Origin of the sequence: Rhizobium sp. NFR07, assembly GCF_900111905.1 — a bacterium.
In the GTDB taxonomy this organism is placed as follows: domain Bacteria; phylum Pseudomonadota; class Alphaproteobacteria; order Rhizobiales; family Rhizobiaceae; genus Neorhizobium.
Genome location: NZ_FOKM01000008.1, coordinates 53,777 through 110,109, shown reverse-complemented (window position 1 = coordinate 110,109; position 56,333 = coordinate 53,777). Strand labels below are relative to the sequence as shown.

General features: G+C 60.9%; 57 protein-coding genes and 3 tRNA genes (2 of these 60 running past the window's edge). 24 read left to right on the top strand and 36 right to left on the bottom strand.

Annotation, left to right across the window (positions count from 1 at the left end):
* The 13 genes from BM216_RS18010 to BM216_RS17950 all read right to left on the bottom strand — a co-directional run.
* On the bottom strand, positions 1-1,005 hold the 5' portion of the coding sequence (locus tag BM216_RS18010; RefSeq protein ID WP_093000595.1) for a peptidoglycan DD-metalloendopeptidase family protein. 534 nt of this gene lie to the left of the window's left edge; the window shows 1,005 of its 1,539 coding nt (coding positions 1-1,005); it begins with the start codon at positions 1,003-1,005; its stop codon lies beyond the left edge, outside the window.
* Between the two features lie 127 nt (positions 1,006-1,132).
* Positions 1,133-1,786, bottom strand: coding sequence for a protein-L-isoaspartate(D-aspartate) O-methyltransferase (locus tag BM216_RS18005; RefSeq protein ID WP_093000594.1), 654 nt, complete (start codon positions 1,784-1,786; stop codon positions 1,133-1,135).
* A gap of 12 nt (positions 1,787-1,798) precedes the next feature.
* Positions 1,799-2,554 carry a 5'/3'-nucleotidase SurE gene (surE, locus tag BM216_RS18000; RefSeq protein ID WP_093000593.1) on the bottom strand — a complete coding sequence of 252 codons (756 nt, stop codon included), beginning with the start codon at positions 2,552-2,554 and terminating at the stop codon, positions 1,799-1,801.
* Positions 2,555-2,567: 13 nt separating this feature from the next.
* Entirely contained in the window at positions 2,568-3,848 is a 1,281-nt protein-coding gene (gene serS, locus BM216_RS17995) for a serine--tRNA ligase (RefSeq protein WP_093000592.1), read from the bottom strand.
* A 52-nt stretch (positions 3,849-3,900) separates the two neighbouring features.
* Complete coding sequence (gene tatC / locus BM216_RS17990; protein WP_093000591.1) at positions 3,901-4,725, bottom strand: twin-arginine translocase subunit TatC; 825 nt, start codon at positions 4,723-4,725, stop codon at positions 3,901-3,903.
* Entirely contained in the window at positions 4,722-5,567 is an 846-nt protein-coding gene (gene tatB, locus BM216_RS17985) for a Sec-independent protein translocase protein TatB (protein ID WP_093000590.1), read from the bottom strand. Before tatB ends, tatC begins: the two co-directional genes overlap by 4 nt.
* Before the next feature lie 32 nt (positions 5,568-5,599).
* Positions 5,600-5,821, bottom strand: coding sequence for a twin-arginine translocase TatA/TatE family subunit (locus BM216_RS17980; RefSeq protein ID WP_093000589.1), 222 nt, complete (start codon positions 5,819-5,821; stop codon positions 5,600-5,602).
* A 171-nt stretch (positions 5,822-5,992) separates the two neighbouring features.
* Positions 5,993-6,694, bottom strand: a complete 702-nt coding sequence (gene scpB / locus BM216_RS17975) for an SMC-Scp complex subunit ScpB (RefSeq protein WP_093000739.1) — start codon at positions 6,692-6,694, stop codon at positions 5,993-5,995.
* Positions 6,695-6,720: 26 nt separating this feature from the next.
* A complete protein-coding gene (locus BM216_RS17970) occupies positions 6,721-7,530 on the bottom strand; it encodes a segregation and condensation protein A (RefSeq protein WP_093000738.1) in 810 nt (269 codons plus the stop codon).
* Between the two features lie 56 nt (positions 7,531-7,586).
* Entirely contained in the window at positions 7,587-8,603 is a 1,017-nt protein-coding gene (nagZ, locus tag BM216_RS17965) for a beta-N-acetylhexosaminidase (protein WP_093000588.1), read from the bottom strand.
* A 77-nt stretch (positions 8,604-8,680) separates the two neighbouring features.
* Positions 8,681-11,818 carry an SPOR domain-containing protein gene (locus BM216_RS17960; protein WP_093000587.1) on the bottom strand — a complete coding sequence of 1,046 codons (3,138 nt, stop codon included), beginning with the start codon at positions 11,816-11,818 and terminating at the stop codon, positions 8,681-8,683.
* Positions 11,819-11,882: 64 nt separating this feature from the next.
* Positions 11,883-13,640 carry an arginine--tRNA ligase gene (gene argS / locus BM216_RS17955; protein WP_093000586.1) on the bottom strand — a complete coding sequence of 586 codons (1,758 nt, stop codon included), beginning with the start codon at positions 13,638-13,640 and terminating at the stop codon, positions 11,883-11,885.
* A gap of 64 nt (positions 13,641-13,704) precedes the next feature.
* Entirely contained in the window at positions 13,705-14,922 is a 1,218-nt protein-coding gene (locus tag BM216_RS17950; protein WP_093000585.1) for a deoxyguanosinetriphosphate triphosphohydrolase, read from the bottom strand.
* Positions 14,923-15,090: 168 nt separating this feature from the next.
* On the opposite strand from BM216_RS17950, the gene erpA reads away from it, so the two are divergent.
* From erpA to BM216_RS17935, 3 genes are all read left to right on the top strand, one after another.
* Positions 15,091-15,420, top strand: a complete 330-nt coding sequence (erpA, locus tag BM216_RS17945) for an iron-sulfur cluster insertion protein ErpA (RefSeq protein WP_093000584.1) — start codon at positions 15,091-15,093, stop codon at positions 15,418-15,420.
* A gap of 76 nt (positions 15,421-15,496) precedes the next feature.
* Positions 15,497-16,300, top strand: coding sequence for an exodeoxyribonuclease III (xth, locus tag BM216_RS17940; protein WP_093000583.1), 804 nt, complete (start codon positions 15,497-15,499; stop codon positions 16,298-16,300).
* 20 nt (positions 16,301-16,320) lie between these two features.
* On the top strand, positions 16,321-17,097 hold the full coding sequence (locus BM216_RS17935; RefSeq protein WP_093000582.1) for a hypothetical protein: 777 nt from the start codon (positions 16,321-16,323) through the stop codon (positions 17,095-17,097).
* A 21-nt stretch (positions 17,098-17,118) separates the two neighbouring features.
* Here BM216_RS17935 and BM216_RS17930 read toward each other — a convergent pair whose 3' ends face one another.
* From BM216_RS17930 to BM216_RS17900, 7 genes are all read right to left on the bottom strand, one after another.
* Entirely contained in the window at positions 17,119-17,469 is a 351-nt protein-coding gene (locus BM216_RS17930; RefSeq protein ID WP_093000581.1) for a VOC family protein, read from the bottom strand.
* A gap of 15 nt (positions 17,470-17,484) precedes the next feature.
* Complete coding sequence (gene exoR / locus BM216_RS17925) at positions 17,485-18,279, bottom strand: exopolysaccharide production regulator ExoR (RefSeq protein WP_093000580.1); 795 nt, start codon at positions 18,277-18,279, stop codon at positions 17,485-17,487.
* A gap of 468 nt (positions 18,280-18,747) precedes the next feature.
* Positions 18,748-20,004, bottom strand: a complete 1,257-nt coding sequence (locus BM216_RS17920) for an OmpP1/FadL family transporter (protein WP_093000579.1) — start codon at positions 20,002-20,004, stop codon at positions 18,748-18,750.
* A gap of 355 nt (positions 20,005-20,359) precedes the next feature.
* Positions 20,360-23,275: a valine--tRNA ligase gene (locus BM216_RS17915; protein ID WP_093000578.1), complete on the bottom strand. Its 2,916-nt coding sequence runs from the start codon at positions 23,273-23,275 to the stop codon at positions 20,360-20,362.
* Positions 23,276-23,397: 122 nt separating this feature from the next.
* Positions 23,398-24,327 (bottom strand): PopZ family protein, encoded by a 930-nt coding sequence (locus BM216_RS17910; protein ID WP_093000577.1) that lies wholly within the window; start codon positions 24,325-24,327, stop codon positions 23,398-23,400.
* 208 nt (positions 24,328-24,535) lie between these two features.
* Entirely contained in the window at positions 24,536-25,183 is a 648-nt protein-coding gene (locus BM216_RS17905) for a protein-L-isoaspartate O-methyltransferase family protein (RefSeq protein ID WP_093000576.1), read from the bottom strand.
* A gap of 157 nt (positions 25,184-25,340) precedes the next feature.
* Positions 25,341-25,538 carry a hypothetical protein gene (locus BM216_RS17900; RefSeq protein ID WP_093000575.1) on the bottom strand — a complete coding sequence of 66 codons (198 nt, stop codon included), beginning with the start codon at positions 25,536-25,538 and terminating at the stop codon, positions 25,341-25,343.
* 262 nt (positions 25,539-25,800) lie between these two features.
* On the opposite strand from BM216_RS17900, the gene BM216_RS17895 reads away from it, so the two are divergent.
* A tRNA-Cys gene (locus BM216_RS17895) sits at positions 25,801-25,874 on the top strand.
* A 173-nt stretch (positions 25,875-26,047) separates the two neighbouring features.
* Here the strand turns inward: BM216_RS17895 and BM216_RS34060 are convergent.
* Positions 26,048-26,218, bottom strand: coding sequence for a hypothetical protein (locus BM216_RS34060; protein ID WP_177230824.1), 171 nt, complete (start codon positions 26,216-26,218; stop codon positions 26,048-26,050).
* 305 nt (positions 26,219-26,523) lie between these two features.
* On the opposite strand from BM216_RS34060, the gene BM216_RS17890 reads away from it, so the two are divergent.
* Positions 26,524-26,781: a DUF982 domain-containing protein gene (locus BM216_RS17890; protein ID WP_093000574.1), complete on the top strand. Its 258-nt coding sequence runs from the start codon at positions 26,524-26,526 to the stop codon at positions 26,779-26,781.
* 612 nt (positions 26,782-27,393) lie between these two features.
* Complete coding sequence (locus tag BM216_RS17885; protein WP_244530223.1) at positions 27,394-28,035, top strand: exopolysaccharide biosynthesis protein; 642 nt, start codon at positions 27,394-27,396, stop codon at positions 28,033-28,035.
* Between the two features lie 105 nt (positions 28,036-28,140).
* Here the strand turns inward: BM216_RS17885 and BM216_RS34055 are convergent, their stop codons facing one another.
* Positions 28,141-28,314, bottom strand: a complete 174-nt coding sequence (locus tag BM216_RS34055; RefSeq protein ID WP_177230822.1) for a hypothetical protein — start codon at positions 28,312-28,314, stop codon at positions 28,141-28,143.
* Between the two features lie 208 nt (positions 28,315-28,522).
* Positions 28,523-28,597 (bottom strand) — tRNA-Asn (locus BM216_RS17880).
* 149 nt (positions 28,598-28,746) lie between these two features.
* Here BM216_RS17880 and BM216_RS17875 point away from each other — a divergent pair.
* Positions 28,747-29,022, top strand: coding sequence for a hypothetical protein (locus BM216_RS17875; RefSeq protein WP_093000572.1), 276 nt, complete (start codon positions 28,747-28,749; stop codon positions 29,020-29,022).
* 15 nt (positions 29,023-29,037) lie between these two features.
* On the opposite strand, the gene BM216_RS17870 is transcribed toward BM216_RS17875, so the two are convergent.
* Positions 29,038-29,352 carry a hypothetical protein gene (locus BM216_RS17870; RefSeq protein WP_093000571.1) on the bottom strand — a complete coding sequence of 105 codons (315 nt, stop codon included), beginning with the start codon at positions 29,350-29,352 and terminating at the stop codon, positions 29,038-29,040.
* A gap of 210 nt (positions 29,353-29,562) precedes the next feature.
* On the opposite strand from BM216_RS17870, the gene BM216_RS17865 reads away from it, so the two are divergent.
* Complete coding sequence (locus BM216_RS17865; RefSeq protein ID WP_093000570.1) at positions 29,563-29,805, top strand: DUF982 domain-containing protein; 243 nt, start codon at positions 29,563-29,565, stop codon at positions 29,803-29,805.
* 74 nt (positions 29,806-29,879) lie between these two features.
* Here the strand turns inward: BM216_RS17865 and BM216_RS17860 are convergent, their stop codons facing one another.
* The gene (locus tag BM216_RS17860) at positions 29,880-30,527 is read right to left on the bottom strand and encodes a ChrR family anti-sigma-E factor (protein ID WP_093000569.1); all 648 of its coding nucleotides are present in this window, start codon (positions 30,525-30,527) and stop codon (positions 29,880-29,882) included.
* A gap of 286 nt (positions 30,528-30,813) precedes the next feature.
* Here BM216_RS17860 and BM216_RS17855 point away from each other — a divergent pair, with 286 nt between their 5' ends.
* The 6 genes from BM216_RS17855 to BM216_RS17830 all read left to right on the top strand — a co-directional run bounded on the left by BM216_RS17855 (position 30,814) and on the right by BM216_RS17830 (position 35,342).
* Positions 30,814-31,851, top strand: coding sequence for a cysteine synthase A (locus BM216_RS17855; protein ID WP_093000568.1), 1,038 nt, complete (start codon positions 30,814-30,816; stop codon positions 31,849-31,851).
* Positions 31,852-31,867: 16 nt separating this feature from the next.
* Positions 31,868-32,605: an alanyl-tRNA editing protein gene (locus BM216_RS17850; protein ID WP_093000567.1), complete on the top strand. Its 738-nt coding sequence runs from the start codon at positions 31,868-31,870 to the stop codon at positions 32,603-32,605.
* A 24-nt stretch (positions 32,606-32,629) separates the two neighbouring features.
* The gene (gene sseA / locus BM216_RS17845) at positions 32,630-33,490 is read left to right on the top strand and encodes a 3-mercaptopyruvate sulfurtransferase (RefSeq protein WP_093000566.1); all 861 of its coding nucleotides are present in this window, start codon (positions 32,630-32,632) and stop codon (positions 33,488-33,490) included.
* 8 nt (positions 33,491-33,498) lie between these two features.
* Positions 33,499-34,056 (top strand): GNAT family N-acetyltransferase, encoded by a 558-nt coding sequence (locus BM216_RS17840; RefSeq protein ID WP_093000565.1) that lies wholly within the window; start codon positions 33,499-33,501, stop codon positions 34,054-34,056.
* Between the two features lie 89 nt (positions 34,057-34,145).
* Positions 34,146-34,814, top strand: a complete 669-nt coding sequence (locus BM216_RS17835; protein ID WP_093000564.1) for a hypothetical protein — start codon at positions 34,146-34,148, stop codon at positions 34,812-34,814.
* Between the two features lie 39 nt (positions 34,815-34,853).
* On the top strand, positions 34,854-35,342 hold the full coding sequence (locus BM216_RS17830; RefSeq protein WP_093000563.1) for a DUF1203 domain-containing protein: 489 nt from the start codon (positions 34,854-34,856) through the stop codon (positions 35,340-35,342).
* 46 nt (positions 35,343-35,388) lie between these two features.
* Here the strand turns inward: BM216_RS17830 and BM216_RS17825 are convergent, their stop codons facing one another.
* A complete protein-coding gene (locus BM216_RS17825) occupies positions 35,389-36,087 on the bottom strand; it encodes a PadR family transcriptional regulator (RefSeq protein ID WP_093000562.1) in 699 nt (232 codons plus the stop codon).
* A gap of 160 nt (positions 36,088-36,247) precedes the next feature.
* Positions 36,248-37,366, bottom strand: coding sequence for an alanine dehydrogenase (gene ald, locus BM216_RS17820; RefSeq protein WP_093000561.1), 1,119 nt, complete (start codon positions 37,364-37,366; stop codon positions 36,248-36,250).
* A 155-nt stretch (positions 37,367-37,521) separates the two neighbouring features.
* On the opposite strand from ald, the gene BM216_RS17815 reads away from it, so the two are divergent.
* The 4 genes from BM216_RS17815 (at position 37,522) to BM216_RS17800 (ending at position 41,587) form a co-directional block, all read left to right on the top strand.
* A complete protein-coding gene (locus BM216_RS17815) occupies positions 37,522-37,983 on the top strand; it encodes an Lrp/AsnC family transcriptional regulator (RefSeq protein WP_093000737.1) in 462 nt (153 codons plus the stop codon).
* Positions 37,984-38,126: 143 nt separating this feature from the next.
* Positions 38,127-38,465, top strand: coding sequence for a PilZ domain-containing protein (locus BM216_RS17810; protein WP_093000560.1), 339 nt, complete (start codon positions 38,127-38,129; stop codon positions 38,463-38,465).
* An 89-nt stretch (positions 38,466-38,554) separates the two neighbouring features.
* Positions 38,555-40,543, top strand: coding sequence for a bifunctional 2',3'-cyclic-nucleotide 2'-phosphodiesterase/3'-nucleotidase (locus BM216_RS17805; protein ID WP_093000559.1), 1,989 nt, complete (start codon positions 38,555-38,557; stop codon positions 40,541-40,543).
* Positions 40,544-40,750: 207 nt separating this feature from the next.
* Positions 40,751-41,587, top strand: coding sequence for a PhzF family phenazine biosynthesis protein (locus BM216_RS17800; RefSeq protein ID WP_093000558.1), 837 nt, complete (start codon positions 40,751-40,753; stop codon positions 41,585-41,587).
* Here the strand turns inward: BM216_RS17800 and BM216_RS17795 are convergent.
* Together BM216_RS17795 and BM216_RS17790 are read right to left on the bottom strand one after the other, a co-directional pair.
* Positions 41,584-42,186 (bottom strand): DUF2087 domain-containing protein, encoded by a 603-nt coding sequence (locus tag BM216_RS17795; protein WP_093000557.1) that lies wholly within the window; start codon positions 42,184-42,186, stop codon positions 41,584-41,586. The genes BM216_RS17800 and BM216_RS17795 overlap by 4 nt on opposite strands.
* 211 nt (positions 42,187-42,397) lie before the next feature.
* Positions 42,398-43,369: a LysR family transcriptional regulator gene (locus BM216_RS17790; protein ID WP_093000556.1), complete on the bottom strand. Its 972-nt coding sequence runs from the start codon at positions 43,367-43,369 to the stop codon at positions 42,398-42,400.
* A 154-nt stretch (positions 43,370-43,523) separates the two neighbouring features.
* Here BM216_RS17790 and BM216_RS17785 point away from each other — a divergent pair, with 154 nt between their 5' ends.
* A complete protein-coding gene (locus BM216_RS17785) occupies positions 43,524-44,141 on the top strand; it encodes an FMN-dependent NADH-azoreductase (RefSeq protein WP_093000555.1) in 618 nt (205 codons plus the stop codon).
* Between the two features lie 19 nt (positions 44,142-44,160).
* Here the strand turns inward: BM216_RS17785 and BM216_RS17780 are convergent, their stop codons facing one another.
* The 5 genes from BM216_RS17780 to BM216_RS17760 all read right to left on the bottom strand — a co-directional run bounded on the left by BM216_RS17780 (position 44,161) and on the right by BM216_RS17760 (position 51,501).
* Positions 44,161-45,444: a GGDEF domain-containing protein gene (locus BM216_RS17780; RefSeq protein WP_093000554.1), complete on the bottom strand. Its 1,284-nt coding sequence runs from the start codon at positions 45,442-45,444 to the stop codon at positions 44,161-44,163.
* A 79-nt stretch (positions 45,445-45,523) separates the two neighbouring features.
* Positions 45,524-48,679, bottom strand: a complete 3,156-nt coding sequence (gene amt, locus BM216_RS17775) for an ammonium transporter (protein ID WP_093000553.1) — start codon at positions 48,677-48,679, stop codon at positions 45,524-45,526.
* Positions 48,680-48,830: 151 nt separating this feature from the next.
* Positions 48,831-49,151 carry an HlyU family transcriptional regulator gene (locus BM216_RS17770; RefSeq protein ID WP_093000552.1) on the bottom strand — a complete coding sequence of 107 codons (321 nt, stop codon included), beginning with the start codon at positions 49,149-49,151 and terminating at the stop codon, positions 48,831-48,833.
* Between the two features lie 83 nt (positions 49,152-49,234).
* Positions 49,235-50,485 carry a threonine ammonia-lyase gene (gene ilvA / locus BM216_RS17765; RefSeq protein ID WP_177230835.1) on the bottom strand — a complete coding sequence of 417 codons (1,251 nt, stop codon included), beginning with the start codon at positions 50,483-50,485 and terminating at the stop codon, positions 49,235-49,237.
* A gap of 116 nt (positions 50,486-50,601) precedes the next feature.
* Positions 50,602-51,501 carry an alpha/beta hydrolase gene (locus tag BM216_RS17760; protein ID WP_093000550.1) on the bottom strand — a complete coding sequence of 300 codons (900 nt, stop codon included), beginning with the start codon at positions 51,499-51,501 and terminating at the stop codon, positions 50,602-50,604.
* A gap of 152 nt (positions 51,502-51,653) precedes the next feature.
* Here BM216_RS17760 and BM216_RS17755 point away from each other — a divergent pair.
* Positions 51,654-51,738, top strand: a tRNA-Leu gene (locus BM216_RS17755).
* A gap of 171 nt (positions 51,739-51,909) precedes the next feature.
* Positions 51,910-52,215, top strand: coding sequence for a hypothetical protein (locus BM216_RS17750; RefSeq protein WP_093000549.1), 306 nt, complete (start codon positions 51,910-51,912; stop codon positions 52,213-52,215).
* An 87-nt stretch (positions 52,216-52,302) separates the two neighbouring features.
* On the opposite strand, the gene wrbA is transcribed toward BM216_RS17750, so the two are convergent.
* Entirely contained in the window at positions 52,303-52,902 is a 600-nt protein-coding gene (gene wrbA, locus BM216_RS17745) for an NAD(P)H:quinone oxidoreductase type IV (RefSeq protein ID WP_093000548.1), read from the bottom strand.
* A 236-nt stretch (positions 52,903-53,138) separates the two neighbouring features.
* Between wrbA and BM216_RS17740 the strand changes: the two genes are divergently transcribed.
* From BM216_RS17740 to BM216_RS17730, 3 genes are all read left to right on the top strand, one after another.
* Positions 53,139-53,912, top strand: a complete 774-nt coding sequence (locus tag BM216_RS17740; RefSeq protein WP_093000547.1) for a competence/damage-inducible protein A — start codon at positions 53,139-53,141, stop codon at positions 53,910-53,912.
* Between the two features lie 89 nt (positions 53,913-54,001).
* Positions 54,002-54,841, top strand: a complete 840-nt coding sequence (locus tag BM216_RS17735) for a universal stress protein (protein ID WP_093000546.1) — start codon at positions 54,002-54,004, stop codon at positions 54,839-54,841.
* Positions 54,842-54,976: 135 nt separating this feature from the next.
* Complete coding sequence (locus tag BM216_RS17730; protein WP_093000545.1) at positions 54,977-56,101, top strand: serine hydrolase domain-containing protein; 1,125 nt, start codon at positions 54,977-54,979, stop codon at positions 56,099-56,101.
* Between the two features lie 9 nt (positions 56,102-56,110).
* On the opposite strand, the gene BM216_RS17725 is transcribed toward BM216_RS17730, so the two are convergent.
* Positions 56,111-56,333: the 3' portion of a GNAT family N-acetyltransferase gene (locus BM216_RS17725; RefSeq protein WP_093000544.1), read on the bottom strand. 572 nt of this gene lie beyond the right edge of the window; the window shows 223 of its 795 coding nt (coding positions 573-795); the start codon falls outside the window, past its right edge — the gene reads right to left on this strand; its stop codon occupies positions 56,111-56,113.

Genomic DNA, 56,333 nt, shown 5'->3' with positions numbered 1-56,333 from the left:
CTTCTGCGGAACCGACGCGGTCTTGACCGGATCCGGCGTATCGACGCCATTTACGACCTTCAGCGTCTGACCGATGCGGACATTACCGTCCTTCAGGCCGTTCATCGACTTCAGGTCGTCAACCGACGTACCAGTCGCACGGGCGATCTTGGTCAGCGTGTCACCGCTCTTGACCGTATAGGAGCCGTTGAGCGGCTTGCCGCCGGGAGGCGTAATCTTGCCAGGCTCTGCCAGCGATTTGTCGCGCGATGGCAGGACGGCCAGCTTCTGCTCATTCTGGTTCGACGGCGCAGGCGCCCTGTTCTGCAGGTCGATATCACCGGCAGCGGTCTTGGCCGAGTTGCGGGCGGGACCGAAGGTCGGGATGACAACCGTCTGACCGGCAGCGACAGAGCCGCCGTTGGCGCGCAGGATTTCCTTTTCCGGAACGCCGTAGCGGTTGGCGAGCGTCTTTGCGGTTTCACCCGGCTTCACCGCCACACGCGGCGCGTTGGTCGTCGACCAGCCGGACATCGGCTTGATTGTGCCGGTGGTGAGATTATCCGTGTTGCGCGCTGCCGGCGGAACGATCGGGCGACTTCCGGCGTCCTGCTGCGGGAAAGGCTGGGCCATTGCCTGCTGGCGGCTCTGCGGATCCTGCTGCGAAGCACCCGGAGCGGCAAGCTCCGTGCGCTGAACGCCCATCGGGGCGGATGCAGCGCGGGCTGGAGACTGGTAGCCACCGGATGCCGGATAAGCCTGCGCACTGGCGACGTTGTTGGATCCATATTGCGGCGGCAGCTGCTGGCTCGACGCGACATCGCCGCGCGGCACCGGAGCCTGACCGTAAGCACCGCCACCCTGGCGCTGCGGGATCGATGCCGTGGTGATATTATCCGTGTTGTCGAACAGACCGGAGAACCGGGACGCGTCCGAGCTGCAGCCTGTCGCGGCACTGGCCAGCAAGGCGGCCGCTGCGAATTTTACAACGGATGTACCGAACTTGGATGAACTCTTTAGACGCATTGACTCGACCTACTCATGACGCAACCATCATGAGAGTCATTAAAGCGCGTTAGTCTTACTGGTCGGTTAAGGCGCAATTATAAAAGCTAGGTTTTTGTCAAATTGCTAACCATGTCGGGACACATGGTCAGAGCGCCGCCGCAATATGGGGAACCAAGGGCAGATAAGGGACAGTGAAGAGGTCTTCACGCTCGAAACGGCTGCCGGTCTTGGTCAGGCGCACCATCAGGCATGTATCATCTTCCTGCATCAGCGGCGCGATCATTGACCCGCCATGGGTCAGTTGTTCGGCATAGAAGCGCGGAAGCGTGGCGAATGCAGCCGTGACCAGGATGCGGTCGAACGTACCCTCTCCCGGCATCCCATTGCTGCCATCGGCCTGGCGGATAACGACATTGCGAAGACCAAGCGCATCCATCCGCTCCTGCGCTCCGGTCACAAGCGTGCGATAACGCTCCACGGTCATGATCCGCTCGGCGATACGTCCCATGACGGCCGCAGTGAAGCCGCTGCCGGTGCCGATCTCGAGTACGCGATGACCCGGCTTTACCTGCAGACGATGCAGCAGCCGGACAGCGAGATCGGCACCTTCCATGAAGGCACCGCAGTCGATCGGGATGGTGCGGCTGGAATAGGCTTCTTCGGCAAGCGGGGCCGGGACGAACTGCGACCGCGGCGTCTGCTCGACCGCCGTCAGCAGGTCGAGATCGGAAATGCCTTCGCCCCGCAGCCTCAAGACGAGGGCGGCGAAGCCTTCCTTCTCAACCATTGCCGATTTCAACCGGTCACTCCTTTAGGCGAGCGCAGATGCAAGCCGATCCTGCACCGAATAATCGGTCAGGTCCAGCTTCAGCGGCGTCACGGAAATCTTGTTCTGCTTGAGCGCCTGAATATCCGTTCCGGCCGGGAAATCGCCGCCACGTGCGGAGAATTTCAGCCAGTAATAAGGACGTCCGCGGCCATCTTCCCGTGCTTCGGTGATGAGGCCGTGATCGAGCTTTCCCTGATGGGTGACCTCGACGCCCTGAACCTCACCCGGTTCGCAATGGGGGAAATTGACATTGAGGAACGTTCCGGCCGGAAGATCCACCACCATCAGCTTTTTCAGCAGGTCCGCAGCATATTCCTCGGCAACTTCCCAAGGCGTGAAGCGACCATTGTCCTTGCGGGCTGCCTGACTGACGGCGATCGAGCGCACACCCTGGAGCGCACCTTCGATCGCACCGGCAACTGTGCCCGAATAGGTAATGTCGTCAGCCATGTTGGCGCCGTCGTTGATGCCCGACAGGATCAGGTCCGGCTTGCCGCCCATGATCTCGTTGACCGCCATGATGACGCAGTCCGTTGGCGTGCCGCGCAGGGCGTAGCGCCTGTCGTCGATCTTTCTCAGCCGCAGCGGCTCGGACAGGCTCAACGAATGAGCTAGTCCGCTCTGGTCGGTTTCCGGCGCGACGACCCAGACATCGTCGGAAAGCTGGCGGGCCACTCTTTCGAGTACCGCCAGGCCTTCCGCGTGGATGCCGTCGTCATTGGTCAGGAGAATGCGCATTCCGATAAGTCCTTCAAGCCTTTTCGATCTTCGTCAGGCCGCCCATGTAGGGCAGAAGGGCATCGGGAATTGTGACAGAACCGTCTTCATTCAGGTAATTTTCCAGAACCGCGATCAGGCAGCGACCGACGGCCGTGCCCGAACCGTTGAGCGTATGGACGAAACGCAGCGCCTTCTCGTCCTTGACGCGGTAGCGGGCGTTCATCCGGCGGCCCTGGAAATCGCCGCAGACAGAGCAGGACGAGATTTCGCGATAGGCATCCTGGCCCGGCAACCAGACCTCGATGTCATAGGTCTTGCGGGCGCCGAAACCCATGTCCCCGGTGCAGAGCGTCATGGTGCGGAAATGCAGGCCGAGACGCTTCAGGACGTTTTCGGCGCATTCGGTCATGCGTTCGTGCTCGGCGATCGAGCTTTCTGCGTCGGTGATCGACACGAGCTCGCATTTCCAGAACTGGTGCTGGCGCAGCATGCCGCGCGTATCGCGGCCTGCCGAACCGGCTTCCGAACGGAAGGACGGCGTCAGCGCGGTGAAGCGCAGCGGCAGCTTTTCCTGCTCCAGCGTTTCGGCCGAGACGAGATTGGTCAGCGTCACTTCCGCGGTCGGGATGAGGTAACGGCCGTCCGTCGTCTTGAACAGGTCTTCCTCGAACTTCGGCAACTGGCCGGTGCCGAACATCGCCTCCGCCTTGACCATCAGCGGCGAGGACACTTCCGTATAGCCATGCTCCATCGTGTGCATGTCCAGCATGAACTGGCCGAGCGCACGTTCCAGCCGGGCAAGCTGACTGGTCAGGACGGTAAAGCGCGAACCCGAGAGCTTCGTTGCGCGTTCGAAATCCATGTAGCCGAGGGCTTCCCCGATATCGAAATGCTCCTTGGCCGGATGGTTCCAGCGCGGCTTTTCGCCAACGACACGCTTTACGACGTTGCCCGATTCGTCTTCGCCGACCGGTACGTCGTCCAGCGGAATGTTGGGAATGCGCGACAGGGCATCGTCGAGTGCTGCAACCGCCTCGCGCTCTTCCTGCTCGGCGGAAGGCATCGTGTCCTTGATCTCGGCGACCTCGGCCTTGAGCTTCTCGGCCAGCTCGAGATTCTTCTGCCCCATGGCAGCGCCGATCTCCTTGGAGGCGGCGTTGCGGCGGGACTGCATGTCCTGGAGTTTCTGGATCACGCTGCGGCGGCGCTCGTCCATCGCCACGAGTTCTGCCGCCATCGGCTCGACGCCACGCTTTTTCAGCGCCTCGTCGAAAGCCTGTTCGTTGTCACGGATCCACTTGATATCGAGCATCGGTCCCTAGCCTTAAACGCGGAAAGCCACGCGCATCAGGCCAAGGGAAACCTCAAGCCTTCTCGGTCTCGGCGACGTCGGAAGAGGCCTCTTCATTGAGAGCTTCCTCTTTCCGTTTGCGCTCGACGAGTCGCGCGGCATAGATGGAAATCTCGTAGAGAAGGATGGTGGGTATAGCAAGGCCGATCTGAGACATCGGATCCGGCGGCGTCAGGACCGCAGCAACGATGAAGGCGATGACGATGGCGAACTTGCGCTTTTCCCGCAGCCAGTCGCTCGTCAGCAGGCCGACGCGGGCGAGCAGCGTGGTGATGACCGGCAGCTGGAAGACCAGACCGAACGACAGGACCAGCGTCATGATCAGGCTAAGATATTCCGAAACGCGCGGCAGGAGCGAAATGCCCACTTCGCCTTCGGACGGAGCCTGCTGCATGGCGAGGAAGAACCACATCACCATGGGGGTGAAGAAGAAATAGACCAGCGCGCCGCCCATGAGGAAGAGGATCGGCGAGGCGATCAGGAACGGCAGGAATGCGTTCCGTTCGTTCTTGTAGAGGCCGGGCGCGACGAATTTGTAGATCTGCGAGGCAATCACCGGAAACGCGATCACCAGGGCGCCGAACATCGCCACCTTCACCTGGGTGAAGAAGAATTCTTGCGGTGCCGTATAGATGAGTTCGGACTTGGCCAGATCAAGATGCGCCCAGACCACCGCCCATTTATAGGGAATGACCAGAAGGTTGAAGAGCTGCTTGGCGAAGAAGAAGCAGACGACGAAGGCGACGAAAAACGCACCGATCGACCAGATCAGGCGGGTGCGCAGCTCCATCAGATGTTCGATGAGCGGCTGCGGCTTGTCCTCGTAGTCCCCGCTCATGCTTCGTCCTTCGCAGTATCAGTCTTTTTCACGGCGCGCTTGCGTGCAGGCGCCTTAGCTGCCGGAGCTTCCGCCGCAGTTGCAACGGCTTCCGAAGTTTTCGGGGCAGCCTTGCTGCGCTTCGGCTTGGCCAAAGCATCCGTGACCACCTCAGCCGGCTTTACGGCAGCAGACTTGCCTTTCGCGGCCGGCGCCTTGGAAGACGATGCCTTGGCAGCAGCAGTCTTGGTGGCAACCGGCTTGGTCGAAGCAGTCTTGATAGACGTCGATTTCCGCGCCTTGGCAGGGGCTGCCGAAGCAGTTTCCGAGGATGCCGCCGTCGCTGCCGAAGCAGTTGCCGCCGACTTCGCCTCGGGTGTCACCGCTGTCAGCGGAGCTGCTGTGACCGCCGTAACCGGCACGGCCGGCTTGGCGGTCGGTTCGACACTGGCTGGAACCTCAGGCGCAATCGAAGCGGGTTCTGCAGCCTCGATCGCCTGCTGCGCCTCGACATCGGTCTCGCTCAGCTGAGATGCGTTGCTTTGCAGAGGATTTGGAACTTGGGTCGCCTTCTGCAGGTCGGCCTTGATATCCTGTCCCATCTGTCGAAGCGGATTGATCGCGTCGCGCAGGGCATTGGTCGGATTGAGCTTCTGCGCATCGGAGATCGTCTTGCGAACGTCATCCATTTCCGATTCACGCAGCGCCTCATCGAACTGGGCGCGGAAGTCACCTGCCATCTTACGGAAATTCGACGTCATCTTGCCGAACGCGCGCAACATGGGTGGCAGATCCTTGGGACCCACCACGACAATGAGTACGACCGCAATGACGAGCAGTTCGGTCCAGCCGATATCAAACATGCAACGAGGCTCCTGAAACCTTTAGCCGCCCGTTACGAGCGGGTGGTTTCCTTGACCTCTTCAGGCTTGTGGTCAACGGTCTTGCCGTTGGCCGCTGTGTTCGTTTCCGGGGCGTCTTCGTCGGTCATGCCCTTCTTGAAGCTCTTGATGCCCTTAGCGACGTCGCCCATCAATTCCGGAATCTTGCCACGCCCGAACAAGACGAGCACGATGACCAGAACGATCAGCCAATGCCACACACTGAAAGAACCCATTAGTCCAACTCCAATTCGTATTTCGGTATCGATGTAAGCTCTTTGCCGGGCTTTTTCAAACACCAAAATCGCATGATGCAGTAGTAATCACGCCGTCGTTAGAGGCAGTGAGATAATATTTGCGCCACCTTGCTTCCTGGCGGTCAATTGCTGCCCGTTTCGGCGGCATACCTAACCTTCGTCGCCGCCACTCGGGCTGAGAAGTCCGAGTTCCTCAAGGTCGAGCTGGGTGATCGGGTCCTCTTCGTCCGACAGATCATCGTCAATGCCAGGCATGGGGATATGCAGGCCAGGCGGGATTCGTCCGCTCAACAGACCAGCACCCTTCAATTCCTCGAGTCCAGGCAGATCCCGCAATTCCTCCAGACCGAAATGATCGAGGAAATCTGTCGTCGTGCCGAGCGTCACGGGCCGGCCCGGCGAACGCCGCCGGCCCCTGAAACGCACCCAGCCAGCCTCCATCAGCACGTCGAGCGTACCCTTCGACGTCTGGACACCGCGGATTTCTTCGATCTCGGCGCGCGTTACCGGCTGATGGTAGGCGATGATGGCAAGCACTTCGAGCGCGGCGCGGGACAGTTTGCGCACTTCGTTGTCGTCCTTACGGATGACGAAGGAGAGGTCGGCGGCCGTGCGGAACGCCCAGCGATCGCCTGTGCGCACCAGGTTGACGCCGCGGGTCGCATAGCTTTCCGCCAGCCGGTTCATCAGCGCGCCGATATCGGTTCCCTTCGGCAGGCGATCCGCCAGGAAACTCTCCGGTACCGGCTCGGCGGAGGCGAAGACCAATGCCTCGGCGATCCTCTCGGCTTCCAGATCGGAAAAGGGTTCCCTTCCCTGCTCTTCAGCCTCGGACAGATTGGTGTCGGTCATTTCGTGTTCATCGACTGCGGAAGACGTCATTCGCCGGCTCCCGGCTGAGATGTCTCGGCGGCCAGTCGGCCGGAACCGGCGCGGAGATAGATGGGCTGAAACGCGCCGTCCTGCCGGATGTCGAGCTTGCCCTCGCGCACCAGTTCAAGCGAGGCAGCAAAGGCACTTGCGGTTGCGGTCACCCGGTCTTCCGGTGGCAGATATGGCAGAAGATAGGTCTGCAGCGCCGTCCAGTCGGCGATTTCGCCGAGCATCCGAGTCAAGAGTTCGCGGGCATCGACCAGCGACCAGACCTTGCGCCTTTCGATGGTCACCTGGGTGACTGCGGTCCGCTGCCTCAGATTGGCATAGGCGGAGAGAAGATCGTAGAGGCTCGCGTCATAGGCGGACTGGACGCGGTGCGGAATATGTTCCGGCGCTCCACGGGCGAAGATGTCCCGGCCAAGCCGATTGCGGTTGATGAGCTGGCTCGCTGCCTCGCGCATCGCCTCCAGGCGGCGCAGTCGGAAGGCCAGCGTCGCGGCCATTTCCTCACCGGTCGGCCCGTCATCACCCTTGACCTGCTGGGGAATGAGCAGGCGCGATTTCAGATAGGCGAGCCAGGCGGCCATCACGAGATAATCCGCCGCAAGCTCGATGCGGACGCGCCGCGCGCTTTCGACGAACTGGAGATACTGCTCGGCGAGCGCCAGAACGGAAATGCGGGACAGATCGACCTTCTGGCTTCGGGCGAGATGAAGAAGCAGGTCGAGGGGGCCTTCGAAGCCGGCAACGTCGATGACAAGGGACGGATCGTCGGCAGAACGCTCGGTCACGTCCTGCCAGAGCTTGTCCATCGGAATGGCGCCCTGCCCCGAATTCACCGCCACTCCTGTCTACCCCTTTTTGCTCGTCAGGCGACCGCCACCATCTGATGGAACTCGGCACGCAATGCCTCTTCGTCCGCATCGTCGGGCTGTCGGAAGCCGCCTTCGACCGCCTCGGCGCGCTCCAGGCTCCTGCCGGACAGCGCTACCACCTCTTTTACCACTGCTTTCATTTCGTCCATGAGGCCGTTGCAATGCAAGACAATATCGCAACCTCCCCCCATGATTCGCGCGGCACGCTCGCCGATCGTGCCTTTCAGCGCGTTCATCGAGCTGTCGTCGGAGATCAAGAGGCCGTCGAAGCCGATATGGCCGCGGATGACCTCCTCGATGACGACAGGCGAAATCGTCGCCGGATCGCGCTTGTCATAGGCTGTGAAGACGATATGGGCGCTCATCGCCATCAACTCGTCCTTCATTGCCACGAAAGGCAGGAAATCATGGACTTCAAGCTCGGTGCGTGACGCGCTGACCACCGGCAATTCGTGATGGGAATCGGCCATGCCGCGGCCGTGTCCCGGCATGTGCTTCATAATGGGCAGCATGCCGCCGGCTTTAAGGCCTTCGGCCGCCGCCTTGCCCATGGCGGAGACGATCTTCGGATCGAAACCGTAGGCGCGATCGCCGATGACATTACTGGCGCCTTCGATCGGAACGTCTAGGACCGGCAGGCAATCCACATTCACGCCGAGCTTAAGAAGGTCGAAGGCATGCAGCCGCGACATCAGCCAAGCGGCGCGCAAACCCTTCTCCTCGTCCTGACGATACAGTTCGCCAAGGGCCGCAGCAGACGGATAGCGCTCGATCATCGGCGGACGAATGCGCTGCACCCTGCCGCCTTCCTGATCGATGAAGACGGGCGCATCGGGGCGGCCGACGGCATCGCGCATCGAAGCCACGAGGTCGGTGATCTGGGACAGCTCGATGCAGTTACGCGCAAAGAGAATGAAACCCCAGGGCCGTTCGTCGCGATAGAGCGACACCTCGTCCGGTGTCAGTTGCGCGCCACTGGCGCCGAGAACCATTGCCTTCGATACACTCATGTCAAATTGCCCATAGGAAGGAAACCAACGAAAAACGGGGCGCCGCGCGCCCCGTTATCCTCATTCAGCGTTAGCGATCAGCGTGCCACGAGGCAGCTGCCGCCGGCAGACCGGTAACGTTCGCAGAGCGCCACGGCTTCGGCCCTGTTCGCACCGGCCGGAATACGGACGCGGTAGAACGTGCCCTTGCCGGCGATCTCGGCGGCCTTGATGTCGACGCCACGTCCACCGATCACGCTGCCGAACTTGTTCGACAGGTTCTGGTAGGACTTCTGCGCATCCGCCTGGGACGGCAGCGAGGCGATCTGGATCACGTAACCACCAGCGGCAGCAGATGCGACCTGCGTGTTCTGTGCCGCAGGTGCTGCGGCCGGAGCCTGGGCAGTCGGAGCTGCCGGCGCCGGGCGGGCATTGCCCTGATCACTGACCGATGCAACGGCATTGGCCTGCTGCTGCGGACGGGTCGCCGGAACCGGCGCACGAACGTTGGAGGCAGCGGTCGGTGCTGCCAGCTGTTCGATGGCGGACGGCTCGGTGCTGACCGGCTGAACAGTGGCAACAGGATCGGTGACCGGTGCCGATACAGGCGTTGCGGCGGCCGGGGTCGACGATGCAGCCGTCGGGAAGGCTGCAGCGGTCTGCTGCGGCGCTGCCGGGCTGTCGCCACGCGCCGGAGCGGCGGCGACCTTCTCGACGCCAACAGCTGCGGCCGGAGCTTCGATTTCCTGCTCCACGAGCGTGCCGTCGGCACGGACGATCATGGTCTTGACCTTGCGCGGCATGACCGTGACGGCCTGCTGGTCGGTCGGCTGCGAGGCATCGGCCTGTTCCTGCGGCAGCAGACGCGGATCTTCTGTATCGGCGACATCCGTCATCTGGACATCGTTCTCGCCTTCCAGCGGAAGGTTGTCCGGCATCAGCGTCTTCTGGACGACATCGACCGGTTCTTCGCTGCTGGAGATCAGCTGTTCCTGGCGCGGCATTTGCGAAGCAGCACCGGCGACGCGGTCGTAAACGGCCTTGTCCTGGTTCGGAACGGTCTTGCCGCCCGGATTTGCCGGTGCGACCTTAACCGGATCGTTGTCGGCCGCGATCACGATCGGCTCGCCATTGCCGGCACCCGGGCCGGAATTGCCGAGCCATGCATAGGCGCCAGCACCGCAGACGGCGAGAATGCCGACAGCGGCGAGCGGCGCGATCCAGCGACGAACAGAACGACCGCCCTCTTCGCCATCGAGATCCTGCACGTAGTTGCCATGATCGGCGTAACGCTCGTCGTTGGCCTGAAGCGGCGTCGCGAGACTGCGGCGGAAGTCTTCTTCGAGCGCACGCTCGAAATCGTCGAGATCGGAATAGATCGACTGACCCGATGCAGCAGCAGCCGGCTGGACCGGCGCGGCGACAGGCTGCGCCGGCGTGTTGTCGCCGCGCATCGATGCAGCCGCTTCCGGAGCTTCCAGGAGCGAGGCCAATTCCGCGTCGATATCGAGATCGAAATCGTTGCGATAAAGCGGTGGCTCTTCTGCCTCGGTGACAGGTAGCGCGGGAACGTCGAGTTCGGCGATTGCCTCAACGTGCTCTTCCGAATCGGCGATCAGCGCTGGATCGAAAGCGAGGCCGTCATCCTGAGCAGTCTTAGCATCCGTTGCGACAGCGGCCGCGGCAGGCGCCTGCTGAACCGGCTGCGCAGCTGCAACCACCGGTGCCGCCACGATTGGCGCGGCAGCAATCACGGGCGCGGCAGTCATGGCCGGAGCGGACATTACCGGTGATGCAACGGGCGCAACCGACGGAGCAGCGGCAGCAACCTGCGGCGCGACGACAACCTGCGTGACAACGGGTGCCGGTGCAACGATCGGTGACTGTGTGACGGCAGGAGCCTTGACCGGCTCTACGATCTTCTTGTTTTCCTCGCCAACCATGTCGGCAAGATCGAGTTCGAGATCGTCGAGCGCCAGTTCGAATTCGACATCCGCAAACGGATCGATATCGTCGTCCAGCGACGGCGCGGCGACCGCAGGCGCCGCAGCCTTCGGCAGATCGGCCACGACTGGCTCGTTGCGGATAACCGGCGCGACAGCTACAGCCGGAGCTTCGACATGCGAAGCCTTGGAGTAGCGGTCGACGTCATAGAGAAGTTCATCCAGCGCGGAGAACTGATCGACTTCAAGCCTCGGCTCAACAGCGGGCTTCGCGGCGACCGGCTCTGCCGGGCCTGCCAGCGGAATTTCCAGCGCGGGCACCGCAACCGGAGCAACGGGCGCAGGCGCCAGCGGCTGAGCCGCGGCAGCGACGATCGGAGCGGCTGAGGCGGGTGCCGTGAAGCTCCAGTTCTGGAAAGGCTGTTCCTCGACCTTCGGCGCAGAGGCAACAGGAGCCGGCATTGGCGCCGGAACGTCGACCTTCGGCGCGACCGGGCGATCAGAGACGACGCCCGCGCCCGACCGGAAATTGGCGATCGGCATGCGGAAGCTCGGTGTGAAGCTTTCCTTGCGGCGAACGTCAGGCACCGGCTGGGCAGCCGGAGCCGCCACGATAGACGTTTCCAGTTCCTCAGCGAGATCGAAATTGTCGTAGGAGGCCGGAGCAGACTCTGGCGCAGCTACCTCAGAAGCATAGGGAAATTCTTCTGCTGCCGTGGGAACGACAGGCTCGACAGCGACGCTGACCGGCAGCTCCATCTCAGGCTCGGCCGACGCGAAATCCGTCGGTGAGACGAAATCGAATCCGTCGTCATCGAGCCGCTCCTGGTGACCAGCCTGTGCAGCCGGCTCGGAAAACGCCTGCGAAACGGCCTGTACGGCACCTGCGTGCCAAGGCTCAGCCGGAGATGAGGCTTCATCACCGAACGCAACGTCTGCATGATCGTCAAATGCCGGAGCATAGGACTGAGGTGCCGGCTCGAACACCGGCTCCACGTGATCGCGCTCGTAGGCCGCGACGGGAGCCGCAGGCTCCACCACGCCGACATCGTCGACCGGATCCAGACGCGGAGCGTCGTAACGCTCGAATTCGCGCAGAAGCTCGTCTTCGAGATTGAAAACTGGATCTCGCCGCTCGGCCGCTACCGATGCTGCCGGTACGGAGAGCGGGTCGGGCTTTGCCACCACTCGCTCCTCATAACCGACAATACGTGCAAGTTCCGCCAACGGGTCACCGTCGGCAAAGAAATCCGGTACGTCGTTCCGGCTACGCGCAAGGTTGTTATCCGCCATTGCCTCGTCCACTCACCTACATTGCTACGCTCTGCCAGAGCAATATGGGGAAATGTTGGCGTTACTACCGCATTTCTTCCGGCGCAGCCGTCCCTGCAATAGCGAGGCCAGACCTCAAAACACAAGCGACAGCACGCACCAGCCCAAGCCTGGCAATGCTCAATTCTCGGTTTTTATCGTTAACAAAGCGTAATTCCGGTTGTTCTTTACCTTTATTCCAATGCGCATGGAAGGAACTTGCGAGGTCATACAGGTAAAATACGACGCGATGTGGCTCCTGAGAGAGCGCTGCGCTTTCTATCAGACGCGGATATTCGGCAAGCTTGGCGACAAGCTGAAGCTCGTTCGAATCAGTGATTTGGCCGACAGTCGACGCGAAATCGAGCGAATCGACATCGAGATCAGGGAAAGCGTCCTTCGCCTGGCGGAAGACGGACATGCAGCGGGCGTGAGCATACTGCACGTAAAAGACCGGATTATCCTTCGACTGCTCGGTAACCTTGGCAAAATCGAAGTCTAGCGGCTCGGAATTCTTGCGGTAGAGCATCATGAAGCGAACCGAATCACTTCCGACCTCGTCCACCACTTCGCGCAGCGTGACGAAATCGCCGGAACGCTTCGACATCTTCACCGGCTCGCCGTCGCGATAGAGCTTGACCAGCTGGCACAGCAGAACGGTCAGCTTCGCCTTGCCGTCGGACACGGCGCGGGCGACGGCCTCCAGGCGCTTCACATAGCCCCCATGGTCGGCACCGAGCACATAGATCATCTCGTCGAAGCCGCGGTCGTACTTCTCCTTGAAGTAGGCGACGTCGGCCGCAAAGTACGTGTAGCTGCCGTCGGACTTGATCAGCGGACGGTCGATATCGTCGCCGACCTCGGTCGAACGGAACAGCGTCTGGTCGCGGTCTTCCCAGTCTTCCGGCAGCTGGCCCTTCGGCGGCGGCAGCTTGCCCTTGTAGACATGGCCCTTGAAGGTCAGATCGTTGATCGCCGCCCGGATCAGCTTGGCGCCATCGGCGTGCAGCGTGCGTTCGGAGAAGAAGACGTCGTGATGGACGTTCAACGCGTTCAGATCCTCGCGGATCATCACCATCATCGCCGCGACCGCCTGATCCTTGACGATCGGCATCCAGTCTTCTTCCGGCATGTTGTGCAGCCGAGGACCGTATTCATCCGCCAGCGCCTTGCCTACCGGCACGAGGTAGTCGCCCGGATAGAGACCGGCGGGGATCTCGCCGATGTTTTCGCCCAGAGCTTCGCGGTAGCGCAGGAAGACGGAACGCGCCAGCACGTCGATCTGGCCGCCAGCATCGTTGATGTAATATTCCTTGGTGATGTCGTAGCCGGCAAATCCCATGAGGTTGGCCAGCGCATCGCCGACAACGGCGCCACGGCAATGACCGACATGCATCGGGCCGGTCGGGTTAGCCGAGACATATTCGACATTGGCCTTCAGGCCGGCGCCGATCTTGGAGCGGCCGTAGTCGGTGCCCTCGGCGATCATCACAGCCAAGAGACGCTGCCAGTAGCCGGTCGATAGGCGAATGTTGATGAAACCCGGGCCGGCAACGGAGACTTCGCTGACATCAGGATCATCGCGCAGGGCAGCGGAAATCAGGTCCGCAAGCGCACGGGGATTCGTGCCGAGCGGCTTGGCCAGGACCATCGCTGCATTCGTGGCGACATCGCCGTGGCTCTGGTCGCGCGGCGGCTCGACAGTTAGTCGTCCGAAATCGACTTCGCTGCGCTTTTCCTTGATGATATCAAGCGTTTCAAGCGCATTCTTAATTCTCTGATCGAAGTCGGCGAACAAATTCATGTCTTTTCACCCGCGCGTTTCATCGCGCGAACCCTTGGAAAGCCGTTGATATTGGGTGGAGGCCCTAGCGCAAATCGGGAGTCCGGTCAAACAACTCGCCGTGAACGCGGATTGCATAGGTATCCGTCATTCCGGCCAGATAATCGGCCACATGACGGGCGCGCGCACTCTTTTTCAGGCCGGAAATATGATTGACCCAGAAGTGGCTGCGCATCAGCGTCGGGTCTTCCATGTATTTCGAGAAGAGGTCGGTGACGATCTGAGACGCGCCCGCGCGGATACGCATGATTTCGGGGTGGCGGTAGATGCGCGAGAACAGCAGCTTCTTGATCAGCCGGTCGGTCTCGGCCATGTCCGGCGAGAAGGTGGCAATCACCCGGCCGGCAGCCCGCACCTCGGCCGCACTGCCGGGCTGCACTGCGGCAAGATTGGACTGCGCCACGCCGATAACATCCTCGACCATATGGGTGATCTGCCGGCGGGTGACCTCATAGGCGAAGCGGGTCGGATCGAGATCCGGGTAGCGATCCCTTACCTCCTTCATCAGCCCGGCGAGGAACGGCACCTCTTCCAGCATGTCGAAGGTGAGAAGTCCCGAGCGTAAACCGTCATCAATGTCATGGGTGTTGTAGGCAATGTCGTCGGATATGGCGGCAACCTGCGCCTCCAGGCTGGCAAAGCTCGCCAATTCCAGATCATGCAATTCGCAATAGTCGCGGATCGGCTGCGGCACCGGCCCATGGGTGCCCTCGCCCTTTGCATCGAGCAGTGGACCATTGTGCTTGACCAGACCTTCGAGGCTTTCCCAGGTCAGGTTTAGGCCATCGAATTCGGCATAGCGGCGTTCGAGCTTGGTCACGACCCGCAGCGACTGGGCATTGTGGTCGAAACCGCCATAGGGCTTCATCACTTCGTCCAGCGCGTCCTCGCCCGTGTGACCGAAGGGCGTGTGGCCGAAGTCGTGGACCAGAGCCACGCCTTCCGCCAGATCCTCGTCGAGCTTGAGGGCACGAGCCAGCGCACGGGCTATCTGGGCGACCTCGATCGTATGGGTCAGGCGCGTGCGATAATGGTCGCCGTCGGGGCTGATGAAGACCTGGGTCTTGTGTTTCAGGCGGCGAAAGGCGGTCGTGTGGACGATGCGGTCCCGGTCGCGCTGGAATTCCGAGCGGGTCAGGCTCGTCTGTTCGGGAAACATCCTGCCACGGGACGCCCAGGGATCGGATGCGTAGACCGCCCGCTCGCCGCCGCCGAAACCCAGCGCTCTGGTATCGATTGTCATGCCTTCACCTGTACTTCGTCCCTGCTCGCCCATTGACGCGCCATTCACGTCTTCATACCTATAGTGAAACCGCGCGCAAAGCCGGTGACAATCGAATTGGTATCTTCGAGCTGTTAAGGGCCTCGCCCGAAGCTCACCGGGCCTTGAACCCGGCAGGAGACGAAAGACATGACTGAAAACGTAACCCTCTCGGATGCAGCGGCCAAGCGCATCTCACAGATCGTCGCTGCCGATGCGGGCAAGCAGGCGCTTCGCGTCTCCGTCGAAGGCGGCGGCTGTTCCGGCTTTTCCTACAAGTTCGACTTGGCCGAAGCACCTGCGGATGATGATGTCGTCATTTCCAACGGTGATGCCAAGGTCCTGATCGACAGCATGTCGCTGATCTATATGGCGGGCTCCGAGATCGACTTCGTCGACAACCTGCTCGGCCAGTCCTTCCAGATCAAGAACCCGAACGCGGTTGCCAGCTGCGGCTGCGGCACCAGCTTCTCCATCTGACGCCAATCGACGATCTTTCCCTTTCCTCTCGCGCGCTATCGGCTAAAAGAGACCGATAGACTGCGAGGGTGAAGGCATGAACATCGCGACCTGGAACATCAATGGCGTCAAGGCACGCATCGACAACCTGCGCCAATGGCTGACCGATTCGTCGCCGGACATCGTCTGCCTGCAGGAAATCAAATCGGTCGACGAAGGTTTTCCCCGCCTCGAGATCGAAGCTCTCGGCTATCACGTCGAAACTCACGGCCAGAAGGGTTTTAACGGCGTTGCCATCCTGTCGAAGACGAAGCCCGACGAAGTGATACGCGGCCTGCCCGGTGGCGAAGGTCCCGATGGTACGATCGACGAGCAGTCTCGCTATATCGAATGCGTCTTCTCGGTGCCCGGAGGCGCAATCCGCGTCGCTTCAATCTATCTGCCGAACGGAAATCCCTCAGACGATCCGGTCAAATATCCCTACAAGCTCGCCTGGATGGAGCGCCTGCGCCGCCATGCGCAGGCCTGCCTCGAACTGGAAGAGCCGCTGATTCTCGCCGGCGACTACAATGTCATCCCCGAGCCGCATGACTGCTTCGATCCGTCCGTCTGGGCGACCGACGCACTCTTCCTGCCGCAGACGCGCGCCGCCTTCCGGCGCCTGGAAAATCTCGGCCTCGTCGACGCGGTGCGCGCGACGACCGATGCGACCCGGCTCTATTCCTTCTGGGATTACCAGGCAGGCGCATGGCAGAAAAACAACGGCATCCGCATCGACCATCTGCTTCTGTCACCGGAAGCCGCCGATCGCCTGAAGGCGACCTCGATTGAGAAGCATGTGCGCGCCTGGGAAAAGCCGTCCGACCACGTCCCGGTCATCGGCATCTTCGATTTCGCTTAAGTCCTGCTGCAGGTCTTTCCATGCGCTTCTACCGCCCGAAATTCCAGCTTGCGGCCTTGCAGCCACCACAGGATCGTCTCGTATCCAAACTTGGTGGCCGTCCCTGGGGCTTTCCACAATCACGCTGGTCGATCTGCAGCGACTGCGGCGATCCGATGAGCATGGTCGCGCAGCTGGAACATGCCCTGCCGATGATTGATCTCGGCGTGCCGGGTAGCGTGCTGCACCTCTTCTACTGCGCCAATATGCTGTGCATGAGCTATGGCGATCCCACCTCCTGCGAGGCCGTCGTGCTTCGATGTGAGGAGATCAGCAGTGGCCTGACCGAACAGCCGCTTAACAAGGATGGCGAGCAGGTCGTCAATGACGAGGTCTGGATTGCCGGATGGGGAACGCATGATGATCCGGTGACACTCCAGCAGCTGCCGTCATTTTATCATGACCAGGCGCATAGGAAACTGCCGGAAGAGATCGCCCATCCCTACGATTTTGATCTCGGCTGGTATACGAAGGCAGGCGGGGCTCCCTACTGGACCGGACACGGTGTGACGCTCGATCCGTCACACACACCTTTCCCGCCCTTCGAGCTTTTGCTGCAGATTCACGAAACGGTTTATCTGGAAGGCGAAGTTCCGGTCGAGGAGCTTGTGGACAACTCGATCAACCTCTTTGAACATACGAGCTTCGACCGCGTGGCCTACTGCGTCAATTTCGCCAATCTGGGAACGGGTACAGGGTTTATCTTTATTGATCGCAGCTCAACGCCTCCGCTCGTGCGATGGCACTGGAGCCCCTGACCTTCAGCCGAGATAATGCATTCAGACGTGCTGCAGCACGTTGATCATTCTGCCGAAGGGATCGCGGAGGAAAAATCGCCGCACGCCCCATGGTTCGTCGGCGGGGCCATATTCGATGGTGCAGCCTTGCGCTTTCGCTCGAGCCAGCACGTCTTCGAGATTGTCGACTTCGATGGATATGTCGGCGAAAGGCGCGCCGGAGCCCGCATGCTGCGCGACGCTTATCTGCGGCGTGGTCGTCGCGTCGCCCGCGAAGGTCACGATCCAGCCGTGATCCATGGCGAGTTCGAGATCAAAGAGATCGGCGTAAAACGCCTGCGCACGGGCAGGATCGTCACCTGAGATATTGGGAACGATCCGCCGAACAGCCATCGTTCCCCCTCACCCTCAGTCGTCCGTATCAGCCAGCTGGTGCGACATGGCGACGGCGCTGCGACGCTCCTGTTCGCTGGCCATCGAGAAGGCCTGCTCCTGCAGCTGTTCCATCCAGCCGCAATCCTTGGAGGCACAGCGGTCGAGCGCCGCAGTCAGGAAGGCGAGGCCGCGCAGTGTCTGGCCTTCCTGGAACAGGATGTTGCCGAATACGGCCATGGCGCCGGGATGGCCGCTCTTGCGGGCCTGATTCAACCACTTCTTGGCCTGCTGGATATTGGCGCCACCACCGTCGCCGGACAGCATCATCTTGGCGAGCTGGAATTGCGCTTCCGGAACGCCGAAGGTGGAGGCAACCTGAAAATAGAGCTGGCGGGCCTGATAGAGATCCGTCTTGACCGGGCTGCCGGGGATGCCGTGGCTATAGTAGTCCGCGAGCGATAGCAGCGCGTTGACGAAGAATCCCGTATCTTCCGAACCCGGTTCGACACCCTGGGCGGCGATCTCGTTATAGATCTTGAAGGCTTCGTAGTCGTCCTTGGCCACGCCGTCGCCATAGGCATACATGTTGGCGAGCGCCCAGCGCGAGCCGGTATGGCCCTTTTCGGCGGCATAGCGATAAGCTTCGACGGCGTCTTCCTTCTGGCCGTTCTTGTAGGCCTTGAAGCCGAATTTGAAGAGATCGAAGGGACCCGATTCCTTCGACACTCCGGCCTTGATGTCAAAGGCCGGTGCCGATCCGGCGCAAAGCATCGCCAGCGACATTCCAAGAAGCAATACTCTCATGGATCCAGTGCCAGACTTCCGCATGGTTCAGTTTCTTTCAACCCGTGACATGGCCGCTCGGCCAGCGATCAGGGCGTGGTTTTTTGGCCTCGCGGTAAGAAGATCCGAACCAGTCGATCCGGACATCCTGCCTCCCTTCAGGCTGAAGAAACTGTAAACGTCATTTTCGGCAAGACTAGGACCCGCCAACAAAGCTTCGGCTGCAACGGAAAATGGATGGGAAATCCATCGTCCGGCGACACTAAAGCCCCGTTTATCTTCAACAAACCCGCCCATGTTACTCCAGCATGCACGTCCCGCCCCCGCAGGCCGCGCTTTCTATTTCCTTATCGCTGCGCTCTGTTTGTGGCGGGAAGTGGACATAAAGCCTGCTCCCCGGGCGCACGAGCACCGTCACAGAAAAGTGTTGCCAAATCGTCACAAAATGTGACGTCTGTAACACGCGCGAAAAGGCCCGGCAGAAACCGGGCCTTTTCAGATCGAAGATTTGCGTCAGAACTTGACCCTGAGAGAAGTCGAGACGGCCGCGACGAGATCGCTGTCATAGTCGTAGGTCGCCTCGTTGCCGATCGTTTCGCCATCCACGACCATCGACTTCGAGTCGCCACCCGTCATCAAACCGAGGACACCGGCAAGGCGGATCTCGATATTCTTGGTGGGCGCATAGGAAACGCCGGTGGTGAACAGCCAAGTGTCGGACTGGGATCCGTAGTCGCCCGAGGTTCCACGGTCCCAGGTGACGCTGACGGCACCGCTCCACTGGTCATTGAACTTATGACCGATACCGCCGGTGACCGTCCAACCATCGCGATAACCAAGGTCGAGCGAGGTGACTTCGATACCGCCACTGTAGAACGGAATGCGCTGCAACTGGCTCCAATCGGTCCACTTGACCGACCCGAAGGCCAACCAATCCTGTGCTATACCGGACTGAACCTTGAGCTCTAGCGCGTCCGGCATTGCAGTCGAACCGGTAACGTTGGTGACAAGGCCACTGTAGGGATTAAGGCCAACGGGAAGCTGGGTCAGATCTACCGTCCCCGAAACTCCGTCGAGCTTTACTTCGCTGTAATAAACGAGACTGGCTCGGAACGCATATTCCGGAATTTCATAGGCAACACCGGCCCGCCAACCCCAACCATCTCCCTCAAGATCAAGCCGGCCCATGCCGTTGCCGGCAAAACCGGGAGCAATAAGACCAAGCAACTCCGGCGCAATCACAAGGCGCTCCTTGAAGCCATCCATTTCGAGATAATTGGCCCCGCCGATGACACGCAGCTGCCCCGGACCGGCATCGAACTTGTAGGAACAGGTCAGCGCGTAATTGTCGCTGTTGATCTTCGTCTCGACGTTCTGATACGCACCGGCCCAATTCGCACCAGGCTTGGAGTGCGCGCCATAGGGCTGAGAATAATCGAACATGCAGTCGAAGCCTTCGTAACCGGCTTTCGCTCCAATCCGGGGCGACCAGTAACTTTCGGTATCGTCGGCACTCGATGAGTAACCAAGAGAATTCAGCGTCGGGGCCGTGTCGAGCGGCGCATCAAACTCGGTGGTATCGCGAACGTTCTTCAGTCTACGCTGCGGCATGACGAAGGTTGCTGTCGACTCGACTGCAAATCGCGACGTATCGAATAGCAGGTCGATATTGTAGCCGCCTCTCTCGATCCCTCCCGCGAATGCCGGTGCCTGCAGAACTCCAACGGCCGCCACCGCAAGAACTCCGCGCGCCATATACTTGCTTACCATTTTCTCTCCCACTCCCGGTAAATTACCGGCGCCACTCTAGAGGGTTCACCCTAAACAACAACTTTCGGCTGTCGGGGCGACTGCACTGCACAATCGCCAAAAATTTACGTAAACCCATCAGCTAAGGGGACAGAATCGACCGACACGAGATGAAATTACCTTCATCCCGTGTCGATCGGATAGGGCCGTAGAATTTTGTATTGTAGGATTTGTTCGCTGTGGCAATGTGGCCACATTGCGTCTTTCTAATATTGTGCAGGCGCACAATGAGCGATCGGCACTCGCTTTGCTTATTAAAAATGCCGCACCCGTCGCCGGATGCGGCATTTCCATTTCAGAGCGGCTCGCGGCTTGATCAGCCTGCTTCGGCGATTCGCACGAGCGCGGTCTTGAGGTTTGCCTGCTGGATTTCCAGCTCGGCATAACGTTCACGGTCCGCCGCAACAACTTCCGGATCGGCGTTGGCGATGAACTTCTCGTTGGAGAGCTTCTTGTTGAGGCGCTCCATTTCCTGTTCCGTCTTCACGACCGCCTTTTCGATGCGGGCCTTTTCGGCAGCAAGATCGATCAGGTTTCCGAGCGGCAGGCAGGCCGTTGCCTCTCCGACGACGATCTGGGCCGCACCCTTCGGGGCGACATCCGCAGGCTCGATGCTTTCGACACGCGCAAGACGGCGGATGGCCGCGTCATGCTGGCGCATGCGGAACGCCGTCACCTCATTGGCACCGACGACGATCAGCGGTGCGGTGGCAGACGGCGGGACATTCATTTCCGAACGCGCCGAACGCAGGCCGGAGACGATGTCGATCAGCCAGTTGATCTCGTCCGCCGCACCATCGTCGGCGAAATCGGAGACCGGCCAGTCGGCATGGGCGAGCAGCCCGTCACGGGTCGCCGTATGTGCCCACAACTCTTCCGTCATGAACGGCATGAACGGATGCAGCAGCGCGTAGGCCTTCTCCATGACATAGGCCATGCAGGCTTGGGCCTCGGCCTTCGCCTGCTCGTCTTCGCCCATGAAGACCGGCTTCAGCAGCTCGACATACCAGTCGCAGACCTGGTTCCAGACGAAGCGATAGAGCGCGCCGGCCGCCTCGTTGAAGCGCTGGGTCTCGATCGCGGTCGTCACTTCTGCCGCGGTGCGCGACAGCTCGGTCAGGATCCAGCGGTTGACGGTCAGCTTGGCGTCTTCCGGCTTGAAGTTTTCGTCGCGCGCAACACCGTTCATCTCGCCGAAGCGGGTGGCGTTCCACAGCTTGGTGCCGAAGTTGCGATAGCCGGCGATGCGGGCCGGATCGAGCTTCACGTCCCTGCCCTGCGCCGCCATGATGGCCAGCGTGAAGCGCAGCGCGTCGGCACCGTATTCGTCGATCAGCTCCAGCGGATCGATGACGTTGCCCTTCGACTTCGACATCTTGTTGCCGTTCTTGTCGCGAACCAGCGCATGGATGTAGATCGTGTGGAACGGCGCGACGCCATTGCCCTCGGCATCCTTCATGAAGTGCAGACCCATCTGCATCATGCGGACGACCCAGAACGGGATGATGTCGAAGCCGGTGACGAGAACGCTGGTCGGATAGTAGCGCTCCAGTTCCGGCGTCTTGTCGGGCCAGCCGAGCGTCGAGAACGGCCACAGCGCCGACGAGAACCAGGTGTCGAGGACGTCCTCGTCACGGGTCAGGATATCACCCGGCTGGAAGTTCTCGAGCTTCTCCTGAACCCAGGCCTTCCACGGACCTTCATGCGCCAGATAGTGCTGGACGGCAGCGTCGAGCGCTTCTTCCTCGCTCTTTTCGACGAAGCACTGGCCGTCCGGACCGTACCATGCCGGGATCTGGTGGCCCCACCAGAGCTGGCGCGAAATGCACCAGGGCTCGATGTTTTCCAGCCAGTTGAAATAGGTCTTTTCCCAGTTCTTCGGAACGAAGTTGGTGCGGCCGTCGCGCACGGCATCGAGCGCCGGGCCTGCCAGCGCCTTGTTGTCGACGAACCACTGGTCGGTCAGCATCGGTTCGATGACGACGCCGGAGCGGTCGCCGAACGGCTGCATGATCTTCTTCTTCTCGACATAGGGGATGTCGTTGCCTTCGGCGTCCTTGATGGTGACGCTCAGGCCCTCGGCATTGATCGCCTCGATGATCTTGGCACGCGCGGCCATCCGGTCGAGGCCGCGATACTCTTCGGGAACCAGATTGATCTCGTCGACATCGTTCTCGCTCGGCAGCTTGCCGGACTTGGTGATCGCAAGCGCCTGCGCGGCGCAGACCGCATAGGGCTCACCGTCGTCGCGCATCGCGGCCTTCGTATCCATCAGGCGATAGAGCGGAATGTCGTTGCGCTTGGCGACCTGGTAGTCGTTGAAGTCATGGGCGCCGGTGATCTTGACCGCACCGGAGCCGAAATCCTTCTCCGGATATTCGTCGGTGATGATCGGGATCAGGCGGCGATGCTCCTTCGGTCCGACCGGGATCTCGCAAAGCTTGCCGACGATCGGCGCATAGCGTTCATCGGACGGATGAACCGCAACCGCGCCATCACCCAGCATGGTTTCCGGACGGGTCGTGGCAATCGAGATGTAGTCCCGCTCTTCGGACAGGGTGACGTTGCCGTCGGCGTCCTTCTCGACATAGGTGTAGGTTTCGCCGCCGGCCAGCGGGTACTTGAAGTGCCACATGTGGCCGTCGACTTCCTTCGACTCGACTTCCATGTCGGAAATCGCCGTCTCGAATTTCGGGTCCCAGTTGACCAGCCGCTTGCCGCGATAGATCAGGCTCTGCTTGTAGAGCGTGACGAAGACTTCGAGCACGGCCTTGGACAGGCCCTCGTCCATGGTGAAACGCTCACGCGACCAGTCGCAGGATGCGCCGAGACGCTTCAACTGGTTGAAGATCAGGCCACCGGATTCGGCCTTCCACTCCCAGACCTTGTCGACGAAGGCCTCGCGGCCCATGGCGCGGCGGCCGGGAAGCTGACGCTCCGCCAGCTGGCGCTCGACGACCATCTGCGTGGCGATGCCGGCATGGTCCATGCCCGGCTGCCACAGCACGTCCTTGCCGCGCATGCGCTCGAAGCGGACCATGATGTCCTGTAGCGTGTTGTTGAGCGCGTGGCCCATATGCAGCGAGCCGGTGACATTCGGAGGCGGGATGACGATGGTGAAGGGTTCCGCACCCCGCTTCGCGTTGGCGCCGGCGCGGAAAGCGTCGGCATCGTCCCAAGTCTTGGCGATCTTCGGTTCGACGGCGGCGGAATCGTAGGTCTTATCGAGCATTTCCTGACCCGTTTTTCTTTATGAATGAGATTGTGGGTTGTTAAAGAGATGGGGCGGAGGGTGTCAATAAAAAAGCCGCCCCGTTGCCGGAGCGGCTATATCGAATGACGCCTGCAGACGACTTAGCGACGCGGGCCCCTCGCCACGCGCTCGATTTCCTCGCGCACGAGACGTTCCACCAGCGTCGGCAGATTGTCGTCCAGCCATTCCTGCAGCATCGGGCGCAGCATGTCCTGAGCCATCTCCTCGACCGAGCGACGCTCCAGGCCGTCGAACACATCTGCAAGTTCGCCGAAGGATTTGGCGACCTGCGCACCGGCGGCCTCAGACAGGAGCCCGGCGATACCAGCCAAGGGCGCATCTGCAGAAGCAGCCATCTGCACCGGCAGGCGCGACAGATCCGACGTGTCTTCGCGCAGATCGGGAGCTGCAGGTTCCGGCGCTGTAAATTCCGCAGCAGCCGGCGCGGTCTGGGCCGTCTCGATCTCAGGAGAACGACGCTCGTCATCAAACGCCGCCGCTTCCGGCATCTCGGCCTCTGAATTGCCCGCGGTTTCGTCGGAGGTCTTGAATGAGGCCTCTTCGAGGGCCGGGCGCAGTGCAGGCATCGCCAGCGGTTCCGGAGGGGCGGAGACTTCCGGCACGACGGTCCGCGTCGGGAAAGGCGAGATGACGGAGGCAGGCTCTGGAGCCCGGGCTACCGGCTCTTCCACCCGCGGGCCGGCCGCGCGATGGGCCTCCTGCTGACGGACGGAGGCTGCGCGGACGCGTGCTGCGACATCGGCCAGCGAAAGTGAACGTTCTGCAGACGCGGCGACCAGCTCGGGCGCGGCAACGGCCTGCGGCTGCAATGGCAAGCCGGCATCGTTGGCGACCTGCTCGGGATCGAAGCTGATTTCCTCGATCGCGTCGATTTCATCATCCGTGTAGGCCTCGGACGTCGACTGAAGACCGGCAGCGTCCGTCGTCGGATCGTTGCTTTCAATGATCCGTCGGATCGACGCCAGGATCTCCTCCATGGAGGGTTCGCGCGCTACATTTGGCTGAGCCATTTCATCCTCGCATTTGCCGAGTATCGTCGACTCCACACAACCGGAGTCTTTGGTCGTAGTGTAAGTGCTTGACCGTAAGACACAATGACAGGCAGCTATCCAATCGGCGCGATACACAGATTTTGCTTAGCCGTGAGTCTGCGCCGCCACAGGCGGAATCAAAAAGGGGCCGACTGGCCCCTTTATAAATGCGGCTCCGACAAGCGTGTCAGAATACGAATTCCTTGACCTTCCGGAAACCGGGCAGCGGCTTGACGGACAGGTTGAAGCGGGAATTTTCCGAGATCGCGCCGCGCTCGCGCAGGAGAAGCTTGGCCTTGGCGGCATTGCCGTAGCCTACGACGGCGACAAGGCGTCCGCCTTCTGCAAGCTGATCGAGAAGTGCCGGCGGGATCTCTTCCACGGCGCCGTTGACGAAGATCAGGTCATAAGGCGCGCCGGCAGTGTGGCCCTTCTCGAGGTCGCCGGTAACGACCTTGACGTTGGGACAGGCGGCAAGGTTCTGACCTGCCGCATCGGCCAGTGCCGCATCGCTTTCAAGTGCTACGACCGAGCCTGCAATGCGCGAAAGGAGGGCTGCCACATAGCCGGTGCCGGTGCCGACTTCCAGAACGCTATCGTTCTTGGTGATCGTAGCCATCTGCAGCAGCTTGGCGAGCGGCGATGCCTCCATAAGGAAACGGCCGGGTGCAAGCTCGATGTCGGTATCGATATAAGCGAGCGCCTTCGCCTTTTCCGGAACGTATTCCTCGCGCGGCACGGTCAAGAAAGCCTGCAGAACGGAATGCGACGTTACGTCAGTGGTCCGGATCTGGTTGTCCACCATCTTAATCCGGGCTGCCTCGAAATCTATCATGGGTCTGCGCCTCAAATCCTGCGTGCTCAACGGGTCACCTGCCCGTCTTACTGGTGAGCGACCGCCGTTTCAAGCCGGCGGCAGCAGCCAATAGAAAAAACACGCAGTCTTCACAGCCGCCCTACGGACGGCAGGTGCCGCCAAGCTCCGCCGGCCATTACGAATGGCTGCGCGGCGGTTCGTTGAGCTTCTGGGCCGCGAGATAGTCCTGACCGTAGGACGAACGAAGGCTGCCACTCATTTCGACCTGGGCCTGGCGCATCAGCGCTGCGGCGAAGAGGCCGTCGGGATAAGTCCCTGTGCCTTCCGTATCCAATGCAGACGGGCGAAGCGCGTTGACGAATTTAGTAAGCACGGGTCCGATCCTCCATTCACGGCATTGCGGTGACATGAATCGCGCAAGGCGCCATTCGGTTCCAGGCTGCGTCGAATAAGTTAAAAATTAACCATATCAATCGGACCGCTCTTGGACATGCGTGCGATTTTTTCGTGACAAAGGGCATCGCCAATAAAAATCGCCCGAGAGCGGATCAAGGTGCTTGCGCGACAATTCGATTCGTTCTAAACGCCCCGACACACCCCGCAAGCTTGCAAGTCGCAAGCCCGACTACACGGATGGCCTCGTGGCGGAGTGGTGACGCAGAGGACTGCAAATCCTTGTACCCCGGTTCAATTCCGGGCGAGGCCTCCAAACTTCCCTGATTATCCGAAGCTTTAGCGGTTGAGCCTAGCCGGCTAATCCCGACGCTCTGCATCCACCAAGCATCCGGGCGCCCAATCACCGAAGCATGCTGTCGTTATGGCACTATCCCTGAGGCGAGCCACGGCTAAGCCGAGGTTGAGACTGCGACGCCGCAGCACGTATCAGGGCAGGAAATACCAGAGAAGCGTCGCGACGACCATGCCAACAACGAATCCCTGCATTCGGTGAATTCGTGGAGCCCACTTCATGGCATCCTCATATTGGTTGATGGTGAACTTCAGCTTATCTAGCTCATCCTCCATCTGCTGTTCCAGATGCCGTGGTTTTGTCACCTGTTCCTCCGGCGTTCGCGACTTTCGGGAGTATAGCGGCAGGCAAACGCCCACACCATCCCTTCAACGACAATCGCGTGATTGTGATGCCCCATCGGGCGGCGTCCTCCAGCGCAATTGAGCGAGGCATCCCAGGCACACGCAGTTCGAGACAAAAGCGCAAGATTTCACAAGCCTCGCACCGTGCTCGTGGGCCATCATCATCGACGGGAATTCTTCTCTCCAGGCCTCGGTGAATTCTCGAAAACGACGGGAACCAATCCGATTCCATCTCGTTATGTGCGCCGCGAATGAAGGTGTATTGAATGAGTGACATATTTGTTGTCGATCAGACCCAGTGGTCTGAACCAGTCCGCGTCCGGGTCGGCTACGGCTTTCCCGAGACGATCAGAGGCCCAAAAGAGGCCCTCGAATACCTGAAGTGGCGCTGGCCGGTGCGAGAAGGCCAGCATTATGCAAACGCGCTGAAGGAATGCGCGGCGTCGCTTCAGCGACAAATCCCCATCGAAAGGGTCCGCGAGACCTTCGTCCTTGCAAGCATCGAAGCAAGAATGCTCGGCTGATTTCCTGCCGAAGCAAGCCGCGTCGAGTTGCCGGATGCGGCTTGAGATCACGTATCGATGCCGGCGTCATTTTACGCCGGCACATAGATCTTCAAGTGAAGGCGCAAGCGGGAGATCCTTTCACCGCAACAGCCGCGGGCTGCGATACAAATCTCCGACCTGCAAAAACCAGACGACCTTAACAAGTCGACGGCACCTCAAGGCACGCCTTCACCACCGCCAATATATCTGCTCGTCCCGCCTGCCGACTGCCGGGCCATGCCATTCCGCATTATGATCCATTTGGTATTTCTACTGAATAATGATATTCTTTCAGGCGTATCGGGTGTGGGAGACGCCGGATACGGAACATGCGGTAGGAGGAGACCGACATGCATTACCTTGAGTTTTTCACCACCATAAATCCGTTCGTGCTTGCTGCGCTGGCCTTTGTCGCCGCCTGTGGCCTTTACGACCGCTGGATGCATTCCCGCGAGAAATGAGGCCTTAGGGCCAGACATCCGCATAGCGATACAACTAGCCGGCGTGACTGGAGTTGATCGGTGCTGGCTTTGCTTGACGTCCTGATGCTGCTATCCAATGCCGCGTGTTTTACGGCAAGGGAGTATGATATTGCACGGTACGGCGGACTTTCAGGACACCAACGCATCGCTCAGCGAAACCCTTCGTGACCTGATCCGCGGCATTCGCGGGCCGACAGTGACGTTGCGCGAACTCATGGACCGGATCGGCGAGCAGGGCCTGCTCCTCGTCTGCGCCATCGCTTCCCTGCCCTTTCTCATCCCTGTCTCCATTCCGGGCGTCAGCACAGTCTTCGGCGCAGCCATCATTCTTGTCAGCATCGCGATCACGCTCAATCGCATGCCCTGGCTGCCGAAGAAGATCCTAGATCGCGAGATGGACACCGAGAAACTTCGCCCCGCGCTGGAAAAGGGCGCCAATGTCGTTTCGCGGCTCGATCGTTATCTCAAGCCGCGAATGCAGACCTTCACCACCGGTGCAACCGTCAACCGGCTGAACGGCATGGCGATCACGCTTGCGGGCGTGCTCCTGATGTTCCCGCTCGGGCTCATTCCGTTTTCCAACACCCTGCCCGGCATCGCGATCCTGCTTCTGTCGGCCGGCATGCTGCAGCGGGACGGCGTGATCGTGCTTGCAGGCCACGTGTTCAACGTGATCACGATCGTCTATTTCGTGGTGCTCGCCTATCTCGCCTTCAGCGCCGGCCAGGGGCTCGCAAGCTTCTTCAGCTGATATCAGCCGGCCCTGCCAGTGGCCGCCCATATGCTGCGGCAGGCGTCATACGCCTGCCCGGCTGCTACCCGTACAGGCGCCGCGTAGTGTCGAGGCGCGGACGATCTATTGCAGGTTCAATCTCAGCTGGATGCCCTTCGGGATCCGAGGTTTGCGAAGCGTTGCGATCTGCACCCGCTCGTAAACCTCCCGCCTCTGCTGCTCATGGCGTTCACGCATCGCGCGGGACGCTGCCACCAGAGCCAGGGCACGTTTTGCGACTTCATCGGCACGGTTCATTGGCACCTCCATCTTTGTTCTTCTTTTGTTCCACACTGAAACCAAAGTGTCAAGTATTGGTGCAGTGAATTGGAAAAACCGGAAGCGAAGGCGCGGCGATCATTGATCGCGGCGTGTCATGTCATTGTCAAAGAGATGAGACAGAAGGGGCTTCAGGAGAAGCACCTGTTTTCAGATATTTCTATGAAAACAGGTGCACTCTTGAAACTGGCTCCCCGGGCCGGATTCGAACCGGCGACCTGTCGATTAACAGTCGAATGCTCTACCGCTGAGCTACCAGGGAACACCGCGCTGCGGCGTGTGCGGCGGGTAATACAAATGCTTTTCCGATTTGCCAAGCGGTTTTTCAAAAAAAATCCAACTTGCTTGTTTAATTCACAGTTCATCCCCATCTCGCGGCCTGAAAAATAACAGAAATTAAGGTTGGGCCTCATGGCTGAAACACGGCAAACGCGGCGCTTTGGCATCGATCCGAGAAGTGGAAAGCTCGCGCTAGGCAGTTTCCACATCCCTATGCCACGTTCGCGTGCCGGCCGGATCGGCATCGGCTCTGCCCTGATGGTGGGCGGCACGCTGGGCTTTTTGCCGGTCCTCGGGTTCTGGATGCTGCCACTCGGATTCGTCGTACTGTCGAACGACATTCCCTATGTACGTCGCCGGCGTCGTCGGCTGGTCGTCTGGTGGGCACGCCGGCGACGCTCCCGCTGACGCTTGTTCATCGACTCAGCCGCCTGAGCCGTTCGATGGATTGGAGCCCTCCGGCAACTGATCGGGATTGATGACGCGACCGCCTCCCGTATCCGGGGCGGGCTCCACCATGCCGGGGTCACCGGTTGATGGCGCTTTCAGAACCCCATCGCAGTCATCCAGCTTTCGCGAAAGATCCCCCGAAGGCGCCTCACCGCCTTCCTGCCCGCTGTCTCCCGGCTGGCAACGCTCCTGCCCTGCCGGCGGCTTCGCATCCGGTTGCTGAGCCTCCGCCGGCAGCGCTGCTGCCATTGTCAACATCAGACCGGCGCCGAGAAATCGAACTATCATCCTGGTCTCCTGTTTTTATGCCTCTGCAGAAAGAACAGTAGCCAGGAACGCATGTTCCATCGGCCGTGCAATGCGGCCGGGTGCCGTTGCGCGAGCTGAAATCCGCTTGCGACCATCGCGCGCATGCAGCCTCGCGAATTTATCTGGCGCGATGGGAACTGCGCGTGTAAACTCGCAGTTAGGCAAGGCTGAACAATGGGAGGATAGTTCATGCCGCATGCAAGTTGGCAGAAGCCGGTTCACGTCGTGTTCGCAAATCTCGGAACCGAGATCATCAACAACCCATCCGAAGCCCTCGGGCTTCTCACCGATCGCTGGCCGGATCTGCGCGGTCCGCAATTCGTCCGCGCAAGAAGCGCATGCCGCGCCGCACTGGACGGACGCCGTACGGCGGAAGAGGCAAGGCTGCAATTCGAGCAGGCTGTCAGCGAAGCGCAAATGCACGTCAACTGAGAGCCGCGCGCCGTTTCTGATAACGGCGCGCGCATTCCGGCAGGTCGATCTGTCAATGATCAAGGACGGCGCCTTCAGACGCCGAGAATATCCGCAACAATCCTGAATGTCGGGCCACTTAGCGCGATCGGGGCTAGCAGCACCGAAAAGCACAGGCATGGGCTGTCATTGGTCGCCACCGGCCGATGCACAATCGTTTCGTCGGCGACGGAAACGTCGCCCTGCCCGAAGGCTCCGCGATGATCCTCAAATGCGCCCTGGAGAACGAGGGTCAGTTCGAGCCCGCGATGACGGTGATGCGGCAAAGCCCGGCCCGGCCGGGCCCACAGAAGGCTCGCCTCCATGCCGGAAGACTTTTCGATCACATGCTGGCGCAAGCCGGGCAACTTCATCTTCCACGGCACATCGTCGAGCCTGCGGCCCGCATAGGCATTGAGAAAGCGTGGCAGCCGCGGGTCGCGACGATCAGCCATCAGAGACGGCGCGTCGATCCGCGGGCGCGAGGCGAAGATCGTCTGCAGGCGTTCGTCGCGCGAAGACAGCGCCAGCGGCATCGTTGCATCGAGCGTCTCGCCGGCCAGGTGATCCAGGCTATCGGCAAGGCGACCGGAAGACGGCTGCATTTCGAGATGAGAGCCCACGAGGATATGCGCCGGCTCCGGTAGGCAGCCAGCGACATAATGTGCAATCAACAGATCGAGCCGTTCCAGGTTTAGCAACATGTCTGCCGCCAAATCTAAGACGAGGCATCATCGCCGTAAAGATGCTAGATTTGAGGGGAGCCGGCCATAATTTGTCGCAGGCCGACCGCCCTTTTCCTGCCCAGCGTCGGTGTCGTCCTGCATCTCCATGCGCACTTACGATCACGTCCGTCGCAACGATGCCTCCCCATTGAGAAAAAAGTGATTTCGCCCCTGCCCCGGCTAAAGGAAACACATTTCTTGTGACCGGGCGCTTGTCCATCCAAGACACGGGGCTTAAATCAGCGACAAACAGGGCGCACATCACATGACCTCCTCCGCTTCCGTCATCGACATCATCGGCAATACCCCACTGATCCGTCTCAGGGACGCATCGGCCAAGACCGGCTGTGAGATCCTGGGCAAGGCCGAATTTCTCAATCCCGGCCAGTCGGTGAAGGACCGCGCCGCGCTCTTCATCATACGGGATGCGGAACGCAAGGGCCTTCTGAGGCCGGGCGGCGTGATCGTCGAGGGAACTGCTGGCAATACCGGCATCGGCCTGACCCTTGTTGCGAAAGCGCTCGGCTATCGCACCGTCATCGTCATTCCCGAAACCCAGAGCCAGGAAAAGAAGGACGCCCTCAGGCTTGCCGGCGCCGAACTGGTCGAGGTTCCGGCGGTGCCTTACAAGAACCCGAACAATTACGTGAAGGTTTCTGGCCGCCTCGCCGAACAGATGGCAAAGAGTGAGCCGGCAGGCGCGATCTGGGCAAACCAGTTCGACAATGTCGCGAACCGCCAGGCCCATATCGAGACGACCGCACCGGAAATCTGGGAACAGACCGCTGGCAAGGTCGATGGCTTTATCTGCTCGGTCGGCTCCGGCGGCACTCTGGTCGGCGTCGCCATGGGTCTCAAGTCAAAGAACCCCGACATCAAGATCGGCATCGCGGACCCCGATGGCGCGGCGCTCTACGAATATTACGCCCATGGCGAACTCAAGTCTGAAGGCAACTCGATCACCGAAGGTATCGGCCAGGGTCGAATCACCGCCAATCTCGAAGGGTTCACGCCGGACTTCTCCTACCGGGTACCGGATGCCGAAGCGCTGCCGATCATCTTCGACCTCGTCGAGCATGAAGGCCTGTGCCTGGGCGGTTCGTCCGGCATCAACATCGCCGGCGCTATCCGCCTCGCCGAGGATCTCGGTCCGGGGCACACGATCGTCACCGTGCTGTGCGACTACGGCAACCGCTATCAGTCGAAGCTCTTCAATCCCGATTTCCTGAAATCGAAGGGCCTTCCGATCCCGCAGTGGCTGACGCAGAAGCGTCAGATCCCGGTTCCCTTCGAAACGGTTTGAGCCGAGCGAGCATTTCATGCCTTCCCAATTGCTTTACCGCGATGACTTCTATCTTGCCGCGACCGAAGCGGTTGTGACGGCCATCCATGACGATGGCGGCATTGAGTTCGACCGCACCTGCTTCTACGCCACATCGGGCGGACAGCCGGGCGATACCGGCTTTGTCGAACGGGCTGACGGCAGCCGCATCATACTTGGCCAGGCGCGCCACGGGGCGACCAAGGATATCGTCCTCCATGTGCCGCTCGAAGGCGAGGCGCAGCCGGTGGTCGGCGAAAAGGTGACGCTGCAGATCGACTGGCCGCGCCGTTTCAACCTCATGCGGATGCACACCGCATGCCACCTGCTTTCGGTCATCTGCCCCTACCCAGTCACCGGTGCAGCCGTCGGCGAGGAAGACGCGCGGATCGACTTCGACGTGACCGACCCGATGGACAAGGACGAAGTCACGGCGCGCCTGATGGAACTCGTGACGGCGGACCATCCGGTCTATGTTCAGTGGATCACCGACGAAGAGCTTGCCGCCAATCCGGGCATCGTCAAATCGAAGAACGTCCGCCCGCCGGTCGGGCTCGGCCGTGTCAGCCTCGTCTGCATCGGCGAGAATTCAAGCATCGACAGCCAGCCCTGCGGCGGCACCCATGTCGCGCGGACCTCGGAGGTCGGCGCCATCCACATCGCCAAGATCGAAAAGAAGGGCAAGGAAAATCGCCGCTTCCGCATCCGGTTCGGCGAACCTGCTACAGACGCCTGACAACAGGGCTTGAGGAGATATGACATGAGCGAGACAAGCCGTTTCGTGGTTTCGTCCGACTGGCTGGCCGGTGAGCTTGGCGCTCCCGACCTCAAGATCGTCGATGCGTCTTTCTACCTCGCGGCGCAGAACCGTAACGCCGACGCGGAATATCTCGCTGGCCACATTCCCGGCGCCGTTCGCTTCGACCACGACAAGGTTGCCGATCATTCGACCAGTCTGCCACACATGGTTCCTTCACCGGAGGTCTTCGCAGAAGCCGTCGGCAGGCTCGGCATCAAGGAAACCGACCGCATCGTCATCTATGACGGCCCGGGCATTTTCTCCGCGCCACGCGGCTGGTGGTTGTTCCGTACCATGGGCGCGCAGAATGTCTTCGTGCTGGATGGCGGTCTCGACGGCTGGAAGGCCGAAGGTCGCGAACTGGAAACGACAAGCCCCTCGCCCGAGCCGGTGACCTTCGACGCCAAGGTTCGCGTAGACAAGATCATCGACCTTCAGACCATGCTCGGCATCATCAGCGACGGTTCCGCCCAGATCGCCGACGCACGTTCCGCCGGCCGCTTCGCCGGGACCGAGCCGGAACCGCGGGCGGACATGCGCTCCGGCCATATGCCGGGCGCCCGAAGCCTTCCGTCAGGCACGTTTTCGGCCAATGGCAAGCTTCGCACTCTTCCGGAACTGCGCCAGGCGATCGAGGATGCCGGCATCGATTTCGGCAAGCCGATCGTCACCAGTTGCGGTTCCGGCATCACCGCAGCCATCATAACGCTGGCGCTGGAATCCCTCGGCCACGAGGACAATGCGCTTTACGACGGGTCATGGACCGAATGGGGCTCCCTCGAGGACACTCCCATCGTGACCGGCCCGGCAGACCCGCGTTAGGATCCTCGATGGCGAAAAAACCTGCTCCGCTCAAGGTCCATGTCACGCAACTCGAGATGACGGCGCCACCGCGTACCAGCCTGCCGGTGCCCGTCAACGTACAGACCGCAATCATGCGGGCGCCGGAAATCCCGCTGCATTTCTATCGCTATCTCTACCGGCAGATCGGCAAGCGGTGGCAATGGTATGAGCGGCTGCGCCTTAACAACGACGAGCTGACAGCCGTGATCCATGATCCCGCGGTTTCGATCTGCGTGCTTTATGTCGATGGCGCACCGGCGGGCTTTTTCGAACTCGCCAAGCAGGCCGACGACGTGGTCGAGCTCTCCTATTTCGGTCTGTTCGAACGGGCGATGGGGCTTGGTATCGGCAAGTGGTTCCTGCTGCAGGCGCTTTACGCCGCCTGGCAGGACAATCCGGTCAAGGTGACTGTTACCACCAACAATCTCGATCATCCGCGCGCGATCCAGCTTTACCAGATGATGGGTTTTTCGCCCGTCAGCATGGCCGAGGGCGAGATCCTGCCGATGACCGACGCCCAGATCCTGGCAGCGCTGGAAAGCTGATTCCGGCGCGCCCTGTATCACGTTCATTTTCCTGGGGATTGTAGCGCTTCGGGTTGCAGGCGGCAGAGCTGCGTCATAGTCCTGTCACAATGAGCACACGCACCTGGCGCTTCGCCGCATCCACACTCCTTTGCCTTTCGCTGATCCTTCTGGCCGCCTGTTATCCGCTGGCTCTCGCCCTACCCTCCTGGTGGAGCCATGAGAACCAACCGATCGAGAATGCCCAGGTCATCCTCATCGGGCTGGGCTTTGCCGCCTCGCTTCTGTTCTTCCGCAAGGCAAGCGATCCGGGCCGCTGGTTCGGCCTTGCCGCAGCACCGGTGCTGCTTGTGCTGATCGGGCGCGAACTCAGCTGGGGTGCGGTCTTCTTCGACCCGACGAGCATCGGCGATCACGGCCCGCTCTTTGCCTCGCGTTATCTCTGGTACAAGCCGGCAGTCGCTCCCGCTGTCGCGGCTCTCATCCTTACGACGATCGCGATCATCGTCGTGAAGCGCCTCTCCTTTGTCGGGATCGACCTCCTGAAGCAGCGGCGCGTGCCGATCTTCTCCATGCTTTTCACCGCAATCGGCATGCTGATTTCCACCGCTTCGGAAGGCCACTTGCCGCCGGTGCCGATCAGCGAATGGGTGGATGGCCATGTCGCCCAGCTTCTCGAAGAACTGTCCGAACTCTGTGCCTATCTTGCCATGATTGCCGGCCTGTTCTTCATCTTCTCCGATCTCTCCGCGCAGGAATCGGGTGGCAACGAGAGCTGAGAGACGGCATCACATGGCTTTCCACTCAAGGAGGATGCCATGTCGACGATCCGGTTCACTGCCATGCCAAGCGCAGATGCAGACCATGTCTGGGGAGGCGGTACAGACGCCTATGGCCAACTAGCCGAACGGCAGATATCCGATGGCCCCGGCCATCCCTGCCGTCATTGTCTGAAAAATATCGATGCCGGCGAAGCATTTTTCGTGCTCGCCTATCGGCCCTTCCCGGCACTGCAACCCTATGCGGAAACCGGCCCCATCTTCCTGCATGCCGAACCCTGCCCGCGCTATGTCGCTGAAGAAGTCCTCCCGCCCATCCTGTCGAGCCCGGATTATATCGTCCGCGGTTACGGCTCCGACGACCGGATCGTTTACGGAAGCGGCGCCGTGACGCCGACAGGCGATATCCCCGAGCGCGCGAACAGCCTGCTCGCACGCGATGACATTGCCTATGTGCATGTGCGCTCGGCGCGCAACAACTGCTACCAGTTCCGGATCGACAGGGCCAACATGGCACCGTCAGCCTGAATGCAAAGCGCGCCGCCTGGAAGGTCGCGCGCCATTCTTTGCGTCTTCAGTTCGGCGTGTCGTCACCCTTGTCGAGATCCTCGGCGATCTGCAGCAGAAGCTTGACCATATCACCGGCTTTCTTCTCGTCGTTTTCGAGTTTTCCGGCTATCACTTCGCGCAGGTTCAGAAGTGCGGCATCGACACTGCGCGGCAGGTCAGGTCCGCGTTCCCTGTGCTTGTGTTCGCTGCGTTCCTGCCGTTGCTTGATACGCTCGGCAAGCTCGGAAAGCCTGTCGAGAATGGTCGCGGCAAAGCTGCGGTTCTCTTCCAGATGGGCGCGGCCCTCGTCTGTGATGGCATAGCGCTTCTTGTTTCCGTCCGCCTCGGAGACCACGTAACCGGCTTCCTCGAGATAAGTCAGCGTCGGATAGATGACGCCGGGGCTCGGGGCATAAAACCCGTAGGTCATGTCCTCGATATGCTTGATGATCTCATAGCCGTGGCGCGGCTCCTTCTCGATCAGCGCCAGAACTAGCAGACGCAGGTCGCCCTGCATCAGGAAACGGCCGATGCGACCATCGCCGTCATCGCCAAAACCGCGACCACCGCCGGGTCCGCCCCCGGGGCCACCACGTCCACCGCGACCCGGACCGCCGAAACCTCGGCTGAACGGACCACCACGCATGGCGAAGATTTCCTCGAAAGGCCTGCGGCCTTCACGCTCGCCGCATCCATGGCGGCCTTCGAACTTGTGTCCAAACATTTTCGTCTCCTAGAACTATCTTTCGATATATCTAAAGATAGTCTCAATTCGCAAACGCGCAAGCCATTCGATATATCTAAATAATATCGAATTGATTTCTCAGACAGAAAAACGCCGGACGCGATTGCATCCGGCGTTTTCGAGTTAAGTAGGCGGTCGATCAGGCAACGTTCAGCAGGCCTTCCGGCGCAAAGGCTTCATAGCCGAGCGCCTCGGCCACCGGCTGGCTGGTGACGCGTCCCTTGTGGACATTCAGGCCGTTGCGCAGGTGCCGATCCTCGGCGATCGCCCTCAGGCCGCGGTCGGCAAGCGCCAGACCGTGCTGGAGCGTGGCATTGTTGAGCGCATGGGCGGAGGTCACCGGAACCGCGCCCGGCATGTTGGCGACGCAGTAGTGCACGATACCGTCGACCACATAGGTCGGATCGGAATGGGTCGTCGCATGGGATGTTTCGAAGCAGCCGCCCTGATCGATCGCGACATCGACCATGACCGCGCCCTGCTTCATTCCCGACAGCATTTCCCGGCTGACCAACTTCGGTGCCGCGGCACCTGGAATAAGCACCGCACCGATGACCAGATCGGCGGAAAACACCTCTTCCTCAAGAGCGTCGATGGTCGAATAACGGGTATGGACGCGTCCGCCGAAAAGATCGTCCAGCTGACGCAGGCGCGGCAGCGAGCGGTCGATGATCGAGACATCGGCGCCGAGGCCGGTCGCCATGCGGGCAGCATGCAGGCCCACCACTCCGCCGCCGATCACCGCCACCTTGGCCGGCAGCACGCCGGGCACGCCGCCAAGCAGGATGCCGCGACCGCCATTGGCCTTCTGCAGCGCCGTGGCGCCGGCCTGGATCGCCAGACGACCGGCGACCTCCGACATCGGCGCGAGAAGCGGCAGCCCGCCGCGGTCATCGGTGACGGTCTCGTAGGCGACGGCCGTCACGCCGGAGGCGAGCAATCCTTTGGTCTGTTCGGGATCGGGAGCGAGATGAAGATAGGTGTAGAGAATTTGGCCCTCGCGCAACTGCACCCATTCGCCCGGCTGCGGTTCCTTGACCTTCACCACCATGTCGGACTTTTCGAAGATCTCGCCGGCCGAACCCACGATCCTTGCACCGGCCGCCTGATAGGCTGCATCATCCGCACCGATGCCGGCACCAGCCTTGGTCTCGATCAGCACATCATGGCCGTGGGCGACGTATTCGCGCACCGCACCCGGCGTCAGGCCGACGCGATATTCATGATTCTTGATTTCCTTCGGACACCCGACACGCATGCGGTTTTTCCTCCCGTTGTGCGATTTTTATCGTAGAAGCTCTCGCGAGAAGAACAACAGAAAAGTGACGGCACGTCCTTGCAAAGACGAATTGCCGAAAACACGATTTTCGGAGATTATTGCAGCATCTTGCAAGATATTCGAAGGATCTCCGAATGAGCAGCCTTGATGCCATCGATCATGCCATCATGCGGGTTCTGCAAGATCATGGCCGCATTTCCAATGCCGAGCTGGCGCAGAAGGTCGGCCTGTCGCCATCCGCCTGTTCGCGCCGCCTCGACATCTTGGAAAAGACCGGCACGATCAGCGGCTATCACGCCCGCCTTTCCAACGCGGCGCTCGACTACAAGATGATGGTGATCGTCCATATCTCGCTATCGGGCCAGTTCGCCAAGACCCTGACGGAATTCGAGGCAGCGGTGAAACTCTGCCCCAATGTTCTGGTCTGCTACCTGATGTCGGGCGAATACGACTATATCCTGCGCGTCGCTGCCAAGGATCTGGCGGATTACGAGCGCATCCACCGTGACTGGCTGTCCGCCTTGCCCCATGTAGTGAAGATCAATTCCAGCTTTTCGCTGCGCGAGGTCGTCGACCGGCCGAATGTCGGCCTGTGAAATACCCGCCGGCCTCCCGGTGGCCGGCGGGCCTCACACAGCAAGACGGCGATATCCGGCTTCGTTACAATTTGATGATGCCGGCTAAAGGCGTTTCAATGTCTGCCCGTTACATAAGGGCAAGGAAACAGGGATCGCCTTTCATGTCGGCCAACAATCTCAATATGAAGACCCGTTCGGCAGCGCGCCGGAAGACGCGCATTTTCGGCACGGTGAAATATTACAGCCAGTCGGCCAAGGGGCGCGTCGTGGATCTTTCCGAGAGCGGCCTCGCTCTCGATATCGGCAGTCCGTTCAACGCCGCTGCCGGCAGCCCGGTGCGCATCGAAAGCGAAGAGCTCGGCGTGCTTGAAGGCACCGTGAAGTGGTATCACAGCGGCCGGCTCGGCATCGCATTTCGCCCCAATACGAACGCGGCAGCCCAGGTGGCCTCCTACTTCCGCTTCTTCCACCAGGACATCAAGCCTGTCCTGACGCGCTGAGACGGATATCCCGCCCCCTCTCATTTAGGTGATGCACGCCCGTGCGAATGGGCCTAGTGTCGCGCACATCAATGACAGAGGGAGATATCATGACGTCCTCCAATCCATCCCTGACGATCTCACGCCGTACCGTGCTCGGTGGCCTCGCCGCTTCGTCCGCACTGGTCATGCTGCATCCGTTTGCGGCGCACGCCCAGGCCAATCAGGCGCATCTCAGGATCATGGAAACGACGGACATCCACGTCCATGTCTTCCCCTACGACTACTATGCCGACAAGCCGAACGACACGCTCGGTCTGTCCCGCACCGCCTCGATCGTCGATGCGATCCGCGCGGAGGCTGGGAACTCGATGCTGGTCGACAATGGCGACTTCCTCCAGGGCAATCCGCTCGGCGATTACATCGCCTACGAGCGCGGCATGAAGGAAGGCGACAAGCATCCGGTCATCACCGCCATGAACGTGCTCGGCTATGATGTCGGCACGCTCGGAAACCACGAGTTCAACTATGGCCTCGATTTCATGTTCAAGGTCCTTGGCGGCTCCGGGTTCCCCTATGTTTGTGCCAACCTTACCAAAGGCATGCTGGCATCCGATCCCAAGCAGGATGAACTCTTTTTCAAGCCCTATGTGATCATCGAGAAGCAGATCCGCGACGGCTCCGGCGCGACCAGCCCGATCAAGGTCGGCTTCATCGGCTTCGTGCCGCCACAGATCATGGTCTGGGATGCCAAGAACCTCGAAGGCAAGGCGCAGACGCGCGACATCGTCGACGCAGCCAAGGCCTGGGTTCCCGTGATGAAGGAGGGGGGGGCGGATATCGTCATCGCCCTTTCACATTCCGGCATCGACGGCTCCGGGCAGAGCGAGCGGATGGAAAACGCCTCGCTCTATCTCGCCGGTATCGAAGGCATCGACGCGATCTTCACCGGCCACCAGCACCTTGTTTTCCCCGGCCCCAAGGATTTCGACGGCATTGCAGGCGCCGATGCCAAGAAGGGCACGCTGATGGGCAAGCCCGCCGTCATGGCCGGATTCTGGGGCTCGCATATGGGCCTGATCGACCTTCTGCTCGAAAAGGACGGCAACAGCTGGAAGATCGTCGATTCCACCTCGGAGGCGCGACCGATCTACCATCGCGACGAGAACCGCAAGGTCGTGGCCGACGTCAAGGACAAGCCGGAAGTGCTGGCGGCCATCAAGGCGGAGCACGAAGCCACCCTCGCCTATGTCCGCCGCCCGGTCGGCAAGACCTCGGCCCCACTGTATTCCTATTTCGCCCTCGTCGCCGACGATCCGTCGGTGCAGATCGTCTCGAACGCGCAGACCTGGTACATCAAGGACATGCTGAAGGACGGCCAGTACAAGGACTATCCGGTCCTGTCCGCCGCAGCACCCTTCAAGGCCGGCGGCCGCGGCGGCGCCGAATATTACACCGACGTGCCGACTGGCGACATCGCCATCAAGAACGTCGCCGATCTCTATCTCTATCCGAACACTGTCCAGGCTGTGCTGATCAACGGCGCGCAGGTGAAGAACTGGCTGGAAATGTCGGCCGGCATGTTCAACCACATCGAAGCCGGCGCCAAGGATGCGGCGCTGCTGAACGACGGTTTTCCGTCCTACAATTACGACGTCATCGACGGCGTCACCTACCAGATCGACCTGTCGCAGCCGGCCCGTTTCGACAAGGACGGGAAGCTCGTCAATCCCGGATCGAACCGCATCGTCGACTTGAAGTTCGACGGAAAACCGATTGATCCTGAACAGAAATTCGTTGTCGCAACGAACAACTACCGCGCCGGTGGCGGCGGCAAGTTCCCGGATATCGCCGGTGACAAGGTGATCTTCGTCGCGCCGGACACCAACCGCGACGTGATCGTCCGCTATATCGTCGACCAGGGCACGATCAACCCGTCCGCCGACGACAACTGGTCGTTCAAGCCCCTGCCCGGCACAACGGCGATCTTCGAGACCGGCCCGAAGGCCCGCACCTTCGCCGCCGAGATCAAGGGCGCCAAGATCGAGGATGCCGGCGAAGGCGAAAACGGTTTTGCCAAGTTCCGGCTGGTGCTGTGACGCCTCAACCTCCCTCATCCCTGTGCTTGTCACAGGGATCCAGCCAGCCTAAGTCCTTGGGCTGGAAAGGCGTCATTCGCCACGCAGACGCGTGGCGGCTGAACTCCTGTGACATTCCGTGGGCGAAGCCCTAGGGCACAGGAATGAGGTGCAGATTTTTTCGCAAGGTCTCACAGACACATCTCCATTCACTGGATGAAACTCTCCATGCCCACTTTCTCCTTCCAGCAGGTCGACGTCTTTTCCTCCCAGCCGATGCGCGGCAATCCTCTTGCTGTCGTCATCGGCGCAGATGCGCTGAGCGACGCCGACATGCAGGCCTTCGCCAACTGGACCAATCTCAGCGAAACGACCTTCCTGCTGCAGCCGACCGCCCCAACGGCGCATTACCGGGTTCGCATCTTCACGCCGACCCAGGAACTGCCCTTTGCCGGTCATCCGACGCTCGGCAGCGCCCATGTCTGGCTGAGCCAGGCGGCGGAGGCGCCGGAGGGCGAGATCGTGCAGGAATGCGGCGCAGGCCTGGTGCGCATCCGCCGCGATGGCCAGCGCCTTGCCTTCGCCGCGCCACCGCTGAAGCGCAGCGGCCCGGTCGATCCCGAACTGGTGGAACGGATCGCCAGGGGTATCAACCTGCCGACATCGATGATCGTCGATTCAAACTGGTGTGAGAACGGGCCGGACTGGATCGGCGTGCTTCTGCCGTCGCGAGCAGACGTGCTCGCTGTCAGACCGGACTATTCCATCCTGGCCGGTGCCCGTGTCGGCCTGGTCGGCCCCTTCGATCCGAAGCTGGATGGCGAAGACGCGCAGTTCGAAGTGCGCGCCTTCACCCGCAACGGCTACGAGGATCCGGTAACGGGCAGTCTCAATGCCGGGCTCGCCCAGTGGCTGATCGGTACGGGCGTGGCACCTGAGCGCTATGTCGCTGCCCAGGGCACGGTGCTCGGCCGTGCCGGACGGGTACATGTCGACAAGTTCGGCGACGATATCTGGATCGGCGGCGAGATCGCGACCTGCATTTCCGGCACGCTTTCGCTCTAAGCCGCGCTCACGCCAGGCTTCTGCCGGCTGGCCGAAACCGGCGCCACCCTTACCGGCGTCATCCGGACGCGCTTCCACAACAGCGCCAGTTCCGGCGGCGGCTTGCGCTCGATGCGGCGATAGTCGCTGCCGTCGCGATTGCGTGTCACGAGACCGAGATCGAACAGGTCGCGACGCAGCAGCGCCGAATCTCCGAACAGGTGCAGCCCGTTCAGAAACTCGCTGATCTCGCGCTCGGAAAAGACGCGCCCGCGCGGGATCCTCGGCCACAGGAACCAGAGGCAAAGCTCCTGCTGCGAGCGCTTGGTCGGCCAGCGGACAATGAGACCCTCACGGTCGAAGACGCGTAGCGTGCGCATGACGCGGGTCTCGTCGGCCTGCGGTTCAGGTTCGACGGCGATGTTGTCGCGTTCGATCACCGCGGTATTTTCGGCCGCTGAACGAAAATGCTGGAAGTTGCGAAATCCCGCAGCGCGGCTGAGGAGATTGAGCATCTCCACATGGCTCGGCTTGTGGTCGAGCCTGTCGATCTCGCCGCGCAGGGATTTGGCAAAGGCCGACATATCGGAAACGGCCATCGGTAAGATGGTTCTGGGCATGGCTTATCCTTTGAAGCGTGCCGGTCCGTCTGGAATGTCGCTGGTCACCGTCTTGTCGACCTCGGCACAGGATAAGTGCTGATCTCTTAAAAATGCAGGTTTAGCTTCCCATAAGGGACGGCGACGCCTCGGTGAACTGCTGACCGTTGCGCCGTTATAGCAGAGCGAGAGATATGGTCAATTCGCCGACTCCGGGCACACGCCCTGCCCGTTATTCAGCCGCCTCGGGATAACGGACCCGGTCGCTGTCTGCCTTCAGGACTTCCGTAAAGGTCTCGTGATTGGGGCAGGTCGAAAGCCGTCTCGCAAAACTGTCGATCAGCCACTGCCCGGCCGGTCCCGGCGGATTGGAGGCCTTGCGAAGGGCATAGAGCGGGTACTGGCCCTGCTCGTAGGCATCGAGTTCGAGCGCGACGAGTTTGCCGTTGCGGATATCGTCGCGCACCAGCGATGCCGGCAGGCCGCCCCATCCGAGACCGCCCTTGATGAGCTGGTGCTTGGTTGCGATGTCGCTGACCCGCCAGATCTTATAGGACAGGACGTTGAAATCGCGCCCGGCGGTGATGCCGGATGCGTCCGTCACCACGAGCTGCGTCTCCTCGCGCACGTCCGACAAAGTCAGCGGCCGGTCGAAGCCTGCCAGCGGATGATCGGCGGCGGCGACCGGCACCATGAACGAATGGCCGATCTTGTCGGCAACGAGCGACCCGTCCTGCTTGAGCAGAGCGCCGCCGATGCCGATATCAGCCCCGCCGTTCAGCACCATGTCCATCACCATGCCGAGCTCGCCGACATTGAGGTTGATCGCCACGGTCGGGAATTCCTCGCGGAACTCCTTCAGCTCCGCCACCACGGCATCCGCCGGCACCATGACGCTGATCGCCAGCGTGATCTCGGCTTCCAGTCCACGCTTGATGGTCTTGGCGCGCGAACGCATGACCTGAAGGTCCGCGACGATGCGGCGGGCATCGATGAGCATCGCCCTGCCCGCGTCGGTCAGCTTCGGCTGACGCGCCCCGCTGCGCTCGAACAGCGGCACTTCCAGCTGGGCCTCGAGATTGCTGATCGTGTAGCTGACAACCGACTGCCCCCGGTTCAAGGCACGGGCCGCAGCCGAGAAACTTCCTGTTTCGGCGACCGCAATGAAGACCTGCAACTGGTCGAGTGTCGGATTGGCATCCATGTCAGCTATCCAAATGTTCGATAGGAACCTTCGATATTATCCCCGTTTTATCGATGACGGTCCACTCCTATTTGTCTGTGGAGACGAGCCCTCCAGTCTCGCTGAACAACAACAAGGTCCTCGCGACCTCCAGAGTAATCAAGGAATTGGCACCATGTCCTCCATCCTTCTCGTGACATCCAGCCCGCGTGGCGACGAATCGCTGTCCACCAGGATCGCTAACGAATTCGTCGATAAGTTGAAGGCGCAGGATCCGAATGCAACCGTCGTCAGCCACGACCTCGGCAAGAACCCGATCGCCCATCTCGACACCGTGACCACTGCGGCAATCCGCAAGCCGGCTGAAGCCCGCAATGCCGAAGAAGCCGCCGCTGCCGCCGTGTCCGACCAGCTGACCGCCGAACTGCTCGCTGCAGACACGGTCGTGCTCGCCACCGGCCTCATCAACTTCAACATCTATTCGACGCTGAAGAGCTGGATCGACAACGTCGCCCGCGCCGGCCAGACCTTCCGCTACACCGCCGAAGGCCCGCAGGGTCTCGCCACCGGCAAGAAGGTCTATATCGTCCTGTCCGCCGCAGGCATCTATTCGGAAGGCCCGGCCATGGCGATGAACCACGCCGTCCCTTACCTGAAAACCGTTCTCGGCTTCATGGGCATGACCGACGTCGAAGTGATCTATGTCGAAGGCACGGCCTTCGGTCCGGAAGCGCTGGAGAAGGCGATCGCTTCTGCACAGCAGCGCACGCAGCAGCTCGCCGTAGCGGCCTGATCACGACCTGGCCCTGACGTCAGCCCGCAAGGCGGTCGTCGGCAACGAACCTTCCCAAGCGGCCGTAGACACTGTCACGGCCGCTATTCTTTGCGTGATAGAGCCGCTCGTCGGCACGCCCCAGAAGCACGTCGAGCGTCCTGCCGTCCTCCGGCCCGGTCGCCACGCCGATAGACACGGTCAGCCCCTGCCCTTCCGGCCTGAGAACGCGTTGGGAAATGTCATTCCGCAACTGTTCGGCGCGCTGTATGGCATCGTCGTGATCCGTGCCGCACATCAGCAGCACGAATTCCTCGCCGCCGAAGCGCGACAGATGATCGCCGGCCCGCGCGCCGCTCCCCAGACATTCGGCAAGCTCCTTCAACACGGTATCGCCGCGCTGATGGCCGAACTGGTCATTGATCTGCTTGAAATGGTCGGCATCGATGATCAGCATGCTCACGGCCCTGCCCTTGCCGAAGCATTCGCGGATCAGGTCAGGCGCATCGGCCTCGAATCGTCCACGATTGAATACGCCGGTCAGGCTGTCCACGCCCGCCTTGGCAAGCAGCGCCTGATAGCGCTCGCGAAAGGTCAAATCGTTGAAAATGTCGCGGATCTCGCGCGTCGGATTGAACCATGTCCTCGTCTGGTCGAGCCTCAGATACACGGCAAATAGAACCGAATAGATCAGCACCGCCAGCATTTTCGCGTACCAGCCGCCAAAGAGCACGGAGATCGGCGCATCGAGGAGAATGCGCAGAACGGTGTAGAAGGCGACCTGGTCGAAGGTCAGCATGACCGCGCCGCTGATGGCGAAACGCAGGACGATATTGCGCTCCATCCATCGGCCCAGGCGCTCGTAGAGCAGGATGATGCCGATCGAATCCAGATAGAGGATCGAGGTGCCCCAGACCATGAGCCAGCCCATTTCATCCAGGAAGCCCATATCGGCGGAGCGGCCACCCGGCAGTGCCACGGCCGAATGAGCCTGCAGGATCTGCGCAAGCCCGACGGTCAGGAGATTGCCCAGAAGGAGGCCATAGATCGGCTGGCGAACCGTGGCCGCATCTTCCTTGATATAGAGCAGCAGGATCATCATCAGCTTGCCGGCGAAAAAGACCGACGAGCCCGGCGAAACCGTGCCGAACGGCAGTTCCACATAGAAGACCGCCGCAAGATAGGTTTCCATGAAATGCATGACGCCGAGCGCTGCAAGAAACACCCCGAGCCCGAGGGCGCGGCGGAAATGCAGAAACGCCGTCATCACCGAGAAGTAGACGACTGCTTCGAGAAGGAACAGGCACAGGTTGAGCCACGGCATGGGAAAGTCTTTCCAGCCCACAAAACTGAAGATTTCTAGCGCTTACGGGGTTAAGTTTCAGTCAAACAGGACTGTGGATTCACGAGTTGAATTTCACAAGCCGCGGTACACTGCGGGCGGCAAAGCCGACGTCGCGCATCTCGGGCTGACGCTTCGGCATTTCTTCCAAACGCTTAGCTGTCTGCGGTTCGATGGCGCGAACCACATTCGCCAGCGGCTCCGGCCGCCCCAGGAGAAATCCCTGGAGCTCATGACACCCGGCCTGGCCAAGGAACATCGCCTCCTCCAGTGTCTCGACCCCTTCGGCCACGATCTTCATGCCGAGACCGACGCCGAGCTCAATGATGGTCCTGACGATCATGCGCGCATTGTCGGCAACACTCAGGTTCTTCACGAAGCTCCGATCGATCTTGATCGTGTCGAACGGATAGCGGCTGAGATAGCTCAAGGAAGAATAGCCCGTGCCGAAATCGTCGAGAGCGATCGCCACGCCCATCCGCTTCACGTCGTTGAGAATCTGGACCGCCCGGCGGTCGTCGTCAATCAGAACGCTCTCGGTGATCTCGAGTTCGAGCCGGCGCGGGTCGGCACCGGACTTCCGCATAATCTCGCTCAGGTGCTCAACGAAATCCGTGTGGCGGAACTGCAGCGGGCTAACGTTGACGCTGATATGTCCTTCGACCTGGCCGAGCAGCTGGCAGGCTTCCGCCAGAACCCATTGACCAAGCCGGATGATCTTGCCGGAAGCCTCGGCGACCGGGATGAAATCCGCCGGGCTGATCATGCCCCGCTGCGGATGATTCCAGCGCAGCAAGGCCTCGTAGCCGACGATGCTGACATCCTCCACCTTCACCCGTGGCTGCAGGTAGATTTCGAATTGCCCCTGATGCAGGGCCTGCTCGAGATCCGCCTCCAGGGCGCGCCTCTTCTCGATCAGATCATTCATGCCGGCGAGAAAGGTCCTGAACGCGTTCCGGCCGGAATTCTTGGCGTCCGAAAGCGCGACATCGGCGCATCCGATCAGCGCATCCATGTCGACTGCGTGAGCGGGCCAAAGAGCCCCTCCCATGCTGACCGTGACGCTCACCTCTTCTCCGCCGCCTATATCGACCGGCGCAGCCATGGCGACCAGTACACGGTTTCCGAACGCCTCCAGTTCCTCCTCCGAGGAGAGAGCATCAAGGATGACGGCGAATTCGTCGCCGCCGAGACGGGTGACGATATGTCGAGATCCGGCGGTCGTTTGAAGCCTCGTCGCCACCATACGGATCACTTCATCGCCTGCCTGATGGCCATGGATGTCATTGATGTCCTTGAAGCGGTCGAGATCCAGCTTGACGATGCCACAACGGCGCCCGGCTCCACCTTCCTGCATCAGCGCGGCGAGATTCTCGGTAAACAGGACGCGATTCGGCAATCCGGTCAGCGGATCATGCTGCGCCAGATAGCGGATCCGCTTTTCGGCCTCCTTGCGTTCGCGCAGATCGACAAAGCAGCCGACGCGCGCATTTTCTCCCCGGAAGGTGATGTCCCGGCCTCGTGCAGCAACGGGTATCTGGCCATCGTCGGGAGTGCGTATGAAAATCTCGTGGCTGCGGTCATCATTGAGCTTGATGATCTCCGAAACCTGGATCGTTTCGCCATCCACGAGGAACTCGAAGATCTGCCGCCCTATGAGATCGGAAAGGGGCCGGCCGACGAGTTTTGCCAGTTCCTCGTTACCGTCGAGCACTACGCCGTCGCGATGGATCAGGATTGCCTCGAAGGTGGCGCTGGCAAGGGCCGCTACGCGCTCCGCCTGGTCGTACTCGTGTGTCGCCTGCAGGTTCTGTTCGCGACTGCGCTCCTCTGCCTGTGCCTTATCCATCAAATCGTTGAACAGGCCGGTCAGGCGCTCCGCCTCATCGCCCCTGATCACAGGCAGGCGCCTGGCGAGATCCGCCTTGCCGGCCAGAAGGTCGGCCAGCGCATCCTCCACGTGGCCAACGCCCAGTCGCGTGGCGTGTTCGGCAATGTTCAGTCCGTCCTCTTCATCCCTCGCACTGACCCGCAGCACGAAGAACCGGTCGAGAAATCGGAGAAGGAGATAACTTGCACCGAAGGCCCAGTAGAAATTGATGCCGATACCGACCGCCTGTATCCATAATTGCGCAAGCCTGCCACCGGCCGGAAGCCGGTCGACAGGCACCAGAAGCGCGACCAGCAAGGTGCCGGCGACCCCGGCAAAGGCGTGAATGCCAATCGCACCCACCGCATCATCCACCTTCAGCTTACGCTCGACCAAGGCATTGCCGAAGATGGCGACCGAGCCGCCGATCGCGCCGATCAGCAGCGCGCCCGCCGGATCCAGCAGCTGGCACCCGGCCGTTACCGCCACCAGCCCACCAAGCATGCCTGCATTGGATTTCTCCGGCAATATGACGCGATCCTGGTAGAAGCCGACGACATATCCGACGCAGGCGCCCATGCTCCCGGCAAGCAAGGTGTTGACGATGATGACGGCCAGGCTGTCGTTGACGGCCAGTGCCGAGCCGCCATTGAAGCCGATCCAGCCGATGAACAGAAGCAAAGCCCCCGTCGTGGACAGGACAGGACTGTGTCCCGCGATCCTTACCGGCGATCCGTCGGCGCGGAAGCGACCGATCCGCGGCCCCAGCACGAGGCAGGCCGCAAGGGCTGCCCAACCACCGGTGGCATGAACGACGGTCGAGCCGGCGAAGTCGATAAAATCGAGATTGGCGAGGAACGCCGTGCTGCTCGGCGACAGCGCATCACCCCAGGCCCAATGGGTGAAAACGGGATAGATCAGGCCCGACATCATGAGCGTCACGAAAACGTAGGCGGACAGTTTCATCCGCTCGGCGACCGCGCCCGACACGATGGTCGCCGCGATGCCGCAGAACATGACCTGGATGACGAAAAATGCGACCTGCCAAGCGTTCAGATCATCGAGAAAATAGAAAGACTTATCGGCACCAAACGGCAATCCGCCGGATTGACCGAAGGCGAGCATGAAACCGACTGCGGCGAACATGACGACGCCGAAGACGAAGTCCAGGAGGTTTTTCTGCGCGGCCTTTTTGGAGTTCTTGGACCGTACCATGCCGGCTTCAAGAAGCAGGAAACCGACCTGCATCAGCATCACCAGGGCCGCGGCAACGAGAACCCACGCGACGTCGATACCCGACGGGGCTGGTGCGCCACCTTCAGCAAGGGCAGCATTCGGCAGAAACATGACTGCCAGAAGAATAAAGACAACGCGCTTAAAATATAGCCGCTGTGATCTCATCGATACAGACCGCTGGGAAAAATTGACAAATGCCCAGCCAGCCTAAATCGAAGGCCTTAAAATTGAGTGAGTGTCGGAACTTAGGCCGGTTTGCCGTTCACGCGGTGCGCGACTTCACGCCATCGGAGAACAGCGCCGCGCCGTTCTGGTCGATGATCTGCTCTGCTTTGCGCACGGTAAAGGTCACGGCATCGTCGATCGACGAGAACATGTCGGCGCGCACGAATGTCCGGACCAGGGTCTCGCCGTTCACGTTCTTTTCGATCCGCCCTGCAAGGCGAAACTGGCTGCCCTCGGCGATCGGCGCCGGAAAGATCAGGCAGTCGTTGTAGGGCACGGGCTCGGCTTCGCGCGCGGCCTTGGCCGGCTGTCCGTTGCCGGAGAAAAGCGAAAACAGGGATGAAAAAATCGAAGCCATGGAAATCTGCCTAGCATATTGGAAAAGAAGCCGGAAGCGCCGGCTTGAAACATGACCGGGTTTGTCCCCCGGCGGCGACCCGGTCAGATGATCAGGTTCGCCAGGATCTCGTTTTCGGTAATGTCCTCGTAGCCCAAGCCCGCCGCCTCGAAACGCTCATGCAGGCCGGAAAAATTCTCCGGTGCGACGGTTTCGATGCCGATCAGGATCGAGCCGAAATTGCGCGCCGACTTCTTCAGGTATTCGAAGCGGGCGATGTCATCGTCCGGGCCGAGCAGATTAAGGAAATCACGCAGGGCGCCCGGACGCTGCGGCAAGCGCAGGATGAAGTATTTCTTCAGTCCGGCATAACGCATCGCCCGCTCCTTCACGTCGGGCAGCCGCTCGAAGTCGAAATTGCCGCCTGACACGACGCAAACCACCGTCTTGCCCGCAATCTTCTCGGCGGGCAGCAGGTTGAGCGCGGTGATCGACAATGCACCCGCCGGCTCCAGCACCACGCCTTCGACATTCAGCATGTCCGTCATCGTGACGCAGATGGCGTTTTCCGGCACCAGCATCACCTGCTCCGGCGAGAAATCCTTCAGCGCTGCGAAATTGAGATCGCCGATACGTGCGACAGCGGCGCCGTCGACGAAATTATCCACCTTCGGCAGCGCGATCACCTCACCCGCCTCGAGGCTGCGCTTTAGGCTCGGCGCGCCGGTCGGCTCGGTGAAGACGAAACTGCCGGCAGCGAGAACGTCGCTGAAATAGCCGGTGATGCCGGATGCGAGACCACCGCCTCCGACCGGCAGAATGACGAGATCCGGTTGGGTTCCATCGGGCAGCTGCGCGCTGATTTCGGCCGCGACCGTTGCCTGTCCTTCGATGATATCGCCATCATCGAAGGGCGGCACCATGCTGCCGCCGGTCTCCTCGACATAGGCGCGGGCAGCGGCGTAGCACTGGTCGAAAATGTCGCCGACCAGCTTGATCGTGATGAACTCGCCGCCGAAGGTGCGCGTCTTGTCGATCTTCTGCTGCGGTGTCGTCACCGGCATGAAGACCACGCCCTTGACCCCGAAATGCCGGCAGACGAAGGCGAAGCCCTGCGCGTGATTGCCAGCAGACGCACAGACAAAGGTCTTGTCCTTGTCGCCGGCAGAGATCGCCTTGCGCAGGAAATTGAATGCACCGCGGATCTTGTAGGAGCGGACCGGCGACAGATCCTCGCGCTTCAACCAGATCTCCGCGCCGTATTTGCGGCTCAGATGCTCGTTCAACTGCAGCGGCGTTTCCGGAAAAATCGTCCGGACCGCCGCCATGGCGTCCTCCACACCCGTTCTCGTCAGCATAGGCAATCCTGCATCGTAAAAGTTGCCCCGCTATGCCACAGGCGCGACACGGACACCAAGTCAATTATCGCCAAAACGGTTCGGCAGCGGCACGGGACAGTCCATCGATCCGGCTACTGGCGGAAGACCTTGCCGATGAAGAGCGTTGCCCCCTCCAGCCCCGACCGCCAATAGGGCCAGTCGTGGCCACCTTCGCGTGCCATGAACCGATGTTCTATGCCGCGCCTGGTCAGCTTCAGGTGCAACTCGGCATTGCCGACGAAGAAGTCGTCATAGGAACCACAGTCGATATAGAGATCGGTCTTGGCGATGGCCTCCGGCGAAACCTTGTCGACAAGGTCGAGCACGCTGTTGGCGTAGTAGGCCTCATTCAGACGGCCGCGGCCGGTCAGGCCCGGTCCCCAGGCCTTGCCGTAGCGGCGCTCGTAGCCCGCCTGATCCATGTCGATGACCTGCTGGTCGGTGCGGAAGGCCGCGCTCAGCGCCGCGGCACCGGCAAACATGTCCGGATATTTCATCGAATAGGCGACGGCGGCATAACCTCCCATGGAAAGGCCGAGAACGGCACGCGACCGTTTACCCGGGATGACGGGAAAGGTCTTTTCAATATGGGGCACAAGCTCCCGGACGAACATGTCCTGCCAGCGATACTGCCCGTCCGCATCGTTCATGTAATAGGTGTTGAACCTGTCCTCCTCGTCGCGCCGCCCCTCCGGCGTCACGGCGATGAAGGGCGGCATCTCGCCCGCCTCGATCAGGCGGTCGAAGACGCGATCGGCGCCGCCATAACGATACCAGTCGTGGTTCTTTCCGCCCTCGCCCCCATGCATCAGATAGATGACCGGATATTTCCGCTCGTCGCGGCCATAACCGGGCGGCAGGTAGACGGTGAACTCGACATTCTTTCTGAGGATCTGGCTCGACATGAACTGCCCTTCCTTGACCGTCCCCTCGGCACGGGCGTCAGCCCCTGCCATCACGGCCATCAGAAAGAACAATATGCGCTTGAACATGGGAACCTACCTCGTTGTCGATGGGGCAGGAAATAGGCTGATCGCGGACGCCTTCAACATACGGCTTGGAAGATGCGCTGCCGCAAATTCATTCTTTTTAGACCGGACGAAGGCTTGCTTTTTGTTCCCGAGCCGTCGAGAAAGCCCATGAGGCGGACGTGGCGAAACTGGTAGACGCAAGGGACTTAAAATCCCTCGACTTCGGTCATGCGGGTTCGATCCCCGCCGTCCGCACCATGCTCCATGCGTCGTGGCTCGATCGATCTCCCCTTACGCAGCCCATCCGATACCTATCTCCATTGCGGCGATTTTGTTCCTCGATTGGCGGCACAAATTTTGTTCAATTCTTTTTCGGAACAAAGGCATGCGAGCGTCTGTTCCCCTCCCGTAACAAATGGGAGAAATTCGATGAAGACGCTTATTGCAGCAACTACCCTTTCGGTCATGATGGCAGCCGGCGGCGCGCTGGCGCAGACCTATGACTCAAACACTCCTGCAGGCACTCCAGGCGCCTCGGATGGGATGATGGCTCCAACCACGACCTATGATTCGACCACGATGGAGTATGGGGCGTCGAGCGGCATGGCCGTGGATACGACCACGACCGGCTCCATCAGCAACAACTCCAACTGCACGCCGCCGAATGGCGGAAATCCGGCGACGCTGCCCACGGAATTGCAGGCACCTGTCGTACAGTCGTGTAACCCGCGCTAGAATTAGGCATTCTTCGGACTGCCCGATGCAGGAAGGGGAGCAGCCAAGCTGCTCCCCTTCTTCTATGCCGCAAAAAACGGATGCGGATCAGGCCGACAGCTTGGCGGCCAGCTTCGCAACATGGGCGCCCTGATATTTCGCCGCTTCCAGCTCGATTTCCGAAGGCTGGCGCGAGCCGTCGCCGCCGGTGATGGTGGATGCGCCGTAGGGTGAGCCGCCCTTTACTTCCTCAACACCCATCTGACCCTGGAAGGCGTAGGGAAGGCCTGCTACGGCCATGCCGTGATGCAGGAGGGTCGGGATGAAACCAAGGATGGTCGTCTCTTGGCCACCGTGCTGGGTCGCCGACGACGTGAAGACAGAACCGAGCTTGCCGACCAGCTTGCCGCCTGCCCAGAGGCCGCCGGTCTGATCCCAGAAATTGCGCATCTGCGAGGTCACCGTACCGAAGCGGGTACCGGAGCCGACGATGATCGCATCATACTGGTCGAGTTCGTCCGGGGTTGCGATCGGCGCTTCCTGGTCGAGCTTGAAATGAGACGCCTTGGCAACGTCTTCCGGAACGAGTTCCGGCACGCGCTTGACGGTCACGTCCGCGCCGGCGGACTTTGCACCTTCCGCGACCGCATAGGCCATCTTCTCGATGTGACCGTAAGCGGAATAATAAAGAACCAGAACCTTAGCCATGAGGTTTCTCCGTTTGATATCAGGGCAGTCAAATCCGCAACCAGATGTATCAACCTGATCCGCCGAGGCACAGCCGCCCGACCGATCAACGCACTGTTCGCATTTCGACGACAGTCAGCCGTCGACGGTCACGAAAATACAACGATCTAGATAGGGCGCTTCGGCGGAAGGAAAGATTGCCTCTTCCTGCCTCCACTTTTCAGGCGTAGGACGGATTACCTGTCAGGAGGCCCGCCATGTCCGAATCCCCAATCGTTACCGCAGCCATGCTCGCCATCGGCGACGAGCTTCTTTCGGGGCGCACCAAGGACAAGAATATAGGCCACCTCGCCGACATGCTGACGCTCTCCGCCATCGACCTCAAGGAGGTGCGCATCGTTCCCGACGAGGAGGACGCCATCGTCGAGGCGCTCAACGCGCTTCGGGCACGCTACGATTACGTCTTCACCTCCGGCGGGATCGGCCCGACCCATGACGACATCACCGCGGATGCGGTTTCAAAAGCCTTTGGCGTGCCCTGCATCTACGATCCGGCCGCCATGACGCTGCTTGGCGACATGTACAAGCGGCGCGAAATGGAATTCACCCCTGCCCGCCAGCGGATGGCGCGGATGCCGGAAGGTGCCCGCCACATCGCAAACCCCGTCTCGACGGCACCGGGTTTCATCGTCGACAATGTCTATGTCATGGCAGGTGTTCCGCAGGTCTTCCAGGCCATGGTCGACAACGCGCTGCCGACCCTGCGCAGCGGCGCGCAAATGTTGTCGCGCTCAGTCTCCTGCCCCTATGGCGAGGGAGATATCGGCACCCTGCTCGCCGACATCCAGAAGGCACATCCGGAGACGAGCATCGGCTCCTATCCGCGCTTTGACGGCAAGAAATTTTCGACGGAGATCGTCGTGCGCGCTCGCAATGCCGCGCCGCTCGATGCCGCGGCCGAGGCGGTCGAGGCAATGATCACCACGCTCGACGCAGCAAAGATCGCCCCCAATCCGACAGCCGACGCCTGACGTGCCGCCGGTAGTTGACCGGCATCAAATCGGCACCACCTTATCTTCGATACTGGTTCGCAATGAAGCCAGCCGATGAGGAGATTTCCATGTCCTACAAGACGGTCCTTGCCGTTCTCGACACCCAGCGCAACGCAATTCAGATCACCGATTTCGCCGTCGCGTTGGCCGAACAGTTCTCCGCGCATCTCATCGGCGTCCATGCCGAGACGCTCGCCGCCATTCCGCTGATTGCACCGATGGAGATCCCCGATCCCGCGGCAATCGAAATCCTTCAGGACACAGCCCACAAGGAAACCGCTGCGATCGAGCAGATCTTCCGTCAGCGCACGACGCGGGAAGGCCTGTCCTCGGAATGGCGCAGCTTCATGCTGGCGGCAGGCTATTCATCAAGTTCGGTGCAGGAAACGGCGCGCGCCGTCGACCTCGTCGTCGCAACACAGAGCGATCCGACCCAGACCGATCACCGTGCGGATCTCGAGAGCTTCCTGTTCGAGAGCGGCAGGCCGATGCTGCTCGTGCCCTATACGCTGAAGCAGTTGAAGCCGATCGAACGCGTACTGATTGCGTGGAATGGTTCACGGGAAGCGGCCCGCGCGACATTCGATTCACTGCCGCTTCTCAAGAATGCGACATCGGTCGAAATTCTGGTCGTGGATCCGCCGGAGCGCGGCGACCGGAGCCCGGAGCTTGCGGGAGCCGAGATTGCAGCAGCCCTCTCCCGCCACGGGGTTTCGGTGACACTGACGACGCAGGACAGCGGCGGCACGTCGCCAGCACAGGCGATCGAAAAACGTCTGGTTGACCAGAGCATCGATCTTCTGGTGATGGGCGGCTACGGCCATTCGCGCTGGTGGGAGATGCTGTTCGGCGGTGTCACCCGCAGCCTGCTCGACAAAATGACCGCGCTCACGCTGCTGTCGCGGTGACCCAACCGCGCCAAAACCGGCCGGCGGCTGCCTGAGTGCCGGCCGATTGAACGGGTGGCTCTCCGACACGGGGCAGCCCATGCGCGACCTGATCGGACATGGTATATAAGCATGACCTGAACAGGATCGTGCGCCATGAACCCACTGGCCATGTTCGTCGCCTTACTTTTCCTGTCTGCGCAGGCTGCGGACGCCGCAGATTGCGGCACTCCTATCGCCGCTGCGGAGGCAGGTTATCTCGTTCCCTCACCTTCAACTGCGCAGGAAACCGGCTGCAGGCTTATCCGGCAGTTGGACGAAACCCGCCTGAACCTTCATTCAGTCCTGATCCTGCACAAAGGGATACTGGTCTTCGAGCATTATCGAGCCGGTCAGGACCAGCCCTGGGGCGCGTCTCCCGGACACTATGAATATGGGATGGGTGATCTCCACGACGTCCGATCCGTCGGCAAAAGCGTGATGTCGCTTCTCGTCGGCATCGCGGTTGACCGCGGGCTGATCAAAAGCCTCGACCAATCCGTCTTCGACTACCTGCCTGACTACCGCGATCTCGCCAGTGCCGACAGGCAGAAGATCTCGCTGCGCATGCTGCTGACAATGACGTCCGGTTTCCACAGCAACGAGCAACTGCCCTATATGGACGCCAACAATACCGAACGGCTGATGGCGGTGGCGCCGGATCCCTATAGGGCCGTTCTCGAACGGCGGCTCACCGCCGCGCCCGGCAGCCGCTGGGCCTACAGCGGCGGCGACACCATGCTGCTGAGCAAGATCCTGCAGAATGCCAGCGAAAAAAGCCTGACCGCATTCGCGGAGGAAAATCTCTTCGGTCCCCTCGGCATCTCGTCCTATCGATGGGTGCCACTCAAGACGAGCGGAGAAATAGCCGCCTATGGCAGCCTGAAATTGCGCCCCCGCGACATGGCCAAGCTCGGCCTCCTCGTCCTGCAGCAAGGCAAATGGGATGGACGGCAGGTGGTGTCCGAGGAATGGCTGAAGATTTCCACGGCGGCGCAGCAGGATGCGTGGTTTCCCTATCGGTATGCGATGCACTGGTGGTCAGGCGATGTCGCATCGGATGCCGGCGGGAGGATACCGACGACAATCGCCCTGGGGATTGGCGGCCAGCGCATCGTCGTGATACCGGCCATGGACGCCGTCGTCGTGATCACGGCAGGCCTCTATGACGATCCCGACCAGATGCGAAAGATGACCGGGCTGCTCTCGGATATCATCATCCCGGCCATGCGCGGTCTGTAGCGGACAACGTCAGCGCGTAAACCGGGCGGCATCGACGGGCGTGGCGATGCCGCAGACGAAGGCCGGATCGTGATGAAGGCCGCAGGCCTCCACCATTCTCCTCGACGCCGTGTTGCCGGCCGAGACGAGCTCGTAGACATGACTGGCATAGAGCCGCTCGAAGACAGTCCTGATGATCAGAGCGTTGATGAATTTGCCTAGCCCCTTGCAGCGGTGTTTCTCCGATACCGCG

Coding starts and splice junctions, on each gene's coding strand:
- surE (WP_093000593.1), bottom strand. CDS start 2,554: ATGCGCATTCTCCTGACCAATGACGACGGCATCCACGCGGAAGGCCTG.
- serS (WP_093000592.1), bottom strand. CDS start 3,848: ATGCTCGATATCAAGTGGATCCGTGACAACGAACAGGCTTTCGACGAG.
- tatC (WP_093000591.1), bottom strand. CDS start 4,725: ATGAGCGGGGACTACGAGGACAAGCCGCAGCCGCTCATCGAACATCTG.
- tatB (WP_093000590.1), bottom strand. CDS start 5,567: ATGTTTGATATCGGCTGGACCGAACTGCTCGTCATTGCGGTCGTACTC.
- BM216_RS17980 (WP_093000589.1), bottom strand. CDS start 5,821: ATGGGTTCTTTCAGTGTGTGGCATTGGCTGATCGTTCTGGTCATCGTG.
- scpB (WP_093000739.1), bottom strand. CDS start 6,694: ATGACCGACACCAATCTGTCCGAGGCTGAAGAGCAGGGAAGGGAACCC.
- BM216_RS17970 (WP_093000738.1), bottom strand. CDS start 7,530: ATGGACAAGCTCTGGCAGGACGTGACCGAGCGTTCTGCCGACGATCCG.
- nagZ (WP_093000588.1), bottom strand. CDS start 8,603: ATGAGTGTATCGAAGGCAATGGTTCTCGGCGCCAGTGGCGCGCAACTG.
- BM216_RS17960 (WP_093000587.1), bottom strand. CDS start 11,818: ATGGCGGATAACAACCTTGCGCGTAGCCGGAACGACGTACCGGATTTC.
- argS (WP_093000586.1), bottom strand. CDS start 13,640: ATGAATTTGTTCGCCGACTTCGATCAGAGAATTAAGAATGCGCTTGAA.
- BM216_RS17950 (WP_093000585.1), bottom strand. CDS start 14,922: ATGACAATCGATACCAGAGCGCTGGGTTTCGGCGGCGGCGAGCGGGCG.
- erpA (WP_093000584.1), top strand. CDS start 15,091: ATGACTGAAAACGTAACCCTCTCGGATGCAGCGGCCAAGCGCATCTCA.
- xth (WP_093000583.1), top strand. CDS start 15,497: ATGAACATCGCGACCTGGAACATCAATGGCGTCAAGGCACGCATCGAC.
- BM216_RS17935 (WP_093000582.1), top strand. CDS start 16,321: ATGCGCTTCTACCGCCCGAAATTCCAGCTTGCGGCCTTGCAGCCACCA.
- BM216_RS17930 (WP_093000581.1), bottom strand. CDS start 17,469: ATGGCTGTTCGGCGGATCGTTCCCAATATCTCAGGTGACGATCCTGCC.
- exoR (WP_093000580.1), bottom strand. CDS start 18,279: ATGCGGAAGTCTGGCACTGGATCCATGAGAGTATTGCTTCTTGGAATG.
- BM216_RS17920 (WP_093000579.1), bottom strand. CDS start 20,004: ATGGTAAGCAAGTATATGGCGCGCGGAGTTCTTGCGGTGGCGGCCGTT.
- BM216_RS17915 (WP_093000578.1), bottom strand. CDS start 23,275: ATGCTCGATAAGACCTACGATTCCGCCGCCGTCGAACCGAAGATCGCC.
- BM216_RS17910 (WP_093000577.1), bottom strand. CDS start 24,327: ATGGCTCAGCCAAATGTAGCGCGCGAACCCTCCATGGAGGAGATCCTG.
- BM216_RS17905 (WP_093000576.1), bottom strand. CDS start 25,183: ATGATAGATTTCGAGGCAGCCCGGATTAAGATGGTGGACAACCAGATC.
- BM216_RS17890 (WP_093000574.1), top strand. CDS start 26,524: ATGAGTGACATATTTGTTGTCGATCAGACCCAGTGGTCTGAACCAGTC.
- BM216_RS34055 (WP_177230822.1), bottom strand. CDS start 28,314: ATGAACCGTGCCGATGAAGTCGCAAAACGTGCCCTGGCTCTGGTGGCA.
- BM216_RS17875 (WP_093000572.1), top strand. CDS start 28,747: ATGGCTGAAACACGGCAAACGCGGCGCTTTGGCATCGATCCGAGAAGT.
- BM216_RS17870 (WP_093000571.1), bottom strand. CDS start 29,352: ATGATAGTTCGATTTCTCGGCGCCGGTCTGATGTTGACAATGGCAGCA.
- BM216_RS17865 (WP_093000570.1), top strand. CDS start 29,563: ATGCCGCATGCAAGTTGGCAGAAGCCGGTTCACGTCGTGTTCGCAAAT.
- BM216_RS17860 (WP_093000569.1), bottom strand. CDS start 30,527: ATGTTGCTAAACCTGGAACGGCTCGATCTGTTGATTGCACATTATGTC.
- BM216_RS17855 (WP_093000568.1), top strand. CDS start 30,814: ATGACCTCCTCCGCTTCCGTCATCGACATCATCGGCAATACCCCACTG.
- BM216_RS17850 (WP_093000567.1), top strand. CDS start 31,868: ATGCCTTCCCAATTGCTTTACCGCGATGACTTCTATCTTGCCGCGACC.
- sseA (WP_093000566.1), top strand. CDS start 32,630: ATGAGCGAGACAAGCCGTTTCGTGGTTTCGTCCGACTGGCTGGCCGGT.
- BM216_RS17840 (WP_093000565.1), top strand. CDS start 33,499: ATGGCGAAAAAACCTGCTCCGCTCAAGGTCCATGTCACGCAACTCGAG.
- BM216_RS17835 (WP_093000564.1), top strand. CDS start 34,146: ATGAGCACACGCACCTGGCGCTTCGCCGCATCCACACTCCTTTGCCTT.
- BM216_RS17830 (WP_093000563.1), top strand. CDS start 34,854: ATGTCGACGATCCGGTTCACTGCCATGCCAAGCGCAGATGCAGACCAT.
- BM216_RS17825 (WP_093000562.1), bottom strand. CDS start 36,087: ATGTTTGGACACAAGTTCGAAGGCCGCCATGGATGCGGCGAGCGTGAA.
- ald (WP_093000561.1), bottom strand. CDS start 37,366: ATGCGTGTCGGGTGTCCGAAGGAAATCAAGAATCATGAATATCGCGTC.
- BM216_RS17815 (WP_093000737.1), top strand. CDS start 37,522: ATGAGCAGCCTTGATGCCATCGATCATGCCATCATGCGGGTTCTGCAA.
- BM216_RS17810 (WP_093000560.1), top strand. CDS start 38,127: ATGTCGGCCAACAATCTCAATATGAAGACCCGTTCGGCAGCGCGCCGG.
- BM216_RS17805 (WP_093000559.1), top strand. CDS start 38,555: ATGACGTCCTCCAATCCATCCCTGACGATCTCACGCCGTACCGTGCTC.
- BM216_RS17800 (WP_093000558.1), top strand. CDS start 40,751: ATGCCCACTTTCTCCTTCCAGCAGGTCGACGTCTTTTCCTCCCAGCCG.
- BM216_RS17795 (WP_093000557.1), bottom strand. CDS start 42,186: ATGCCCAGAACCATCTTACCGATGGCCGTTTCCGATATGTCGGCCTTT.
- BM216_RS17790 (WP_093000556.1), bottom strand. CDS start 43,369: ATGGATGCCAATCCGACACTCGACCAGTTGCAGGTCTTCATTGCGGTC.
- BM216_RS17785 (WP_093000555.1), top strand. CDS start 43,524: ATGTCCTCCATCCTTCTCGTGACATCCAGCCCGCGTGGCGACGAATCG.
- BM216_RS17780 (WP_093000554.1), bottom strand. CDS start 45,444: ATGCCGTGGCTCAACCTGTGCCTGTTCCTTCTCGAAGCAGTCGTCTAC.
- amt (WP_093000553.1), bottom strand. CDS start 48,679: ATGTTTCTGCCGAATGCTGCCCTTGCTGAAGGTGGCGCACCAGCCCCG.
- BM216_RS17770 (WP_093000552.1), bottom strand. CDS start 49,151: ATGGCTTCGATTTTTTCATCCCTGTTTTCGCTTTTCTCCGGCAACGGA.
- BM216_RS17760 (WP_093000550.1), bottom strand. CDS start 51,501: ATGTTCAAGCGCATATTGTTCTTTCTGATGGCCGTGATGGCAGGGGCT.
- BM216_RS17750 (WP_093000549.1), top strand. CDS start 51,910: ATGAAGACGCTTATTGCAGCAACTACCCTTTCGGTCATGATGGCAGCC.
- wrbA (WP_093000548.1), bottom strand. CDS start 52,902: ATGGCTAAGGTTCTGGTTCTTTATTATTCCGCTTACGGTCACATCGAG.
- BM216_RS17740 (WP_093000547.1), top strand. CDS start 53,139: ATGTCCGAATCCCCAATCGTTACCGCAGCCATGCTCGCCATCGGCGAC.
- BM216_RS17735 (WP_093000546.1), top strand. CDS start 54,002: ATGTCCTACAAGACGGTCCTTGCCGTTCTCGACACCCAGCGCAACGCA.
- BM216_RS17730 (WP_093000545.1), top strand. CDS start 54,977: ATGAACCCACTGGCCATGTTCGTCGCCTTACTTTTCCTGTCTGCGCAG.